The 57,671-nt window shown below is 65.6% G+C and carries 47 protein-coding genes and 1 tRNA gene (1 of these 48 running past the window's edge); 23 read left to right on the plus strand and 25 right to left on the minus strand.

Going from position 1 to position 57,671, the window contains the following annotated elements; genetic code table 11:
- Positions 1 to 358: 358 nt before the first annotated feature.
- Positions 359 to 1,282 carry an Lrp/AsnC family transcriptional regulator gene (locus ACI1US_RS02800; protein WP_461637998.1) on the minus strand — a complete coding sequence of 308 codons (924 nt, stop codon included), beginning with the start codon at positions 1,280 to 1,282 and terminating at the stop codon, positions 359 to 361.
- Positions 1,283 to 1,488: 206 nt separating this feature from the next.
- Between ACI1US_RS02800 and ACI1US_RS02805 the strand changes: the two genes are divergently transcribed.
- The 3 genes from ACI1US_RS02805 (at position 1,489) to murJ (ending at position 5,438) form a co-directional block, all read left to right on the plus strand.
- Entirely contained in the window at positions 1,489 to 2,364 is an 876-nt protein-coding gene (locus ACI1US_RS02805) for a nitrilase-related carbon-nitrogen hydrolase (RefSeq protein WP_461638000.1), read from the plus strand.
- 75 nt (positions 2,365 to 2,439) lie between these two features.
- Positions 2,440 to 3,885 carry a purine-cytosine permease family protein gene (locus tag ACI1US_RS02810; RefSeq protein ID WP_461638002.1) on the plus strand — a complete coding sequence of 482 codons (1,446 nt, stop codon included), beginning with the start codon at positions 2,440 to 2,442 and terminating at the stop codon, positions 3,883 to 3,885.
- 134 nt (positions 3,886 to 4,019) lie between these two features.
- Entirely contained in the window at positions 4,020 to 5,438 is a 1,419-nt protein-coding gene (gene murJ / locus ACI1US_RS02815) for a murein biosynthesis integral membrane protein MurJ (protein ID WP_461638004.1), read from the plus strand.
- 73 nt (positions 5,439 to 5,511) lie between these two features.
- Here murJ and ACI1US_RS02820 read toward each other — a convergent pair whose 3' ends face one another.
- The 3 genes from ACI1US_RS02820 to ACI1US_RS02830 form a co-directional block, all read right to left on the minus strand.
- Entirely contained in the window at positions 5,512 to 6,510 is a 999-nt protein-coding gene (locus ACI1US_RS02820) for a C-terminal binding protein (protein ID WP_461638006.1), read from the minus strand.
- The gene (locus ACI1US_RS02825; RefSeq protein WP_416550129.1) at positions 6,507 to 8,222 is read right to left on the minus strand and encodes a thiamine pyrophosphate-binding protein; all 1,716 of its coding nucleotides are present in this window, start codon (positions 8,220 to 8,222) and stop codon (positions 6,507 to 6,509) included. Before ACI1US_RS02825 ends, ACI1US_RS02820 begins: the two co-directional genes overlap by 4 nt.
- A gap of 106 nt (positions 8,223 to 8,328) precedes the next feature.
- Entirely contained in the window at positions 8,329 to 9,834 is a 1,506-nt protein-coding gene (locus tag ACI1US_RS02830; protein WP_416550128.1) for a sodium:solute symporter family protein, read from the minus strand.
- A 147-nt stretch (positions 9,835 to 9,981) separates the two neighbouring features.
- On the opposite strand from ACI1US_RS02830, the gene ACI1US_RS02835 reads away from it, so the two are divergent.
- On the plus strand, positions 9,982 to 11,688 hold the full coding sequence (locus ACI1US_RS02835; protein WP_461638009.1) for a PucR family transcriptional regulator: 1,707 nt from the start codon (positions 9,982 to 9,984) through the stop codon (positions 11,686 to 11,688).
- 9 nt (positions 11,689 to 11,697) lie between these two features.
- On the opposite strand, the gene speB is transcribed toward ACI1US_RS02835, so the two are convergent.
- Positions 11,698 to 12,645, minus strand: coding sequence for an agmatinase (gene speB / locus ACI1US_RS02840; protein ID WP_059063472.1), 948 nt, complete (start codon positions 12,643 to 12,645; stop codon positions 11,698 to 11,700).
- Between the two features lie 140 nt (positions 12,646 to 12,785).
- Between speB and ACI1US_RS02845 the strand changes: the two genes are divergently transcribed.
- Positions 12,786 to 13,367, plus strand: coding sequence for a helix-turn-helix domain-containing protein (locus tag ACI1US_RS02845; protein WP_416550126.1), 582 nt, complete (start codon positions 12,786 to 12,788; stop codon positions 13,365 to 13,367).
- A 23-nt stretch (positions 13,368 to 13,390) separates the two neighbouring features.
- Here ACI1US_RS02845 and ACI1US_RS02850 read toward each other — a convergent pair whose 3' ends face one another.
- Positions 13,391 to 14,032 (minus strand): GntR family transcriptional regulator, encoded by a 642-nt coding sequence (locus ACI1US_RS02850; protein WP_461638012.1) that lies wholly within the window; start codon positions 14,030 to 14,032, stop codon positions 13,391 to 13,393.
- Positions 14,033 to 14,165: 133 nt separating this feature from the next.
- On the opposite strand from ACI1US_RS02850, the gene ACI1US_RS02855 reads away from it, so the two are divergent.
- Entirely contained in the window at positions 14,166 to 15,212 is a 1,047-nt protein-coding gene (locus ACI1US_RS02855; RefSeq protein WP_461638014.1) for a 1-aminocyclopropane-1-carboxylate deaminase, read from the plus strand.
- Here ACI1US_RS02855 and ACI1US_RS02860 read toward each other — a convergent pair.
- From ACI1US_RS02860 to ACI1US_RS02870, 3 genes are read right to left on the minus strand one after another with little or no spacing between them, the layout of a single operon-like run.
- The gene (locus ACI1US_RS02860; protein WP_461638016.1) at positions 15,209 to 16,348 is read right to left on the minus strand and encodes a zinc-binding dehydrogenase; all 1,140 of its coding nucleotides are present in this window, start codon (positions 16,346 to 16,348) and stop codon (positions 15,209 to 15,211) included. The genes ACI1US_RS02855 and ACI1US_RS02860 overlap by 4 nt on opposite strands.
- Before the next feature lie 2 nt (positions 16,349 to 16,350).
- Positions 16,351 to 17,826, minus strand: coding sequence for a purine-cytosine permease family protein (locus ACI1US_RS02865; RefSeq protein WP_461638018.1), 1,476 nt, complete (start codon positions 17,824 to 17,826; stop codon positions 16,351 to 16,353).
- Positions 17,823 to 17,993, minus strand: a complete 171-nt coding sequence (locus ACI1US_RS02870) for a hypothetical protein (protein ID WP_461638020.1) — start codon at positions 17,991 to 17,993, stop codon at positions 17,823 to 17,825. The genes ACI1US_RS02865 and ACI1US_RS02870 overlap by 4 nt, the downstream gene beginning before the upstream one ends.
- A 172-nt stretch (positions 17,994 to 18,165) precedes the next feature.
- On the opposite strand from ACI1US_RS02870, the gene ACI1US_RS02875 reads away from it, so the two are divergent.
- Complete coding sequence (locus ACI1US_RS02875; RefSeq protein WP_461638061.1) at positions 18,166 to 19,122, plus strand: Lrp/AsnC family transcriptional regulator; 957 nt, start codon at positions 18,166 to 18,168, stop codon at positions 19,120 to 19,122.
- A gap of 54 nt (positions 19,123 to 19,176) precedes the next feature.
- Here ACI1US_RS02875 and ACI1US_RS02880 read toward each other — a convergent pair whose 3' ends face one another.
- From ACI1US_RS02880 to argF, 5 genes are all read right to left on the minus strand, one after another.
- The gene (locus ACI1US_RS02880) at positions 19,177 to 20,343 is read right to left on the minus strand and encodes a dipeptidase (RefSeq protein ID WP_461638022.1); all 1,167 of its coding nucleotides are present in this window, start codon (positions 20,341 to 20,343) and stop codon (positions 19,177 to 19,179) included.
- Between the two features lie 208 nt (positions 20,344 to 20,551).
- Entirely contained in the window at positions 20,552 to 21,835 is a 1,284-nt protein-coding gene (gene tyrS, locus ACI1US_RS02885; RefSeq protein ID WP_416550125.1) for a tyrosine--tRNA ligase, read from the minus strand.
- A gap of 80 nt (positions 21,836 to 21,915) precedes the next feature.
- Positions 21,916 to 22,470, minus strand: a complete 555-nt coding sequence (locus ACI1US_RS02890; RefSeq protein ID WP_461638024.1) for a hypothetical protein — start codon at positions 22,468 to 22,470, stop codon at positions 21,916 to 21,918.
- Positions 22,471 to 22,652: 182 nt separating this feature from the next.
- Complete coding sequence (argH, locus tag ACI1US_RS02895; protein WP_416550124.1) at positions 22,653 to 24,113, minus strand: argininosuccinate lyase; 1,461 nt, start codon at positions 24,111 to 24,113, stop codon at positions 22,653 to 22,655.
- Positions 24,089 to 25,015 carry an ornithine carbamoyltransferase gene (argF, locus tag ACI1US_RS02900; protein WP_416550123.1) on the minus strand — a complete coding sequence of 309 codons (927 nt, stop codon included), beginning with the start codon at positions 25,013 to 25,015 and terminating at the stop codon, positions 24,089 to 24,091. Before argF ends, argH begins: the two co-directional genes overlap by 25 nt.
- A 43-nt stretch (positions 25,016 to 25,058) precedes the next feature.
- Here argF and ACI1US_RS02905 point away from each other — a divergent pair, with 43 nt between their 5' ends.
- On the plus strand, positions 25,059 to 25,820 hold the full coding sequence (locus ACI1US_RS02905; protein WP_416550122.1) for an HAD-IIB family hydrolase: 762 nt from the start codon (positions 25,059 to 25,061) through the stop codon (positions 25,818 to 25,820).
- 79 nt (positions 25,821 to 25,899) lie between these two features.
- Here the strand turns inward: ACI1US_RS02905 and ACI1US_RS02910 are convergent, their stop codons facing one another.
- Together ACI1US_RS02910 and radA are read right to left on the minus strand one after the other, a co-directional pair.
- Positions 25,900 to 27,480, minus strand: coding sequence for a malate:quinone oxidoreductase (locus tag ACI1US_RS02910; RefSeq protein WP_416550121.1), 1,581 nt, complete (start codon positions 27,478 to 27,480; stop codon positions 25,900 to 25,902).
- A gap of 15 nt (positions 27,481 to 27,495) precedes the next feature.
- On the minus strand, positions 27,496 to 28,818 hold the full coding sequence (gene radA / locus ACI1US_RS02915) for a DNA repair protein RadA (protein WP_416550120.1): 1,323 nt from the start codon (positions 28,816 to 28,818) through the stop codon (positions 27,496 to 27,498).
- 151 nt (positions 28,819 to 28,969) lie between these two features.
- Between radA and ACI1US_RS02920 the strand changes: the two genes are divergently transcribed.
- The 3 genes from ACI1US_RS02920 to ACI1US_RS02930 all read left to right on the plus strand — a co-directional run bounded on the left by ACI1US_RS02920 (position 28,970) and on the right by ACI1US_RS02930 (position 30,023).
- A tRNA-Ser gene (locus ACI1US_RS02920) sits at positions 28,970 to 29,058 on the plus strand.
- A 237-nt stretch (positions 29,059 to 29,295) separates the two neighbouring features.
- Positions 29,296 to 29,703 (plus strand): DMT family transporter, encoded by a 408-nt coding sequence (locus ACI1US_RS02925; RefSeq protein WP_461638027.1) that lies wholly within the window; start codon positions 29,296 to 29,298, stop codon positions 29,701 to 29,703.
- Complete coding sequence (locus tag ACI1US_RS02930; RefSeq protein WP_461638029.1) at positions 29,700 to 30,023, plus strand: DMT family transporter; 324 nt, start codon at positions 29,700 to 29,702, stop codon at positions 30,021 to 30,023. Before ACI1US_RS02925 ends, ACI1US_RS02930 begins: the two co-directional genes overlap by 4 nt.
- Before the next feature lie 56 nt (positions 30,024 to 30,079).
- Here the strand turns inward: ACI1US_RS02930 and ACI1US_RS02935 are convergent, their stop codons facing one another.
- The gene (locus ACI1US_RS02935; RefSeq protein ID WP_461638031.1) at positions 30,080 to 31,339 is read right to left on the minus strand and encodes an MFS transporter; all 1,260 of its coding nucleotides are present in this window, start codon (positions 31,337 to 31,339) and stop codon (positions 30,080 to 30,082) included.
- 263 nt (positions 31,340 to 31,602) lie between these two features.
- On the opposite strand from ACI1US_RS02935, the gene ACI1US_RS02940 reads away from it, so the two are divergent.
- The 3 genes from ACI1US_RS02940 to ACI1US_RS02950 all read left to right on the plus strand — a co-directional run bounded on the left by ACI1US_RS02940 (position 31,603) and on the right by ACI1US_RS02950 (position 34,272).
- A complete protein-coding gene (locus tag ACI1US_RS02940) occupies positions 31,603 to 31,821 on the plus strand; it encodes a hypothetical protein (RefSeq protein ID WP_461638033.1) in 219 nt (72 codons plus the stop codon).
- Positions 31,822 to 32,191: 370 nt separating this feature from the next.
- Positions 32,192 to 32,503 carry a hypothetical protein gene (locus ACI1US_RS02945; protein WP_461638035.1) on the plus strand — a complete coding sequence of 104 codons (312 nt, stop codon included), beginning with the start codon at positions 32,192 to 32,194 and terminating at the stop codon, positions 32,501 to 32,503.
- Between the two features lie 266 nt (positions 32,504 to 32,769).
- The gene (locus ACI1US_RS02950) at positions 32,770 to 34,272 is read left to right on the plus strand and encodes a peptide MFS transporter (RefSeq protein ID WP_461638037.1); all 1,503 of its coding nucleotides are present in this window, start codon (positions 32,770 to 32,772) and stop codon (positions 34,270 to 34,272) included.
- A gap of 398 nt (positions 34,273 to 34,670) precedes the next feature.
- On the opposite strand, the gene ACI1US_RS02955 is transcribed toward ACI1US_RS02950, so the two are convergent.
- A complete protein-coding gene (locus tag ACI1US_RS02955; RefSeq protein WP_461638039.1) occupies positions 34,671 to 43,499 on the minus strand; it encodes a VWA domain-containing protein in 8,829 nt (2,942 codons plus the stop codon).
- Positions 43,500 to 43,979: 480 nt separating this feature from the next.
- Here ACI1US_RS02955 and ACI1US_RS02960 point away from each other — a divergent pair, with 480 nt between their 5' ends.
- From ACI1US_RS02960 to ACI1US_RS02975, 4 genes are read left to right on the plus strand one after another with little or no spacing between them, the layout of a single operon-like run.
- The gene (locus ACI1US_RS02960; RefSeq protein ID WP_461638040.1) at positions 43,980 to 44,435 is read left to right on the plus strand and encodes a DUF3817 domain-containing protein; all 456 of its coding nucleotides are present in this window, start codon (positions 43,980 to 43,982) and stop codon (positions 44,433 to 44,435) included.
- Between the two features lie 23 nt (positions 44,436 to 44,458).
- The gene (locus ACI1US_RS02965; protein ID WP_461638042.1) at positions 44,459 to 45,889 is read left to right on the plus strand and encodes a pirin family protein; all 1,431 of its coding nucleotides are present in this window, start codon (positions 44,459 to 44,461) and stop codon (positions 45,887 to 45,889) included.
- A complete protein-coding gene (locus ACI1US_RS02970) occupies positions 45,886 to 46,851 on the plus strand; it encodes a TIGR00730 family Rossman fold protein (protein ID WP_461638044.1) in 966 nt (321 codons plus the stop codon). Before ACI1US_RS02965 ends, ACI1US_RS02970 begins: the two co-directional genes overlap by 4 nt.
- A gap of 28 nt (positions 46,852 to 46,879) precedes the next feature.
- Positions 46,880 to 48,034 (plus strand): AI-2E family transporter, encoded by a 1,155-nt coding sequence (locus tag ACI1US_RS02975; protein ID WP_461638046.1) that lies wholly within the window; start codon positions 46,880 to 46,882, stop codon positions 48,032 to 48,034.
- Positions 48,035 to 48,356: 322 nt separating this feature from the next.
- Here ACI1US_RS02975 and ACI1US_RS02980 read toward each other — a convergent pair whose 3' ends face one another.
- On the minus strand, positions 48,357 to 48,890 hold the full coding sequence (locus tag ACI1US_RS02980; protein WP_461638048.1) for a CGNR zinc finger domain-containing protein: 534 nt from the start codon (positions 48,888 to 48,890) through the stop codon (positions 48,357 to 48,359).
- A 25-nt stretch (positions 48,891 to 48,915) separates the two neighbouring features.
- Between ACI1US_RS02980 and ACI1US_RS02985 the strand changes: the two genes are divergently transcribed.
- Positions 48,916 to 49,239, plus strand: coding sequence for a hypothetical protein (locus ACI1US_RS02985; protein ID WP_461638050.1), 324 nt, complete (start codon positions 48,916 to 48,918; stop codon positions 49,237 to 49,239).
- A 36-nt stretch (positions 49,240 to 49,275) separates the two neighbouring features.
- On the opposite strand, the gene ACI1US_RS02990 is transcribed toward ACI1US_RS02985, so the two are convergent.
- The gene (locus ACI1US_RS02990; protein WP_461638052.1) at positions 49,276 to 49,830 is read right to left on the minus strand and encodes a phosphorylase family protein; all 555 of its coding nucleotides are present in this window, start codon (positions 49,828 to 49,830) and stop codon (positions 49,276 to 49,278) included.
- A gap of 269 nt (positions 49,831 to 50,099) precedes the next feature.
- Here ACI1US_RS02990 and ACI1US_RS02995 point away from each other — a divergent pair, with 269 nt between their 5' ends.
- A complete protein-coding gene (locus ACI1US_RS02995; RefSeq protein ID WP_461638054.1) occupies positions 50,100 to 50,363 on the plus strand; it encodes a hypothetical protein in 264 nt (87 codons plus the stop codon).
- A gap of 333 nt (positions 50,364 to 50,696) precedes the next feature.
- Positions 50,697 to 51,188, plus strand: coding sequence for an S-ribosylhomocysteine lyase (locus tag ACI1US_RS03000; RefSeq protein WP_416550118.1), 492 nt, complete (start codon positions 50,697 to 50,699; stop codon positions 51,186 to 51,188).
- Between the two features lie 8 nt (positions 51,189 to 51,196).
- Here ACI1US_RS03000 and ACI1US_RS03005 read toward each other — a convergent pair whose 3' ends face one another.
- Positions 51,197 to 52,498 (minus strand): amidohydrolase family protein, encoded by a 1,302-nt coding sequence (locus tag ACI1US_RS03005; protein WP_416550117.1) that lies wholly within the window; start codon positions 52,496 to 52,498, stop codon positions 51,197 to 51,199.
- A 37-nt stretch (positions 52,499 to 52,535) separates the two neighbouring features.
- A complete protein-coding gene (locus ACI1US_RS03010; protein WP_416550116.1) occupies positions 52,536 to 53,321 on the minus strand; it encodes an isoprenyl transferase in 786 nt (261 codons plus the stop codon).
- A gap of 122 nt (positions 53,322 to 53,443) precedes the next feature.
- Here ACI1US_RS03010 and trhA point away from each other — a divergent pair, with 122 nt between their 5' ends.
- Positions 53,444 to 54,241, plus strand: coding sequence for a PAQR family membrane homeostasis protein TrhA (gene trhA, locus ACI1US_RS03015; protein ID WP_416550115.1), 798 nt, complete (start codon positions 53,444 to 53,446; stop codon positions 54,239 to 54,241).
- A 150-nt stretch (positions 54,242 to 54,391) separates the two neighbouring features.
- Here the strand turns inward: trhA and recQ are convergent, their stop codons facing one another.
- From recQ to mca, 3 genes are read right to left on the minus strand one after another with little or no spacing between them, the layout of a single operon-like run.
- Positions 54,392 to 56,245: a DNA helicase RecQ gene (gene recQ / locus ACI1US_RS03020; protein WP_416550114.1), complete on the minus strand. Its 1,854-nt coding sequence runs from the start codon at positions 56,243 to 56,245 to the stop codon at positions 54,392 to 54,394.
- 4 nt (positions 56,246 to 56,249) lie between these two features.
- Positions 56,250 to 56,594: a hypothetical protein gene (locus ACI1US_RS03025; RefSeq protein WP_416550113.1), complete on the minus strand. Its 345-nt coding sequence runs from the start codon at positions 56,592 to 56,594 to the stop codon at positions 56,250 to 56,252.
- Positions 56,595 to 56,602: 8 nt separating this feature from the next.
- Complete coding sequence (mca, locus tag ACI1US_RS03030) at positions 56,603 to 57,472, minus strand: mycothiol conjugate amidase Mca (RefSeq protein ID WP_416550112.1); 870 nt, start codon at positions 57,470 to 57,472, stop codon at positions 56,603 to 56,605.
- Between the two features lie 84 nt (positions 57,473 to 57,556).
- On the opposite strand from mca, the gene ACI1US_RS03035 reads away from it, so the two are divergent.
- Positions 57,557 to 57,671: the beginning of a DUF4307 domain-containing protein gene (locus ACI1US_RS03035; RefSeq protein WP_416550111.1), read on the plus strand. 308 nt of this gene lie beyond the right edge of the window; the window shows 115 of its 423 coding nt (coding positions 1-115); the start codon lies at positions 57,557 to 57,559; the stop codon falls past the right edge of the window.

A 57,671-nucleotide genomic window follows, 5' to 3' on the forward strand; every position in this document is an offset into this window, starting at 1 on the left:
CGTACCGGCCTCAACCAAGAGACCCTCCGAAGAGCAACTTTTCTATCTTAGCCACCCTCACGCCGAAGCGCAAATCCAGAACCGCAGCATTTCCTGCCGCCACCCTGGCCAGTCCCAGCCACTTCCGAAGAACGGCCACCTGAGGTGAGTCAGAATCCCATTTTCCCTACCCGCTTTACGAACCATAACGCGGTTCAAGCTGGGGGTGTTGTGTGAGAGATTCTCGCGGCCTGTCCGTTTCCGTCCGGGCCAACGAGTGATAACACTACGCGGATCCTCCGGGGAGCACAAATCCAGCCCTCCGCGGATCCCTGGATCCTTGTCGTGGTGGCGATGTTGCCCCTCTGCCGGGCGTGTCTCACCCCGGCTCCGTGACGGCGAGCTTGTCCCCCTCGCCGTACTGTTCCTTGAGTACCCGCAGGTTCGCCCACGCCTCTACCGCGGTGATGCTCGGCTCCGCCCGGAGCCGGTCGGTGACGGATATGAGCTCCTGCGCTGACTCTCGGGAGAAGGTGGCGACAAAGTTGTAGCTCCCGATTGTCGCAGCGAGGAACTCGGGCTCGAGTGATCGCAGCAGCCCGAGGGTCTCCGCCGTCGAGGCCCTCGTGCGGATCCCCATCCCGATAGAGGGTGTCTCACGCTGATGATCGCGAACGGGCATTGCCACGACCTTCACCGCCCCGGCACTATTGAGTCGTTCGAAGCGCAGACGTGCTCCGCCGGCTGAGAGCCCCGCTGTCTCGCCGAGTTCTCGAAAGCTCGCTCGCCCATCCCGCTGGAGGTGCGCGATGATCGCCCGGTCGGCCGCATCGACCTTGAAATCGGTGTGCCCCATCTGGAGGGGTGAGTAGCGATTCACCTCGATGCTCTCGTAGAGGTGGGTACGGAGGCTGCGCACGCCCGGTATCTCAGTGATCACTCCGATGACCTCGCTGAGGTGCGGGTCGGCTCCCACCCGCACCTCAACGTCGATCGGGAATGTTCCCGCGACGTCGGCAACGAACGTGGTCTCCGGGAGGTCGACGAGCGCTCTCCGCACCGGTTCAACCGCACCTTCCACCGCCACCTGCAGGTAGGCGAAGCGTTTGAGCCCGAGCAGGTCGGGACTGATCGAGACCGTGAGTCGGAGTTCATTCGAGTCGATGGCGTGTTGGACGACCTGCGTGACGTGCCTCCGCGAGAGGCCGAGCTGTGTGGCGAGCCGCGAGTAGCTTGCGCGGCCGTCTTCCTGGAGTGCGCGGAGTACTGCACGCCGCGCCCCCTGCGGCACCTCTGCAGCCATCACACCCCCTAAAACCTTCGCGCGCCCTGCACAGTTCGTCATCGTTATCCACTGATTATCCCCTAATTTATCCCCATGTTGACAACCTTGTGCACAACTTCTCAGAGGCGCTCGAATTCTTATGTCTTTTCGTTCGCTCGAATCTTTCCCGCAACGTAGGCTTCAAAGTTGTCCGCACACGCGGAATTCCAGGGAAGGATCTCGTCATGGCAGTGGTGGCATGCGCCCAGTTCAGTCCGATCGTCGGTGAGGTGCACGCGAACGTGCAGCGCTCGCTGGGTCTCATTGCGGATGCGGCGGCGCAGGGGGCAACCGTGATCGTGCTCCCCGAACTCGCGAGCTCGGGATACGTGTTCCGTGACACAGCCGAAGCCGCGGCGGCGAGCGAGCCAGCCGACGGCTTCGCAGTCAGCTCCTGGCAGGCCGCCGCAACCGAACTCGGCGTCGTCATCGTCGCTGGGTTCGCTGAGACCAACCCAGACGGGGCTCCCTTCAACAGTGCTGCCCTCCTCATGCCGGGTGGAGACCCAGTGGTGTACCGGAAGGCGCACCTGTGGGACCGTGAGCGACTCATCTTCACCCCCGGAGACGATCTCCCGCCCGTCGTTGATACTCCGGTCGGCCGGGTAGGCGTGATGATCTGCTACGACCTCGAGTTCCCCGAGTGGGTGAGGATCGCTGCGCTCCTGGGCGCAGAGCTCATCTGTGCCCCGGTGAATTGGCCGAGTGTTGACCGGCCAATCGGCGAACGACCTGGCGAGGTCGTTCGGGTCCAGGCCGCCGCCTCGGTGAATCGCGTCGCGATCGCTGCGTGCGATCGCTCCGGCCGGGAACGCGGGGTCGAGTGGTCGTCAGCCTCGGTCATTGTCGATGCCGACGGCTGGCCGCTCGCGCTCACCGACCACGCTGCCGACGCTCGACGGGTTCACGGGCCCGACGAGACCGCAGCGGATCGGGAAGACGCCGCCGTCACGATCCTCGCGGAGATCGATCTTGCGGCCAGCCAAACGAAACTCATCGCGGAGTACAGCGACGTGTTCGCTGACCGCCGCGAAGACCTCTACGGGCGCTTCGCCCATTAACCAACGCCCGCGGCACACCGCCGCGTGCACACGATGTCCCGCAACGGTAGCGGGTCAACTGAAGTAAGGATAATGATGTCTGCAGACACTTCGACGCCGCGCACCGGCGTGATCGAGACCCGCTCGATCGACGTCGTGCCGCTCGCCGAGCGACACGGGAAGGTGTGGCATCAGGGCCCCTTCTGGTTTACCGGCAACTTCGTGCTCACCACGATGGTGGTTGGGTTCACGGGCCCGAGTCTCGGGCTGAGCATTTGGTGGACGGTGCTGGCGGTAGCACTCGGCGCTGGCTTTGGCACGTTCTTTATGGCGTTCCACGCGAACCAGGGCCCGACGATGGGCCTCGCGCAGATGATCCAGTCCCGCGCGCAGTTCGGTAGCCGTGGCGCGGTCGTTCCCTTCATCGCCACGGTCTTCGTCTACATCGGGTTCCTCGTGTTCGACACGATTCTCGTGACTCAGGGAATCGGCGTGTACTCCGAGGCGACGTGGTTCTGGTACCCGGTCATCATCGCGCTCTCGATTGTTATTGCCGTCGTTGGCCACGACCTGCTGCACTTCATTCAGCGGTGGCTCACCTACGCGCTCGTCGCAGTCTTCCTCGTCATCACCGTGTTCGCGGTCATTCACTTCTCGGCGGCGCCCATCGATCCGGCAGCAGCCGCAGCCACCGCTGGGTGGAGCGCCTCCGCGTTCCTCATCCAGTTCTCCCTCTCCGCTGGCTACAACATCAGCTACTCCGTCTATGTCTCGGACTACACCCGCTACCTGCCGGTCAACGCCTCTGCGCCGAAGCTCATCTCGTCGGTCTACGCCGGGGCCGGGCTCTCAGCGATCTGGCTGATGTCGCTCGGCGCGGTCCTCGCGAGCTACATTCCCGGGGCCGACCCGATCGGTACGCTGCGCGAGGTCGGCGACATGATTATTCCCGGCTTCGGTACGGTTGCCGTGCTCGTTTCGGTGCTCGCGCTCGTCTCGATCATGGGCGTGAACGCCTACGGCGCGATGCTCACTGGGGCGAGCGCGATCGACGGCTTCACGCCGGTGAAGCCGACCGTGCGCATGCGCGTCATCGCACTCACCATCGTCGGCATCATTACCCTCGTCATCGCGCTCGCCATTCCAGAGAACTACGTCGACAGTTTCAACAGCTTCGTCGGGCTCATGCTCTACTTCCTCGTGCCCTGGTCGGCAGTGAACCTCGTTGACTTCTACCTCGTGCGTCGCGGCAGGTACGCCCTCACCGACATCGTCAACCCGCAGCACGGCGTCTACGGCAAGTGGGCGTGGCGGGGGCTCGCTTCGTACGCGCTCGGTTTCTTCGCGATGATCCCGTTCTTCTCGCTGTCGTTCTACACCGGGCCGATCGCCGAGGGGCTCGGCGGGGCTGACTTCGCGTTCGCGGTCGGGCTGCTCGTCTCGGGTGTCTCGTACTACCTGTTCAACCGGGGCCGCGACACGGCAGCCGAGGAAGCTGCGATCGCGCGCAGTGAACAGGTCTTCGGCGTCTGGCGCCGCTAACTCACATCAGGAGGGGCGGGGGTCCGCGCTGCCAATGCAGCGCGGACCCCCGCCTGGCTTTTACGCAGTGGCACCTACGGCGCGGCCGCTGCTGCGGAAGGGCGATGGGTATATTGGGGCAATGGTCACCCCCAATGCCGCAGCTCACGCGCGCAAGCTTGCGCGCTGACGGCGGGGCCGAATACGTCAACAAGCTCATCACCCTCACACTGACGGGGTCGGTCGCTCTCTGCGCGCTCATTGCTGCGCTACTCCCAACGCTCATGGGATGGCTGGGCTCGCAGTGGTCTGTGCCAGGCCAGCTCGGCTTGGCGACGGGGTTCGCGTTCTGGCTACTCCCCCAGATCATCTTCTTTGCGCTCTACACCGTACTCGGCGAGGTGCTCAACTCGCGGAGCCGCTTCGGCCCGTACGCGTGGACACCCGTGCTGAACAACGTGGTGTCGATCGGCGGGCTCATAGCGTTTCTGTGGCTCATGGGTGCCGACCCCAACGGCCAACGCACTGTCGCGAACTGGCCAGCGGGCGGCACCGCCCTACTCGCTGGCGCAGCAACCCTCGGTGTCGCACTGCAGGCAATCACCCTGTTCGCGTTTCTCCGCGGCGCGGGGGTCACGTTCAGACCCGACTTCAACTTCCGCGGCACCGGGCTCGGCGTGACCGCGAGACTCGGCGGCTGGACGTTTCTCGGAGTACTCGTGTCGCAGATCGTCGCGCTGCTCATCAACCAGGCGATGAACCGGGCCGCGGGGAACGAGGCCGGCATCGCTGCCTGGCAGCTCGCCTCGCTCGTCACCGTGCTCCCCCACTCGATCATCGTAATTTCGCTCGTGACCTCGCGGTTTACGCGCATGAGCGTGGCCGCTGAGCGGGGTGACACTCGCCCCTTCAAGCGTGACTTTGTCACGCTGTCACGGTTGACCGTCGTAGCAATCACGTTCTGCGCGGTCGCGATCGCCGTGTTGGCCGGCCCCATCACTCGCGTGCTCATGTCGGGGGCACGGGTTGAGTCGCTCTACCCGGTCATGATCGTGGTGGCCTGCCACGCCACTGGGGCCGTAGCCTTCAGCCTGCTGTTCGTGTTCAACCGCGCGTTTTTTGCCTACAGCAATACCAGATCGCCATTCCTGATCCAGCTGGTGATCGCCATCGGCTCCCTCGCGACAATTGCGACGAGCTTCATGCTCCCCTCCGGCACAGCCACGGCATTCATCACACTCGGCACCAACCTATTGTTCTGGGTTCAGCTCGTCATCACTTTCCTGGTCCTCCGGCGACGCCTCGGCGAGATCGGGGGCCGTTCGATCGCACACGCACTCGTGCAGTGCATGGCCGGCGGACTGCTTGCGCTGGGCGCTGGCATCGCCCTGCTGCAGGCGTTCGGCGGGATTACCTTGGGAAGCTTCGCGCTCAGCGGTGTACTTCCCGCCCTGGTGAGCGCAATCGCGATCGTCTCGCTCATGGGCATCGTGTACGCGGGGGCGCTGTTCGCGCTGAAAAACCAAGAGATGCGCGGCGCCTGGGCGTGTATGCGCCGCAGGCTTGGGAGATAGCCCGCGCCAGGCGGGAACCCCCGAGAGCTGGTCGCAGCGCCGACGGGCGGCTGCGACCAGCTCGGGGCGACCACTAGTGTGCTGCTGGCAGCAGCGGTGTCGTCTCCCTGCCCGTGACCGCGGCGCGCGCGGCCGCACCGGTACGAAGCCACGAGAGCACATTGCGCGCCGGATCGAGTGTGTAGTGCTCGAGCGATCCGTCGGAGAGAAACGCGACGTGCGGCGTGACCAGCACGCGCGGGTCGCGCCGCAGCGGGTGGTCGGCGGCCGGCGGTTCACCGTGCAGCACGTCAACGGCTGCCCCGCGAATCGCCCCTGAGTCGAGGGCGGCCGCAAGCGCGGCAGGGTCGACGAGTTCACCACGTGAAACATTCACGAGGCTCGACCCCGGTCGCATCGCGGCGAAGGTCTGTGCGCCTATCGCGCCGTGAGTGTCTGCCGTCAGCGGAAGATGCAGGGAGAGCACGTCAGCTGCCCCGATCAGGGTGTCGCGGTCGACCAGTTCAACCCCGTGCACCGGCGTGGTGACGAAGGGGTCGTGAGCGATCACGCGCGCGAAGCTCAGCGCCGCGACCTGGGCGAGGCGCTGCGCGATGCGGCCGAACCCGAACAGTCCGAGCGTGAGACCGCTCAGCCTGCGCGGGACCGCGGTGACGTCGTCGGTCCACCCGCCCGCAGCGGTCACCGCGAGGCTCCCGCGCAGGTCCCGTTCGAGCGCGAGCATGAGGGTCAGCGCGTGTGCAGCGACCTCCTCGGTTGCGGCATCCGTGAGGTTCACGACCCAGATGCCGCGTGCTTCCGCGGCGGTGCGGTCGATCATGTCGAAGCCGGCGCTCATCGTCGCGATGAAGCCGACGTTCGGAAGCCGGTCGAGGAGATCAGCGTCGATGCGTGCATAGCCAACGACCAGGGCGACGGCACGCTCTGCACCGGCGGGCAGCGCCCGCTCAGCCGCGGCTGTCGACGGCAGATCGGCGAGCAGCGTGTCGCAGCCGGCGCGCTCCAGGAGTGCCCGGCCGGGCGCCGGATCGAGATCGGTTTCGTCGGTGAAGAGGACGAGCGGGCGGGTCATGCTGCGGCTCCGTTCTCGTCGCCGCTGCCCAGGCGGTCGAGATGGGTGGGCGCAAACAGCTCGAGCACCGCCGGCAAGACGACGACCCGCGGCCCACCTGCCGCGAGAGCGCGGGCGACCGCAGCAGGCGCTTCGTCGAGCGTCGTGTGTTCTGCGGCGATGCCGAAGGCCTCCGCGAGCGCGACATAGTTCGGTCGGGTGAGTTCGGTCGCTGTTGCCGCGCCGAACGCACCCTCCATGTATTCACGAAGCACGCCGTAGCCGCCGTCATCGACGATGAGCCACACGACGGGAAGCTCATGCTGAGCCGCGACCGCGAGCTCGGCGATGCCGTAGAGCGCGCCGCCGTCGCCGGACACCGCGAGCACGGATCCACTCTCGCCCGCAATGCGGCGCCCGAACGCGGCGCCGAGTGCCGCCGGGTAGCCATACCCAAGCCCGCCGGCACCCTGCGCCGACGCGAACTCAGAGCCGCGACCGTCCCATGCCGACCATGCCCAGTAGGCGAGGATCGTCATGTCCCAATAGACCTGGGTGTCGTCGGGGAGTGCATCGCGCAGTCCGCGCACCAGCGCAAGTTCGGCGTCGCGCCCTTGGCCCTCGACGCGCGCGAGCACGGTTTCGAGGAGACTCGCGATGCGTGCCGTTGCGCTGGCGCGCCGCTCTGGGGAGCTCGCGCGACCGGCCCCCGCCACTGCGCAATCAAGGTCGCCGAGGGCGAGCTTCGCGTCGGCGTGGATCCCGATTCCCGGATGGTTGGATCCGAGCTTGCCCAGATCCGCCTCGATCTGGATGACCCGGCCCCGAGGCCGGAAGGTGTGGTAGTTGCTCGAGAGCTCGCCGACACCGCTCCCAACGATGACGAGCACATCGGCGCTCTCCAGGAACTCGGTCGTCGCGATGTCTTCGATCCATCCCTGACCTGAGAGCTCGTGCTCCCACGGCATCGCCGTCTTTCCGCTAAACGTCGTGATGACGGGCGCGTCGAGTCGCTCTGCGAGCGCGGCCAGCTCGGCCTGCGCGCCAGCACGGACCACACCGCCGCCCGCGAAGATCACCGGGCGCTCTGCGCGTGCGAGCACCTCGGCCGCGTGGCCGATTGCCTCGGCGATGGGCGAGAGCAGCGCCGGGGTCTGCGGGAGTGCCGCGCCAGACAGGTCAGGCACATCGTGCGCCGAAGCGAGCAGGATGTCCTGGGGAACCTCGACGAGCACGGGGCCCTGCGGTGCTGCCGCGGCGATCCGCCAGGCCTCGGCGAGCGCGGTGGGGATCTGCGACATCGTGCGAACCGTCACGACGTGCTTCACGACGCCGCGGAACGAGTCCGACTGCTGCGGCAGTTCGTGTAGGTAGCCGTGGCGGCCACCGCCGAGTCCGGCGACGGGGATCTGCGCGCTGATCGCGAGCACGGGGATCGACGATGCGGCCGCTTCCTGCAGCGCCGCGAGCGAGGTGAGCGCACCGGGCCCGGTCGACAGCAGCAGCGGGGCGACCGCGCCGGTGACTCGGGCAAGGCCGTCTGCCATAAAGCCGGCGTTGTTCTCGACGCGAGCGCTGAGGTACGCGAGGTCGGAGCGGCGGAGCGCATCAAACAGTCCGAGCGCGTGCTGGCCCGGCAGGCCGACGACGCCGCGTGCTCCGAGCGCGATGAGCGTTTCAAGCACGACGTCACCGCCGATGCGCTGGCCGGTGTCTGGGGTCTGCGTGGTCATGAGTTCCTCCTCAAGAACTGTGTGTGCAGGCACTCAGAGAGACGGTGACCGGTCCCGCGGGCGTGCCCTCCGCGGGACCGGGAGCGCGGGGTTGTCCCGCGGAGCATTAGCGCTGTTCGTCGGAATAGACGACGTCGTTGACCGCGGTGCGGTCGTCGAGGCTGAGCCGGTGCGTCCATTCCTCAACGACCTCGGTCGCGACGGGCTTCGTGCAGAGACTCACGACGATGTAGGTGACGAGGCTCGCAAGCAGGCTGAAGTAGATCGGCTCGTTTGCGAGGATGCCCCACACGAACATCGAGATGATGACGGTGATCGTGCCGACGAGCATGCTCGCGAGCGCTCCGGCCCGTGTCCCGCGACGCCAGAAGAGGCCGCCAACAATTGCGACGAGCAGGCCGCCGACGAGGATGTCGTAGGCGATGGTGAGCGCCGCGACGACGTCGGTGACGAGCGTCGAGATGAACATCGTCACGCCGGCGAGCACAAAAATAGTCACGCGGTAGGCAACGAGGCTGTCGCTGCCAACGTGGCCGTCCTCGAGTTGCGTCTGCTTGGGTCGGAGCCCGAAGAGCCGGCGCGCGGCGGGCATGAGATCGGTGGTGAAGACGGTCGCTGAGGCGATGAGCGCCCCGCTGGCGGTCGACATCATTGCGGAGAGGGCGGCGGCCAGCACGATGCCGCGAACGCCGGGCGGCAGCATCTCCTGCGCCATGAGCCCGAAGGCGTCGTCGCGGTTATCGAGTTCCGGGAACAGCACGCGTGCCGCCATGCCAATAAGCGCGCCGGCGAGTGCGTACAGCAGGCAGTAGACGCCGGAGGCGATGCCGCCCCACTTCGCCACTCGCGGGGTGCGCGCGGTGACGACACGCTGCCAGATGTCCTGCCCAATGAGCAGTCCGAGCGTGTAGACGATGACGTAGGTAACGATGGTCATGCCGCCGATCGACCACGGCGAGAAGAACGAGTCGCCAAGACGCTCGCGAATACCGGACCAGCCGCCAGCCTCGTCAGATGCCGTCATGAGTGCGATCGGGAGCAGCATGAAGAACATGCCAACGGTCTTAATGACGAACTGCACGACGTCGGTCATCGTGATCGACCACATGCCGCCCATGATCGAGTAGACGGCGACAATCGAACCGCCGATGACGACTCCCCAGACGTTCGAGATTCCGAACAGCACATGGAAGATTGTCGCGTAGGCGAGGGTCGACGTCACCGTGAGCATGAGCGTGTAGAGGAACATCACGATGCCCGAGATCAGGCCGTTCGATCCGCCGTAGCGCAGGTCAAGCATTTCAGTGACTGTCGTCACCTTGAGCTTCACGATCCGCTTCGCGAGGAACGCGCTGAGCACCAGAATGCCAAGACCGATGCAGGTGACGAGCCAGGCACCCGAAAGGCCGTACTGCCAGCCGAGACCGATCCCACCGACGGTCGACGCGCCGCCAAGGACGATTGCGCTCATTGCGCCGGAGTACATGAACCCGCCGAGCCGGCGGCCCGCGACGAGATAGTCGCTCTTCGACTTGGAGCGCTTCATGCCCCAATAGCCGACGCCCAGAATGCCAGCGAGATACGCGGCGATGATGATGTAGTCCAGGACCACAGTGTCCTCCTTGATCGGTGGTGTGGATCGACACCGATCCGTGGTGTCGACGCCGACTGCGTGCTTCTTCTAGGGACGGTACTCAGGTTTCACGCCGAACACGACGGCGATTTATCCTAGATCGAGTCGCCGATAGGATGAAACATCTTGACCCGAGGAGAAACCGTGCACCCCGCCCCCACGCTGCTTGACCGCGCCACGGTCCCCCTCGCAACGCTCCTTGACGAGCCGTCGCTCGAAGCGGAGCTCGTGTCCCCCTCCCCCGGCGCACTCAGCGCCGACCCGCGACTCGCGGCACGCATTAGGAGCACGCCAGTCGCGTCGTCGATCGTCATCGAGCTCGAAGACCCGGGGCTCTACATGCTGCCGGGCGATCTACTGCTGGTCACCGGGCTTGCCTTCTCGGGCAATGCTGAGCACGACCAGGCGTACGTTGACCGGCTACTCGCAGCAGGAGTGCCCGCGCTCGTATTTGGTCTTGAACCGGTGCACGCCGAGATTCCACCAACCCTCCTTGCCGCATGCCAGGCCGTCGACTTCCCGCTCATTGTGCTGCCACCGCCAATCTATTTCGCCGCCGTCACGAGCACCCTCAACCGGGCACTGGAGACCGAGCGCACGCGCGCCCTCGAGCACATGAACACGCTCGCGCGGCACCTCACTGAAGCCGTGCTGCAGCATCGGCCAGCGCAACGCCTCGTCGAGCGACTCGCGACCGACCGAGGAAGCTGGGCGGCACTGCGCATCGGCGACGAGCTGTATCTCGGCGGCCACACCCCAGCGGGCGCAAACTTCTTGGATCTCTTTGCGGACTTCGATGAACGGCTCCGCCGCCCCCGGGGGTCTCGCGCTGGCGCGTCCGCGGTGTTCACCGCGATCACCGTGGCCGGCGTCGACTACGAAGTCGCCGCGCATGAGGCTGCACCGCGCAACTCGCGGGGTCGGAACGCCGAGGGCACCGCGATTCTCGCGATTGGCAGGTCGCCACGCCTGTCAAGAATCGATCTCACCGCACTCCAGCTCGCCGCGAACCTCGTCGGTCTCCTCCTCCAACTTCCTGCCGCCCAGTCGATGGCGGTGGATCAGCTCATCATGCAGCTACTCATGGAGCGGCACGGTTCGCAGATCATCGGTGCCGAGCGTGAACGGTTCGCGCGGCTCGTCGGCAATTCCCTCGGGGGCGGAGCGAAAACCGCGCACGCGGTCATCGCGATTCGCAACCCCCGCCTCCCGGCTGACCACGACCCGGTGCCGGCGGGTGAGACCGTCGCCTCTGACACGAACTGGCTGCGGAATCTCCTCCACACCCCGTTTGTCGAGCATCGTTCAAAGCAGTTGCGCGCGTTTGTCGGGAGCCCGCCGAGTCCCGGGGAGTTCCAGCACGCTGAACAGCTGGGGTGGCTGCTCGCAGTGAGCAAACCGCGAGCATTTTTGGAGCTGCCGACCGCGATGCAGGAGGCCGAGGAGTTTGCGCGCGCAGCACTCCACATCGGCGGGCACGTCGACGGCAACGCTGAGCCGAACGCGACGAGTTGGCCGCTGGCGGCCGCGGCAGACCCAGCGGTCGCACGCGTCGCCGCAGCGCAGTGGCTTGCGCCGCTGCTCGCAGCGAATAAGGCAGAGCAGCGCACAGCACTCACGAGTTGGCTGCGGCAACACGGTTCGTGGGATCGCAGCGCCCGCGAGCTCGGCCTGCATCGCAATACCGTCAGGCGGCTCGTCGCCGAGTCCCAACAGCTCCTTGGCCGCGACCTTGAGGATCCGCTTGAGCGCGCAAGGATCCTGCTTGCGCTTACCGCAGTCGACGCAGAGCTGGCCCCGGGCGCATCACCCGGGGCCAGCTCTGATCGGTAACAGGTTGCGTTAGTCGCGTGCGGCCATCGCGCTGACGAGTTCGTAGACCACGTGGCTCGCGGCCACTGCGGTGATCTGCGCGTGGTCGTAGGCCGGGGCGACCTCGACGACGTCAGCGCCAACGATGTGCAGGTCAGCAAGACCGCGGATCAGGCGGAGCATCTCGCGGCTCGTCAATCCGCCGGCTTCGGGTGTGCCGGTGCCCGGCGCGTGCGAGGGATCGAGCACGTCGATGTCGATCGAGATGTAGAGCGGCTTGTCACCGACGCGAGTGCGGATCTTCTCGAGGGCCGCCGGGATCCCGTGCTCCTCGATAAACTCGCTCGTGACGATCTGGAAGCCGAGCATTGCGTCGTCCTCGAGATCCTGCTTGCCGTAGAGCGGGCCGCGGGTGCCGCCGTGCATCGACGCGGTCATGTCGATGAGGCCCTCTTCCGAGGCGCGGCGGAACGGGGTGCCGTGCGTCGTCGGTGCACCGAAGTAGGTGTCCCAGGTATCGAGGTGTGCGTCGAAGTGGAGCACGGCGACGGGGCCGTGCTTCTTGTTGATGGCGCGCAGCAGCGGCAGCGCGATCGTGTGGTCGCCTCCGATGGTGACGATCTTGTCAACCTTTTCGCCGAGCTCTGTTGCTGCTGCCTCAACCTGATCGACTGCCTCGTCGAGGTTAAAGGGGTTCGCAACGATGTCGCCTGCGTCGACAACCTGCTTCACGTAGAACGGCGATACGTCTTGCGCCGGGTTGTAGGGGCGGAGCAGGCGCGATGCCTCGCGCACGTGCGCGGGGCCGAAGCGCGCGCCGGGCCGGAAGCTCACGCCGCTGTCGAAGGGGACACCGACGACGGCGATGTCCGCCGCGGGGACGTCTTCAATGCGCGGCAGCTTCGCGAAGGTCGCGATGCCGGCGTAGCGGGGAGTGAGGCTCGCGTCGACGGGGCCCTGTGGAGTGTGTGCGGTCACGGGTAATTGCTCCTAACGTGTTGTCTAATAGTAAACTCTTGAGCACTATTAGTGAACTTCGTTCCAGCATAGACTGAGAGTCCAGCAGCGTCAACGCGTGGAACACCCAGCCCCGAGCCCGCCACGAAAGAGGAGCCACCGTGCGACCGATCCACCCCACCGCGGCCGAGACCCAGGTGCAGATCGGCGCGAAGCTCCGCAGCTCGCGGCAGGCGCAGGGCCTCACGCTCGAACAACTCGCAGTCGCGTCCGACCTCACCAAGGGCTTCATCAGCCGCATCGAGCGCGACGAGACCATGCCGAGCGTGCCAACGCTCGTACAGCTCTGCCAGGCGCTCTCGCTCCCCATCGGGTCGCTGTTTGAAGAACCAGACGTGCAGCTTGTCACCCTCGCCGACGCTCCCCGCATCAACATGGGTGGCATCGGCGCTGATGAGCGGCTCGTCACTCCGAGATCAGAAGAGCGCGTGCAGGTGCTTCGGTCGAGCGTCGAGCCCAACGGCTCGGGCGGCGACGAGCTCTACACCGTCAGTTGCGACGTCGAGTCGCTCCACTTGGTGTCGGGAACGGTCGATGTGCAGTTCTCCGACCGCACGGTCGCGCTCGCACCGGGCGACACCCTCACCTTCCCCGGCCGCACCCCGCACACGTGGCGGGCTGGCGCGGCGGGCGCCGAAATCGCGTGGATCCTCGTGCCGGCGGCCTGGAGCGGCTCGCGCTAACCTACTCGCCAGCTACTCGCCAGCTACTCGCCGAGGCTCTCCCAGTTTCGGCGAGCGAGATCCGCGGCCGCTTCTGCGTCTCCGGCGCGCATCGCGGCAACGATCCGTTCGTGGCGCTCGGGCGAGAGTCGCCCCGGCGTCGCCCCGAAGTGCAGATACTCGGCACGGTGCAGCATCGGCGCAACACCCTCGAGCTGTTCGGCAATGAGCGGGTTTCCCGCCACACGTACCGGCACCGCGTGGAACGCGTCGTCGGCCCGGATCGCCTCCCCCGCGTCACCGTCGGCAATCGCCACCCCGAGCCGCACATTCGCCTCGAGCATCTCGGCGTAGTCCGCGTCCGCCATCTTGCCCACCGCGACCCGCGTTGCGAGCGCGTGGAGCTCGCTCACGATCTGCTGCGCCCAACACACGCGCTGTGGGTCTTCCGGGGCGACTGCCGTCAGTCGGCCCGGAGTCGATACGACGAGTCCCGCGCGCGCCAGCCTGAGAAGCGCTTCGCGGATGGGAGTGCGCGAGACGCCAAGCCACGCGCTGAGCTCCACATCGCGCAGCTGCTCACCCGGGAGCAGCTCGCCACGAACAATGGCGTCACGGAGACTGATGTACACGTCGTCGCGCAGGAGCGTCCTCGCATGCAGCTCGCGCTCTGAAGGAACCGGCATCAGCCTCAACTCTCGTCGTCGTCATTCGAGGATATGCGCTTGACGCACCCCTTCTCGCGCAATATATTGCATATTACATCGGTTGGGTCCACAGCCAGGCCTCACCTGCAGTTTCGCAGTCAAAGGAGACATCGTGAACGCATCGCACGCACTCGTACCCGGGATTGCTGGCCACCAGCGCTACCCGCTCACCTTCGGCCCGAGCCCCATCCACAAGCTGCAGCGCCTCACCGACAATCTCGGCGGCGCGCAGATCTGGGCAAAACGCGACGACTGCATCTCGGGGCTCGCATTCGGCGGAAACAAGACGCGCAAGCTCGAGTACATCGTCCCCGACATCCTCGCCTCCGGCGCCGACACCATTGTGTCGATCGGCGGCGTCCAGTCGAACCACACCCGCCAGGTCGCCGCAACCGCCGCCCACCTCGGGCTGAAAGCCCGTCTGGTGCAGGAACGCTGGGTCGATTGGGACGACCCTGTCAACGACAAGGTCGGCAATATCGAGCTCTCGCGCATCATGGGCGCCGACGTCAGGCTCGATCCGCGCGGCTTTGACATCGGCATCCGCGATAGCTGGGAAGAAGCCATCGCAGACGTGGAGGCCAACGGCGGGACGCCATACGCGATCCCCGCCGGCGGATCCGTTCACCCGCTCGGCGGCCTCGGATACGCACACTGGGCACAGGAGGTCGCCGAGCAGGAGCAGCAGCTTGGCGTCTTCTTCGACACGATCATCGTCTGTGCCGTCACCGGGTCAACCCAGGCCGGAATGATTGCCGGCTTTGCGGCACTCGAGGACGCGGGCGGGAGGCCGCGCAAGGTCATCGGCATCGACGCATCGGCGACCCTCGACAAGACCATCGCACAGGTCACCCGCATCGCCACCAACACCGCAGACCTCATCGGCCTCGGACGCGCGCTCCGCGACGACGAGATCACGATCCTCCCCGGGTGGGAGGGCCCGGCGTACGGCATTCCCGACGCTTCGACGATCAACGCCATCACCTCGCTGGGATCTCTCGAGGGAGTGATCGTCGACCCGGTCTACGAAGGGAAATCGATGGCCGGCCTCATGGATCTCGTACGCGACGGACGCATCTCGGCCGATTCGAACGTGCTCTACGCACACCTCGGCGGCCAGCTCGCCCTCAACGCTTACTCGTCGGAGTTCAGCGGCTAGCTTTCGGCTCCGCTCGCTGGCGACTCCGGCGCAAACACGATCACACTGCGAGTACGCTCTCCTCGTCGCATGGCGTCAAAAGCTTCATTCACCTCGTCGAGCGCGATCCTGGCACTGATGAGCTCGTCAAGCGGCAGCTCTCCGGCAAGGTAAGCAGCCGCCACTCGAGGAAAGTCCCGAGCAGGAACTAGCCCGCCATAGTTCGAACCGATAATGGTTTTGCCTTCGTAAGCCAGCAGGAGGGCGTCGAGGGTGAGCGGGTGCCCCTCCGGCGGCAAACCGACAAACACCGCCCGCCCGCCTGGGCGAAGGAGCGTCGGAAGCTGCTCCATTGTCGGGATCCTCCCGATCGCCTCGAAGGCCACATCCGCACCGCCAGCCGTCAGCGCGGCGACCTCTGCCGGAAGCTCAGGCCCGCCGATCAGCCCGTGGGTCGCACCAAGACGCTTCGCCTCAGCAAGTTTCTCCTCCGAGACATCGACCGCAATAATCGGCGTGGCACCTGCGAGCCGCAGCGCGGAGATGATGGATAGCCCAACGCCACCTGCGCCAACGACCACCGCTGATTCGCCAGCGAGCACCTCCGCGTTGTTCACCACCGCGCCGTAGCCCGTTCCAACGGAACAGCCAATGAGGCTCGCAACGTCAAACGGCACTCGTTCATCGATCTTGATCGCCGCAAAATCAGGTACCACGATGTGCTCACTCATCGCTCCAACCGCGAGGTAAGGCCACGCCTCGGCACCGTCAAGCGACTGCCACCGTGTGGTGCCATCCGGCAACCTCGACTCGTTCGACTTCACCCGCATGCATGCCCACGGCTTCCCCCCGGCGCATTCCCCGCAACGCTGGCATGCCTGGTGCCAAGCGACCACCACATGATCACCGACGGCCAGCTCACGCACGCCGGCCCCGACAGCTTCGACAACGCCCGCTGCTTCGTGCCCCATCACGGCGGGCATCGGCACGTTCCATTCGCCGTCAATGACATGGCGATCCGATCCACACACACCGGCAGCGCGCACCGCGATCCGCACCTCGCCGTGTGCTGGAGCATCGAGGCGAAGCTCTTCGACAGCGAGCCGATCTCCATCGCCGCGGTACACTGCGGCACGTACTGTAATCGAGTTGGCCATGGTTAGTTCCTTCCGGCGGCCGCAAACGTGTCAGGTCCCCCATACGCGCCGCGGCCGCGGCGCACATACAGCAGGTAGTTCAGCGCGAGATAGCTCACCATTGCGATCAGCACGGCAGGAACCGTCGCCGTCGCGACCCGGAACAACGGCTGCGTTTCTAGCGTGATCGGGTTGTATACCCAGAGGTAGAAGGTTGAAGCGAGCGCAACAGCGAGCATCGCCGCGATGTTCACCCCACCCGTGAACCGCAGCGGATCGCTCGGGCCACTTCTGTACAGGGCGCGCAGCGGCACCACTTGGCGGCGCATCACGAAGTAGTCGGCAACGATCACGCCGCAAATGGACGCGATGAACGCACCGCTGATGACGACGAACGTCATGAACTGCTCGTACATGAAGCCCGGAAAGAAGCTCAGCACAGCGGGCAGCGCAAGAAAGCCAGCAGCGAGCACAGGCCAGCGCAATCTCGAGAGCGCTTTCCCGCTGGACTGCTTCACAGCAAGCACGGTCGAGTAGGCGATTGACGCCATGCTCGTGACGTTGGCAAACCCAACAAACAGCAGTGTGAGCACGCCAAGAACAGGCCCGCCGAGCGGAACCATCCACGACGTCGGATCCGCCTGTCCGAACAACAGGCCTGCCGCCATGCCGACGAGCTGCGCAACGACAGTACCAATAAAGATTCCGCCATACGCGGGCCAGACTGCCGCGCGCGGTCCGCGCGTCAGGCGCGCGAGGGTGCCCATGACGGGCCACCACGACAGGCCAGCCCCGAGGTTAAACTCGACGGCCATCATGAAGTTCAGTTGCTCGTCGGCGAATGGCGCGAGCGGTTGCGCCGCCAGAAGCTCTCCCCAGCTGTAGTGCGTCATCAACAGAATCATCATCAGAGCGACCACCACGAGCAGCCCCGGCGCTACAAAGCGATTCAACTTGCTGATTGTCACCGGTCCTCGCGACAGGATGATCCAGCCGACGAAGATAGCGAGCAGCGCGAACACCGTCACAATCGGCCCAAACTGCGCGAACTCAGTTCCAAAGGCTTGATTCGAGATCTCAGTGAAGGCCCGTCCGAACATCACCCCGAGCAGCGAGGTCCAGCCCATCTCAGTGAGCAGCACCACGACAAACACCACGATGCCCACGCCGACGATACCGAAGACCGACTTCAACACTCGGTACTGTTCGATTCCGAGCCGCTGACTGAAAAGCACGCTTCCCAGAGTCATGATCGCGAGCCCGATGCTGTTGCCAATGAGCATGGCCGCAATGCCGTCGGTAAAGCCCACGAGCAGCACCGTCGACCCTCCCGTGAGAAACGCCCAAGTCGCGATGGCAAGGCTCAGCGTCACCCAGCTGAAGTCTCCGCCGCTCCAGGTGCGCTCATGTTTGAGCAGGGGAAGGGAACCGTACGTAGCTTCTTTCGAGACCGCTGCTTCGACCCCAGTGGGCTCGCCTCGCGCCGGCCGCGCGCTCACAGCGCCACTCCCAGGATCGCTACGGCAACGATGCCCACGACCACGACAAGAAACAGTGTCAAACTTTTCCCGCTCATTGCCGCGTGCACCGGATCTGCGGCTTCCTCAGTCTCGAGGATGGTGAGCCGACGTTCGAGCTCCACTTCCAGCTCCGTGAATTCAGACATGTGGGTCCGACCTCCTTGTTAGTCCCCGCGATACCGCTTCGTAAACCACAGAAAGACTAAGACGCGGAGCGTACGTTCTCAACCGAATTTGCATGCTGACGCACCCTCATATGCGGAAATTGCCCGAATCCGTTCATTTGAGTCACAACATCACCCCATAGGGTGTGCTTTGGTGCGCAAACGCTCGCGTACGCTCGACCAGATTTCCGGAGGCAACGTGGAACAGGGCGCAATTTCCGAAGGGCTTCGTGCTCGGGTGCTTGACGAGCTCCGAGCAAACGGAAGAGCGAGCTTCGCCCACATTGCCGCAAAACACGGCACCACGCGGCGCTTCGTGAGTAGCGTCGTCCAAAGTGCACTCGAGAACGAAGAGCTTCGCATCACGGTGTCCATCAGCCCTGACCTGCTGGGGCTCGAGCGGTTCGCGTACGTGCAGATCGCGCTCGACGGCCCGATAGCCGAGGCTCGGGATGCGTTGATTGCGATGCCAGAAACCACGTTTATCGCGGAAATCACGGGCAGCTACGCGCTCGATGCAGAGCTGCGTGCCGGCGCGGATCCTCACCTTCGGGACACGGTCGACTACATCCGCCAGCTTCCCCACGTCCGCGAACTGCGGATTCACCACTACGACAGCATCGAGATCAACCTCTACTCCCCGATCCGCACCGGGCGCACGAGCTTCGTGGTCGATAACTCGGATCGCGCCATAATCCGGCACCTGCAGCGGGACGGCAGGGCAACCTTTCGCGAGCTCGGCGAAGCCGCAGCAATTTCCGCAAGCGGTGCACGGCTGCGGCTGGCACGGCTCACCAATCACGGCGCCGTAAAGGTCGTCGGAATCCCGACACGTGGCAGCCATGCCGCAACGCTCACCGTTGGTGCGGGCATTCAGGTCCGAGGCCCGCTTGCGGCCGCGATCGAACGCGTCCGCGAACTCGGGCCCGAGTTTCTTGCTGTGTCTTCGGGCGGGTACGACCTCATCGCGACCCTTTCCGGTGGATCGCATGACGAGATCCTCAGGCTCACCGACCGGCTCCGTTCACATCCCGAAGTATCCCGCGTGGACACCTGGGCCAACCTCCGCATGCTCAAGGAGCAGTACGGAGAGGGAGATCTCCTCAGCTGACCCGTCGAGCCAGGCTGGGGGATCGTCCGAACGCCCGAGCGAGGGAGAGCTGTCTCAGCTCGCGGGCAGCGCCTCGGCGAGCACCCGCAGGGTGTTGCCACCCATGATCGCCCGAATGTCGTCGTCGCTGTGCCCGCGGTTCATCAGCTCCTGCGTGATGATCGCGAGCTCGCTCGTGTCCCACGCCACCTCCGTCGAACCGTCGTAATCGCTGCCGAGTGCCGCAGTTTCAATGCCACCGACCTTCACGACGTGATCGATCGCATCGACGACCGCCTCCGGGGTGAGCTCGCAGACCGCCGCGTCCCAGTAGCCGACGCCAACAACACCACCGGTCTTCGCGATCCCGCGAATCTCGTCGTCCGTGAGGTTTCGGTTCACGTCACACGTTGCCTGGACGCCGCCGTGGCTCGCCACGACCGGCTTCGTCGATTGCTCAAGCACTTCGGCAATCGCGGGGTGACTCGCGTGCGCAACGTCGACGACGATCCCCATCTCCTGCATCCTCGTGACTGCCGCGCGGCCCATGTCAGTGAGCCCGCCCTTGCCGACTCCGTGCATCGAGTCCGCGAGCTCGTTATCGAAGAAGTGCGTGAGCCCCGCCATGCGCATGCCCTTGTCGAAGAGCACATCGAGGTTTTTCGGGTCACCCTCGAGATTCTGCAACCCTTCGACCGAGAAGAGCGCGCCGATGACCGGGTCTCCCCCGGCGCGATCCGCGAGGAGTTGTTTCAGCTCCTGCTGGTTCGTAATGACGCGCAGCGCACCTTCCGAGGCTGCGGCGTCACGTTGCAACTTGTCTGCGTGATATTTCGATCGCTCAAGCAGCGAGAACCAGGTCTTCGGCGGCTGCAACTGCGCGACGGACAGCAGCGTGATGTTGTCGGTGTCACCCGTGTTCGAGTCGTAGTTTTGCCCCTTCGGCGACTTCGACACGGACGAGAAGACCTGCAGCGCGACGTTCCCGTCCTGCAACCTTGGCACGTCGACGTGCCCACGATCTGCGCGGGTATTTAGCGAGCGATCCCACATGAGCGTGTCCGAGTGCAGATCCGCCACCGCGAGCTCCGCGTGCAGCGTGCGCGCCGCTCCCGAGACCTCGGGAATCGGATCCCCGGTCACCTCATTCATGCTCTTCTCGGCGATGCCTGGGGCGAGCGCGAAAAACGCCGTCCCCGCGAGGGCGAGCACGAGTACTCCGCCAATGATTGTTCGCTTCACCCAACGGCGCTGTTTAGGGGTCTCCATAGCGAGAGACGCTAGCAGTGCCAAGGGTCACCCCAGGTTCCGCATAGAGGATTCATCTAAATCTCTGGGCGCGCCTCTGGTTGAGCTGTGAGCATCTTCCCAAGCACGAGATGGGCCGGCCCGCGACGCAAAACGGGGGTGGGTGCCACTTCGGCACCCACCCCCGTTTTCGCGATCGCAACTACGCTCGTACGGCCGCCAGCGTCTTCTTGCCGCGGCGCAGCACCGCGAACTTGCCGTGCAGCAGATCCGCTGCAGCGAGCTCGGCGTCCTCCGCCTCGACCTTGACGTTGTTCACGTAGACCCCGCCCTGCGCGATCGCGCGGCGACCCTCGCCGAGACCCTTCACGAGTCCGGTGTCCGTGAGCAGCTGCGCGATGCTCGTGCCAGCAGCCCCCTCGGCCTGCGGCAGCTCGGAAACCGCGCCAGCAAGCGACAACTCGTCGAGCGCAGTGAGCTCGCCCTGGCCAAACAGCGCAGCAGACGCGTCGATCGCGCCCTGCGTGGCCTGCGTGCCGTGCACGAGCGAGGTGACCTCGAGCGCGAGGCGCTTCTGCGCCGCACGCTTGAACGGCTCCTCCGCGACCTGCGTCTCGTACTCCGCGATCTCAGCGCGCGTCAGGAACGTGAACACCTTCAGGCGGTCGATCACGTCGGCATCAGCCTGGTTGAGCCAGAACTGGTAGAACGCGTATGGCGAGCACATCTCCGGGTTGAGCCAGATTGCGTTGCCCTCGCTCTTCCCGAACTTCGTGCCGTCGGCATTCGTGATGAGCGGGGTGCCGATCGCGTGCACGCTCGCGCCCTCGGCCTTGCGGATGAGATCGGTGCCGCTCGTGAGGTTGCCCCACTGATCCGACCCACCGGACTGCAGCTTGCAGTCGTACTGGCGGTAGAGCTCGAGGTAATCAAGGCTCTGGAGGATCTGGTAGCTGAATTCGGTGTAGCTAATGCCCTCGTCTGAGTCGAGGCGCTTGGCAACAATGTCTTTCTTGATCATCGTGCCGACGCGGAAGTACTTGCCGATGTCGCGGAGGAAGTCGATCGCGCTCAGTGGCGCTGTCCAGTCAAGGTTGTTCACCAGGCGCGCGGCGTTATCGCCCTCGAAGCTGAGGTAGCGCGACACCTGCTCGCCCAGCGAGTCGACCCACTGCGAGACGGTCTCGCGAGAGTTCAGCGTGCGCTCCGAGGTCGGGCGCGGATCGCCGATGAGGCCGGTTGACCCGCCGACGAGGCCGAGGGGCATGTGGCCCTTGAGCTGCAGCCGGCGCATGAGCAGCAGCTGGACGAGGTGCCCCAGGTGCAGGCTCGCCGCGGTCGGGTCAAAGCCGCAATAGTAGGTGAACGGTTCGCCCTCAAGCAGTTCAGACAGCGCCGTAGCGTCCGTCGATACGTGGATCAGCCCGCGCCACTCCAGCTCGTCCCACAGGGTGGGAAAGCTGTCATCGATGCGCTGGTTGGCCATGAGCTCGGTGCGTTCGTTCAATTCAGACACGCCTCGCAGTTTACCGTCTTTGCTGAGGGGCCCGTGAACCTCTGCAGGTTCTACGCCTCGCGGGCGACCGGAGCCGGCCCGCCGCCGTTGTAATCAATCGTCGGGGCACCGGCGTTGAGCCTGCTATCGATGAGGTCAAATCTCCGAGTGAACTCTTTCCGCAGGTCGTTGATTTGCGCTCCCAACTCAGTTCGGAGGTTGTCGCTGCGCTTCACAAGCTCGTTTTGGAACTGTAGGAGAGCATAAAAAACGCCGTCGATTCTCGCGTTCGCAGCATCAAACCGAGCCCAAACGCCCTCAAAGTTCTTGTCAGTCCTAGCTTCCATGGAATCCATCCGCCGGTCCATGCCGTCAAGGCGAGCGTCGACCGCGTCAAAGCGCTTATCGACCCCGTCGAACCGCTTATCGACTGTTTCAAACCGCTTATCGACCGCGTCGAACCGCTTGCCGACCGTTTCAAACCGCTTATCGACCGCGTCGAACTTCTTATCGACCCCGTCGAACTTCTCATCCATGGTCTTGCGGAGCACGCTGTTGCCACGCAGCACCGCCACGAGGATGGTGATCATTCCGGCGACCAACCCGATCACTTCAGCAACACTCACTAGCTCACTCCTTTTGGTCTGTTGCCTCTGGCGGGAATTGCTTCCACGATACGTGCCAAGGCCGGCTCTCGCCACGAAAAACCGGGCGAAGGCCCACATCAGTGGAAAACTCAACAAAACGAAGCAAAAAAGCCGGCCTGTGGACAACGATCCACCGGCCGGCTTTTGTACGCGCGCAGAGACTAGCCGCGGAACTCCGCGATCTTGCCCGCGAGCTTCTCGAGCTGCTCGGCGACGCGCACGGAGGCAGTACCGCCAGCGCCCACGCGGGAGTTCACCGATCCCTCGATCGTGAGCACACCGCGCACCGCGGGAGTGAGGTGCTCGGAAACCGAAGCCAGCTCATCGTCGCTCGGCTCGTGGAGCTCGAGGCCGCGCTCCTCGCAGTACCGCACGAGCTCGCCCGAGATCTCGTGCGCGTCGCGGAAGATCACGCCCTGCTTCACAAGCCACTCGGCGACGTCGGTCGCGAGTGAGAAGCCCTGCGGCGCGAGCTCGGCCATGCGCTCGGTGTCGAAGCGCATCGTCGCAACCATGCCGACAAAGGCCGGCAGCAGCACCTCGAGCTGGTTGACGGAGTCGAAGACCGGCTCCTTGTCCTCCTGCAGGTCGCGGTTGTACGCGAGCGGCATCGCCTTCAGCGTCGCGAGCAGGCCGGTGAGGTTACCGATAAGGCGGCCCGACTTGCCGCGCGCGAGCTCGGCGATGTCCGGGTTCTTCTTCTGCGGCATGATGCTGGAGCCAGTGGAGTAGCCGTCGTGCAGGCGCACGAAGCCGAACTCCTTGGTGTTCCAGAAGATGATCTCTTCGCTCAGGCGCGAGAGGTCGATCCCGATCTGCGCGGTGATGAACGCGAACTCAGCGACGACGTCGCGCGCAGCGGTGCCGTCGATCGAGTTCTCGAGGGGCTCGCCGAGGCCGAGCTCCGCGGCGACGAGCCGGGGATCAAGCCCGAGCGAGGACCCTGCGAGGGCGCCACCGCCGTAGGGCGAGGCGCTCGCGCGGGCCTTCCAGTCGCGGAGGCGCTCGAGATCGCGCACGATCGGCCACGCGTGCGCGCCGAGGTGGTGTGCGAGGAGCACGGGCTGCGCGTGCTGCAGGTGCGTGCGTCCGGGGAGGATCGCGCCCTCATGGGCGACGGCCTGCGCGTGCAGCGCCTCAAGCAGGTCGACGAGCATGTCGCCGATGATCGCGGCGTGGTCGAGCAGGTACATGCGCACGAGCGTGGCGATCTGGTCGTTGCGGCTGCGGCCCGCGCGGAGCTTGCCGCCGAGCTGCACGCCGGTGATCTCGATGAGACCGCGCTCGAGCGCCGAGTGCACATCCTCGTCGGCCTCCGCCGCGACGAAGCGGCCGTCCGCGACGCGTGCCGAGAGCTCGTCGAGCGAGGCACGCATGTCGGTGAGCTCGTCCGGCGTCAGGTAGCCGGCGCACGCGAGCGCGCTCGCGTGCGCCTTCGAACCCAGGATGTCGTACTGCGCAAGCACCCAGTCAAACTGCGTGGACTTGCTGAGCTTCAGCAGCTCGGGCGACGGGCCGCTCGCGAAGCGGCCGCCCCAGAGCGCGCCGTCCTCGGCCGCCCGGTTGCCGTTGTCTGCCCCTGCGGGTACCTGCTCAGTCACTTGCTCTCCTTCAACAGCCATGCCATCAGCGCCTTCTGGGCGTGCAGCCGGTTCTCGGCCTCGTCCCAAACCACGCTCTGATCCCCGTCGATAACCTCCGGGGCAACTTCGTATTCGCGGTACGCGGGCAGGCAGTGCAGGAAGATCGCGTCGTCCTTCGCCTGCGCCATGAGCTCCCCGGTCACCCGGTATGAACCAAAGGTCGCGATCCGCTCGGCCTTCTCGGCCTCCTGCCCCATCGACACCCACGTGTCGGTAATCACGGCGTCCGCGTCTGCGACGGCCGCGACGGGATCGGTGAGCACCGTGACGCTGCCACCGGTCTCTGCAGCGATGCGCTTCGCGTCTTCGATAATGTCCACGCGCGGGTGGAAGCCAGTCGGCCCAGCAACGCGGATGTGCATGCCTGCGGTCGCGAACCCCAGCAGGTACGAGTGCCCCATGTTGTTCGCGGCGTCGCCGAGGTAGGTCGCGGTGAGCCCGGTGAGCTCGCCCTTCTGCTCACGGATCGTCTGCAGGTCGGCGAGGATCTGGCAGGGGTGGAAGTCATCAGACAGCGAGTTGATCACGGGAACGGTCGCGCGCTCTGCCATCTCTTCGAGCCCTGAGTGCGCGTGCGTGCGCCACACGATGAGCGACACCATGCGCGAGAGCACCTTCGCGGTGTCTGCGATCGATTCCTTCGCGCCGAGCTGCGCCTCGCCCGGGTTCACGATGATCGGGTTGCCGCCGAGATCGGAGATGCCTGCGGCGAAGCTGAATCGGGTGCGGGTGGAGGTTTTGTCGAAAAGCACCGCAACGGACTGCGGGCCCTCGAGGGGTCGCTCGCTGAAGCGGTCTCGCTTCATGCGCGCAGCCAGGTCGAGCACCTCGCGCTGCTCCGCGGGCGTCAGGTCGTCGTCTCTTAGGAAGTGCCTCATCACCCAGCCAGCTTACTCGCCCGCACACTGTGGCAGAATCTTGGCCATGTCACTTCCCCGCCTCGTTGCCTTCGATCTCGACGACACTCTGGCTCCTTCAAAGTCCCCCGTTCCTCACCGCATGCTGAGCGCCTTCGCTGAGTTACTTGACCGCACAACCGTCGCCGTGATTTCAGGCGGCAACTTCGAGCAGTTCGAGGCACAGCTCATCTCGCAGCTCGACTCCGCAGACTCGGTCTCTGAAGAGGCGCTCACGCGGCTCCACCTGCTCCCCACCTGTGGCACTCGCTACGAGCGGCGCGAGGCGGGCGCGTGGCACACCGTGTACCGCGAGCAGCTCACCCAGGACGAGCGCGACGCGGCGCTCACCGCGCTCCGCGAGGAGGCTGAGCGGCTCGGACTGTGGGAGGCTGAGCCCTGGGGCGAGATCCTTGAGGATCGCGGCTCACAGATCACCTTCTCGGCTCTCGGCCAGCGCGCCCCGGTCGATGCCAAGCACGCCTGGGATGCCGACGGGACCAAGAAGAACACCCTCCGCGCCGCAGTAGCCGAGAGGCTCCCGGGCCTTGAGGTGCGCAGCGGTGGATCGACCTCCGTCGACATCACCCGCCGCGGGATCGATAAGGCCTACGGCATGCGCAAGCTTGAGGAGCACACGGGCATCTCACTCTCGGAGATGCTCTTCGTGGGCGATCGCCTCGACCCGGACGGCAACGATTACCCGGTGAAGGCGATGGGCGTCACCTCCCACGCGGTAGCGGGATGGGAAGACACCGCAGACTTCGTCGAGCAGCTCCTCGCGAAGTAGTAGCAGCAGAAAGACCTGTGGCCCCACCAGCTGGTGGGGCCACAGGTCTTTCTGCTGCGGGCAGCGCCCGCGGGGCTCGCTACGCTTCGACGGCGGCAGCCTCGACTGAAGCAGCCTCGCCCGATGCGGGCGCGTCAAGCGCGAGCTCGAGCACGCGCGTGGTGCGCTCAAGCGATGCCTTCGCTGCCTCGGGACGACCGTTGAGGCCCTCGCCGAGGGCGGGCACCTGCTCCTTGAAAATCTTCTCCCACTTCGACGAGTACTCGTCGGGGAAGCAGGTCTCGAGCACACCGAGCATGGCGTGGACCGCGGTCGAGGCACCCGGCGATGCGCCGAGCAGACCCGCGATCGATCCGTCCGCTCCGGTGATGACCTCGGTGCCGAACTGCAGGATGCCGCCCTTTTCGGGGTCCTTCTTCATGACCTGCACGCGCTGACCTGCGGTGACCATCTCCCAGTCTTCGCTGCGTGCGCTGGGAAGGTACTCGCGGAGCGTCTGCATCTGCTTCTCGCGGCTCGCGAGCAGCTCAGTCACGAGGTACTTCTCGAGCGAGAACTCGGTGAGGCCGACCTTGACCATCGGGCCCAGGTTGTGGGCACGGATCGAGCCGGGCAGATCCCACCAGGAGCCCTTCTTCAGGAAGTTCGGGCTGAAGCCTGCGTACGGTCCGAAGAGGATGCTCTTCTCGCCATCAATGATGCGGGTGTCGAGGTGCGGCACCGACATCGGGGGCGCGCCCACTGCGGCCTTCCCGTATACCTTCGCGTTGTGCTGTTCGACGATCTCGGGGTTCGTGGTCTTCAGGAACTTGCCGCTGATCGGGAAGCCGCCGAAGCCCTTGATCTCGGGGATACCCGAGGACTGCAGCAGCGGGAGTGCGCCGCCGCCAGCACCAACGAACACGAACTTCGCGTTCACAACGGTCGGGCCGTAACCGGCGCGGCTGCGAACGTGCACGTCCCAGGTGCCGTCGCTCTTGCGCTTCAGCTGCTTGACCTCGGTCTCAAGGTTCACCTTTGCCCCTGCGGTCTCCAGGTAGCTGAAAAGCTGACGGGTGAGCGCGCCGAAGTCGACATCGGTGCCGGCCTCCGAACGCGTCGCCGCGACAACCTCGCTCTTGGCGCGGCGATCGATGACGAGCGGTGTCCACTCGGCGATCTTCGCGGGGTCGTCGCTGAACTCCATGTCGGCGAAGAGCGGCTCGGTCTTGAGCAGCTCGTAGCGACGACGCAGGTAGTCGACGTTGTCTTCGCCGCGCACGAAGGTCATGTGCGGGGTCGGGTTGATGAAGCTCGATGGCTCCCCGAGGATCCCACGCTCAACGAGGGTGGACCACCACTCGCGTGAGAGCTGGAACTGCTCGTTGATGTTGATCGCCTTGTCGGCGGACAGGCTGCCGTCCTTGCCCTCAGGCATGTAGTTCAGCTCGCAGAGCGCCGCGTGGCCTGTGCCCGCGTTGTTCCACCCGTTACTACTCTCGGTCGCGACTTCGCTGCGGGACTCGAAGACCTCAATGGTCCAGTCCGGGCGAACCTGCTTCATGAGGGTTCCGAGCGTTGCGCTCATCACTCCGCCGCCGATAAGTACGACATCTACCGTCTTAGTGCTCACGATCTTGAAGTGTACCTCGGTTATCGGGGCGTTCGCTGCCGTTGCCACTCAGGGAGCCCCGTTTTAGTCGAGCGCCTGGCGTCTCGCTTCGGCGAGTGTTTCAACTCCGGAGTCGATGATTCGCGTGTATCCGAGCCGTTCGGCCTCGGAAACTCGCTGCGCGCCCGAGGTCACGGATCGAATTTCTCCGGCCAGTGAAATTTCACCGAATGCGGCAAGTTCGAGGGGTAGCGGCTGGTCTGCGACGGCTGAAATCACCGCGAGAGCGATCGCGAGGTCTGCTGCCGGCTCGCTGAGCTTCACTCCCCCGACCGTCGACACGTAGACGTCTTGGTCGTGCAGACGCACGCGGGCACGCCGCTCGAGCACCGCGAGGATCATCGCGACGCGCGACGGATCGACGCCGCTCGTGACGCGCCGCGGGTTCGGGGTCGCGCTCGTGGCCACGAGCGCCTGGATCTCGACGGGGAGCGCGCGCCTTCCCTCCATCGCGACCGTCGCGCACGTCCCGCTCACGGGCACGGTACCGCGGCCGAGGAAGAGCCCGCTGGGGTCGGCGACCTCGGCGATGCCGCCGCCGGTCATCTCAAAGCAGCCGACCTCGTCGGTCGGGCCGAAGCGGTTCTTGAGTGTGCGCAGAAACCGGAGCGCCGTGTTGCGGTCGCCTTCGAAGTGACAGACCACGTCGACGAGGTGTTCGAGCAGCCTGGGGCCCGCGATGGACCCGTCTTTCGTGACGTGGCCGACGAGGATCACGGGCGTGCCGCGATCTTTCGCCACGCGAATGAGCGCGGCCGCCACCTCGCGCACCTGCGATGGCCCGCCGGCGATGCCCTCGACCTGGTCGCTCGCGAGCGTCTGCACGGAGTCGATGACGATGAGGCCCGGATCGACCATCTCGATGTGCCCGAGCACCGACGCAAGGTCTGTCTCGGCGGCAAGGTAGAGCGTGTCGATGAGCGCGTTCGTGCGCTCGGCACGCATGCGGATCTGCCCGGTCGATTCTTCGCCACTCACGTAGAGCACACGGGCACCGTGCCCGGCAATGCGGGCCGCGACGTCAAGGAGCAGCGTCGACTTACCAACGCCGGGCTCACCAGAGAATAGGATCGCGGCCCCCGGCACGATGCCGCCGCCCAGGACGCGGTCGAGCTCAGCGATGCCGGTCTGCCGATGCTTCACCGAGTCACCGGAGAGCTCAGTGATCGGCTTAGCCTCGCGACCGGCCTCTGGCGCGGCAGCCTTCGTGGTGCGCGCAAGCGATGCCCGGGTTGCCCCGCGCACATCGACGGTGCCCCACTGCTGGCATTCGCCGCAGCGACCCACCCACTTCGCTGCCTGCCAGCCGCACTCGCTGCAGACATACGCGCTGCTCGTTTTCGCCATGTAGTTGAGGCTAGCGGAGGCCCCCGACATCGCGCCGGGCGGCCGCCGGGCGGCCGCCAAACAGCCGCCAAACCCCGTGCGCGACATGCCGTGCTGCACGCTTTGCGAACTCGATTAGGATCTGCGGGCCGGATCCCGTAAGCTTTTCCGCGGTGACGTGTCCGAGCGGCCGAAGGTGCAACACTCGAAATGTTGTGTAGGCAACCCCTACCGTGGGTTCAAATCCCACCGTCACCGCCACAGTATGAAGGCCCCGCCTCCCGGAGAAATCCGGTCGAGTCGGGGCCTTCGTCATGCCATGAGTTCGCGGGCGTTTCACACGGCTCCACGAAGCAGTGACGCCTCTGTGTTATCAACAGGAATCGCAGGGCTAGTTCTCACGCACGCACAAATCCTGCGAATATTCTTGCGCAATCGGCTAACATGAATCAGCCCACTTCGTGGGCGTTCACCCCAGGTCGAAGGAGACTTCTCAGCATGCAGCGCAGCACTGGCTCAGAGACAGGAGCCGCCAACGCATACCTGGTGGCCGCGATCGCTTCCGAGGTCACGGCGACGGTGAGCTTGAAGGCGGCGCTCACCGAGCCGAGTTTCATTGCCGTCGTCGTCGTCGGCTACCTGGCCTCGTTCTTCCTGCTGGCCATGACACTTCGCAACGGGAAAAGCGTCGCTGCCGCCTACGGCATCTGGGGCGCGAGCGGCGTGGTGCTCACCGCAGTGGCCTCGTACTTCATCTTCGACGAGGCAATCTCACCGCGCATGGCGATTGGGTTCTGCCTGATCGCTCTCGGCGTCGTTGTGGTCGAAGCTTCGGCCGGCATGGGTGCGCAGGGCCGGGCTGCCCGCGAGCGGGCGTCGGCGAGCGTGCAGATGGGAGCTGAATGATGCTGGCAGCTTATGTCTCGCTCGGCGCCGCAATCCTCGTTGAGGTGTGCGCCACAATTGGCCTCCGCCACTCAGAGGGCTTCCGAAAGCGCCGGTGGATCGCGCCCGTTCTGCTCGGGTATTGCCTGTCCTACGCGCTGCTCTTTCTCTCGCTTCGATTCGGTATGCCGCTCGCCGTGGCATACGGGCTGTGGGCCGCATGCGGTGTGGCACTGACCGCGGCGCTCGCATGGAAGCTCTTTGACGAACCGGTGTCGCTCGTCGCTGGAATCGGGATTGCCCTGATGATCTCCGGGGTCGTTCTCGTAGAGTTCGGGTAAACACAACAACACGCTGGCCCCGGGTGGGGCTCAGCGTGTTGTTGTGACACAGGCGCTTACTGCACCGCAGGCTGTCTCGGCTGCACACCGAGCTCGGGCGCCTTGGCTCGCGAGTCCTTCGCGAAGAGCGCGATCACAAAGTTGAGCACGAATGTCGCGACGACCATGGCGACAAAGCCCACCGTGTAGTTGCCTGTTGCATCCTTCACTGCGCCGATGAAGTAGGGGTACACGAACCCGCCGACGATGAAGCCGATCCCGAGCACGAAGCCGTTCACGGCCCCGGCCATGCGCGGGGGAACTGACTCGGCCGCGAGCGCAAGCGCGAGCGGCATCCCCGTGTAGACGCCCAGGCCAACGAGCGGCAGGCATACCGCAACGAGCACGAAGTTGCCGCTCGCGAGGCCGAGCGTGAGCACGCCCATGAAGAGCGTCATCGCAGCGCCGGCGACGACGATAAGCCCCTTGCGCCGACCGAGCCGGTCGGAGACGAGCCCAAACCCGATCGAGGTGATCATCCCGATGACCACGTACAGCGATGAGAACAGACCAGCGAGCGCCGCGTCCCAGCCAGCGCCCTCGATGAGGATCGTGGGCATCCACACCGCGACGACTGCGAAGATTCCCCACTCGCCAATAAAGAAGGCGGCGGCCACGAGCACATTCCGGTTGAAGAGCCACTTCGCCAGCGACTGCTTGGCCTCCGCTGATTCGGCCGCGCTCACCTCTTGGGGCTCCGGCTTGGGCGCATCCTTGAGGAACAGCGCGGCGATGATGAACACGACGACGAGGAACGCGCCACCGATAGCCGAGCCAGTGCGCCACCCGACGGCGACCAAGACGATAGCAAACGCGTACAGCGCGAATGCGCTTCCGATTCCGTCCGAGGTGAACATCACGCCGAGCGCGATTCCGCTCTTGCGCTCACGCTCGAACCAGTTCACCGCCATCGTGTAGGGGCCGACAAAGAGCAACCCAACGCCGATACCGCTGACGGCCCGGCTGAGCATGAGGAGGGCATAATCGGGTGCCCAGGCGAACAGCAGCTGTCCGATGATCGAGGCGATGATGCCCACGAGGATGATCTTCTTAATCCCCAAGCGATCCCCGATGACTCCGGCGAAGGGCAGCACCAGACCGCCAACGAGGGCGGTGATTGACCCGAGAAGGCCGGACTGCGTTGCGGTAAGCGAGAACTCCTCCGCAATGTCGAGGAGCGACACGCTCCACCCGATGTAGGGGATGAAGCAGGCGATGAGCACCAGATACGAGAGCCCAAGCATCACCCACTTGGTTGACGGATTCTTGACGTTCATTGGCAAGGTTCTTCTCTTCTCTACGTTGAGTTCGACTATCAGATGCCCGAAACAAGTTTCGTTAAGAGATTGCATTCAAATATGCTGCATCAGCAGAAACATACCCCACTTTATTGCTGATATCGACTCTTTAGGTGAAATACTTTGCTCACCCTTCTCGTCGAGGCACGCAGCGATCTCACTGCAGCGCCGTCAAGCAGCGTCGATCCTTCCGTGCCGCTCTCACAGGGAACACGTCCACCTCCGCTTGGTACGGTGGGCACATGATGGCGCTTCTGATCACGCTCGCGACGGTGTTCACTGGCTCCGCCGCGCACCCGCGCACGCCGACGCTCGACGACTTCGACCTCTCCGCCTACTCCGGTGGGCTCTGCGTGAGCATGGCGAGCCCCGTTGACGCGGTCATCATCATCGGCTCTTCAGCCCTCATCTTGGGAGTTGCCGCGCTGCTCATCGGCCAGTTCTTGCGGCGGCGCGCGTAATCCTCCGGTAACCACACTCGGGCTTTCGCGCCGCAGGGTGTGGCCCCGAGCGAACCAGAGGTGCCTGTGACGTATTCACACGCCCTCAGCGCTTCCGGGAAGGACGACCGCGGCCAACCGGGAAGCCGCCGTGCTCGACCCACAAAGCCCCGTGTGATCTATTCCGTCACGTTTTCGGGGCATGCAAGGGGCGGTCTAGATACATAGGGGCGGTAGGGATGCGGAGAGTGGGATCCCTCAAGACGCAGAGCCCAGAGCCCAGAGCCCAGAGCCCAGAGCCCAGAGCCCCGACCCCGAGCCCGAGCCCACCTCGCACTGGACGACACGAGGGCTCATTGACATTTGTTGCCTTCGGGGTTGAACTGGAAGCATGATTGTTCTCGGTGCCGCAATGATCCTCGCCGGGGTGGGCCTCTTCTTCGCGTCAACAGTGCTCCTGCTTCGGGCGTATCGGGGCAGACGCATCCCGTACCGAATATCGAACGAGACCATGCCCGAGAGCTCAAACTTGATGCAGCTCATCGGCATGCTTCTCATCATTGCCACGGGGTTCTTCGTCGCCCGCGAGTTGGCTCCGTGGAACTTTCTGGTCTTGCTCCTGACTGCCATAGCCCAATTCATCATCTTTGCCATCCACAACCGCAGGGTGAAAGCCGAGCAACACGTAGACGATGTGGAGTAGCGCTCCCAGCCAGGAGAGGCGCCGCTTACGCGCGGCCTGAGTTTCCTCAAGTGCCAGCCTCGCCCAGGAGTGATACGGTTTTCCCTGGCCCCGTTCTCGGGGCGCGGACACGCGGGCCCGCCTGCGCACTGATTCGCGCATCTCTCGGGGCCACATTCACTGAAAATGGATCCGCAGCGGTGCGCCCTCGCACTGCGCTGCACCGCTACCGCACAGCACCGCGTTGCGAGGAGTTTTCCGTCGCGTCGTACCCCAGGGGGGAACACGTGTCATCACCCACCACGCAGCCCGATAGCCCGACTCCGGCGAAGCAGCCCGAGTCGTCGAAGTCGCCACAACGCGGCTTCTTTGGCCATCCGTGGGGGCTCGCAAATCTCGCGGGCGTCGAAATGTGGGAGCGTTTTAGCTTCTACGGAATGCAGGCGCTGCTCGCGTTCTACATCTACTACTCGGTCACCGACGGTGGTTTGGGGATGTCGCAGACCGCTGCGACCTCGATCGTCGGCGCGTACGGCGGTCTCGTCTATCTGTCGGCGGTGCTCGGCGGCTGGGTCGCAGACCGCGTACTGGGCGCTGAGCGGACGCTGCTCACGGCCGCATGCCTGATCATGGTCGGCCACCTCGCCCTCGCGTTCGTCCCAGGCGTCATCGGTCTCGCGATCGGCCTCGTGGGTGTCGCCCTTGGCTCGGGATCACTGAAGACTACGACGTCGACGGTGCTCGGCGACCTGTACGAGAAGGGCGACCAGCGCCGCGACGCCGCGTTCTCGATCTACTACATGGGCGTAAACATCGGCGGCTTCGCCGGCCCGCTGCTCACCAGCGCCCTCTGGGGCTGGAAGGGCTTCCACTGGGGCTTCGGCCTGGCCGCGATCGGAATGGCGATCGGCCTGGTCCAGTATCTGGCAATGCGCAAGCACACCGTGAGCGATTCGAGCCGGAAGCCGAACAACCCGCTGTCTGCCAGCCAGAAGCGCATCTGGGCTGTCGTGTTCGTCGCAGCAATCGCGATCATCGCGCTCGCGCTGTCGTTCGGGATCATTACCGCTGAGAACCTCTCGGCAATCGTTGTCGTGCTGATCGTGATCGCCGTCGTCGTGCTGTTCACCGTGATTCTCACCAGCCATCAGGTGACGAAGAGCGAGCGCAAGCAGGTCGCGTCGTTCATTCCGCTGTTCCTCGCCTCGGCCGTGTTCTGGTCGCTGTCGCAGCAGCAGTTCACGGTGCTCGCGATCTACGCCGATCAGCGCCTGAACCGCACCATTTTCGGTTGGGAGATGCCGCCGAGCATGGTGCAGACGATCAACCCGCTGCTCATCATCATTCTTGCCGGTGTTTTCGCGGCGATGTGGGTGAAGCTCGGCGATCGCCAGCCAAGCACCCCCGTGAAGTTCGCGATCGGAACGTCGGTCATGGGCGTCGCATTCCTGTGCTTCATCCCGTTCGCGGGCGGCGCGAACAACACGGTGCCGCTCATTGCCTACGCGTTCATCATTCTGCTGCTCACCATCGCTGAGCTGAGCATCTCGCCCGTGGGGCAGTCGCTCGCGACGAAGCTCGCACCGCGTGCGTTCCACTCGCAGATGGTCGCGCTGTTCTTCCTGTCGATTTCGCTCGGCTCGGCCGCGTCAGGAACCCTGTCGCGCTTCTACACGCCTGAGAACGAGGTCCCGTACTTCCTCGCGCTTGGCGGCGCGTCGATCGCCGTCGGTGCCATTCTGTTCCTCATGCGTGGGCCGGTGCTGCGCCTCATGGGCGGGATTCGCTAACAGTCAGCGTAGGATCCGCGCGGCGAAAGGCCGGTCGAAGTTGGGGCTTCGACCGGCCTTTCTTTATCATCGCAGCTGGGTTGGGATGATTCGTCGAGTGGTTCTGGGGGGAAGCCTCGACACCCTGCGCTGCGGGCTGAGGGCACCTGTTACTGGTGCAATGTCTTCCTCCGGGATCGCTCGAGGGCGGGCGCGTGAATCGCCGTGCCGCGCCTGCAGCCATGCTCTTGCTTCATCGCAAACCCAATTTCCGCGACAGTCTGGAACCTATCCAATGAAAGTTCAAGCCATCGTCTGTGCTTTTACTTATCATTCGCTGAACCACCATTCCTGTCAAGTCATTCGACGGTGAGGCTGAGAGGGCGGGCCATCGCTGACCCGCCCCTCACTGTTTCCAGCTACTCCGCTGCGTGCTGCTTCCGCCTGCGGGCCCAGAGCAGCGCTCCGGCTCCCAGCAGCAGCACCGCGATGCCACTTCCGAGGAGCCCGCCAACCTGAGCGCCCGTCGCCGACAACACCCCGCGAGGCTTGTCACCGGCGTGGCCACCGCCACCGGGGAGTGCCGTCACCTGCACGGCCGCATCATCAGAGTGCTTTCCAGCATCCTTCGGATCGCCGAACGTGTGGTAATCCACGGTCGCGGTGTTCGTGATGCCAGCGCTCTTCGCTTGCGGATCCACCGTCACCGAGAGAGTGATCACAGGTGCCTGCGAGGCACCATCGCTCGAGCCCTTCGGCTGGAGCGGCCCGAACAGCTCACAGCTGAGCGTTCCGCCGTAACCGCCCGAGCTCTGCCCGGTCACATCGCACTCACTCCAGTTCGGGAACGTGCCAGCCAAGTCCTTGCCAGCCCAGGTCACGTCAGTGACCTTGAGCCCGGCCGGGATCTCGTCAGTGACGACGACGCCCTCCGCGGCACTGTCATCGCTCACGTTTTGCACAGCCAGCGTGTAGTCGAAGGACTTGCCAGCCTCAATGCGATCGACGCTCGCGTCCTTCGCAATCTCAACCTGTGCGTGCCGTGCCGCCCCACAACCGGCGGTTGCAGGCGGGTAGCTCGCGTTGAACGTGAGCTCCGGGTTCACCGAGAACTGAATGGTTGTGTCCCCGCGCCACGAGTAGTCGAGCTCACTCGGATCAAGAATCAACCCGTTGAACACGTACTCCGAGGCTTGCTCTGCGGTCATCACGGTCGTGGTTCCCGGCAGCAGGTAGCCACCGCCAGGGGCCATGTCCGAGAGCCGCAGCGTACGCCAGCCCGGATAGTCGACGCTGATGCCCGAGGGCGTAAACGCGGAGCCAGGCCAGGTTTCAGTTCCGTTCCAGTTCGTCGAGCCGCCCGGCTCCACGAGGGAGACCTCTGCAGGCTTCGTGTCCGCGTTTGCCGCATCAGGGGTCCACCGGAAGTTCACCGGCTTCTCCTTGAGCAGCTCCGACTTCTCGACCGACCATCCAAGCATCGGCGCATCAGCCACACAGAGCGTGTAGACGGTTGCGGTGAGGTCTCGCACCGGTACCTGCACCTCAGCACAGTTGTTGTCGGCGTTCGCATCCCCAGCCATCTCCACGCACGCGGTGTTCGTGAGTTCATCGAGTGCGGCCGGAGCGTCGGGTGTGGGAGCGCCCGAGAGGATCGGCTCAGCCTGCAACACAGCTGCTGGCATGAACTCGACGCTGATCCGCACCTCGACCGACTCGCCAACCGGAATCTCATCGAGTGTGAGCTCGACCTTGTTTCCGGTGTAGCCGGGGGCAGGGCCCCAAGCAGCGTGCTCGCCCACCGTCAGCCCCGTGATCTTCAAGCGATCGTTGAGGGCGTTATCGGTGACCTTCACATTCTTCGCTGCCTCCGTGCCGTGGTTCGTCACAGTGAGCACGTAGTCAAACGTGTCACCGGGCGCGACCGAGGTCTCCCCCTCTGCGAGGCCGGCGGCCTTGGTGATGCTCACATCACTGAAGTTCACGGCCTGGCAGCCGCTGTCCTCGGCGATGAAGCCACCCGACACGATGCGCCCGATGTTCGGGATCAGGATGCCGGTCTCGCCGGTATCCTCGCAGACCTGTGCCTCCGGTGCATCGATCGGTGAGACCTTCACCGTCGCAGTCACCCGGTAGACGAATTCTGTGATTCCGTCAGCGAGGGTGTCCGGCGTGAACTGTGCACCCTGCACGATGGTCCACTCCCCCGAGACCGGGCTACGTGGGTTCTGCGGCTGCGGGGTGGCCGCGGTTGCGGCCTCAGCCGACCAGCCACCGACGGTCTCGACGCCCTTCGGCATCTGCGGTTCATCCTGCAGCGTGAAACTCACTCCGACAGGGTGTCGCGCGTCGGTCTCCGGGTACTTCACTTTGATCTCGTAGTCGAGATCAAAGGTGCCGTCACCGTTGTCCACTGTCTTCCCGCCGGTCTTTTCGATCGTCGGGTGGAGCGGCTCGGCGCAGGCCCCGGCCGGGGTCGACGCCCCGCCAGAGACGAGCTTGGCGGTGTTCAAGAAACCGCCGGCCTTCCCCTCGGGGAGGCACGCTGTAGTGCCTGCCTCGATGGCCTTCGGCGTGACCTCAGCGGCCACCGTCACCCGGTAGGTGTGGGTGTCGCCGGCTGCGATGAGCGTGCCCGCCGCAATGTCAGCGTTCCACTTCGTGTCAGAGAAGTCACCCTTGCCGTTTGGCCCGGTCCACGAGGCCGACTTCACGTCGATCCCGTCACCGAACGCGAGCGTGTCGGTGAGCTCGTACTTCGCCGCGAGGGCGTCTGGGTTCTTCACGACGAGGTCATAGCTGATCTTCCACAGCCCATCCGGGTCCTGGATCGTCTTGACGACCTTCTTAGACACGGTAGGTTGTGCACGCTCAGGCACGGGGATGCACGCGCCGTCGTCACCGGCGACGGTGTCTCCCTGTGTGAGCTCTGCGGTGTTGAAGAAGCCCTTGCCCGGGCCTGCGCACTCACTCGCCTCGGCGGTCACGTCGTTGTCGACGCGCGCCTCCCAGGTCACGAGCCAAGTGTGCGCCCGATCCTCCGCGCCGATCTTCACCGGCTCGCTCGCGAATGGCTTGCCCGATTCGATTGCGAACGCACGCCCCTGCGGGTCGGTATCCGTGCGCTTCGCGGTGCCGTCACCGAGGGTGACGCCGTTCGCAAAGTCCGGAGTGTCCGAAAGGGTATAGGAGGAGTCGAAGCCGCCGGTGGCGACAGCGAGCTTGTAGCTCACGTGCCACAGGTCAGGATCCTCAGCATCCTGCTCCGCCCCGACCGCGGACTTCGTGATCTTCGGGAGCGCGGGCTCCGCGCACGCCTGCACCGGGGTAGTGACCGCGCCCGAGACGAGCTCGGCGGTGTTCAAGAACCCGCCGGCCTCGCCGCCTTCGGAGCACGTGGCGCCGCCGTCGTCGATGGCCTTCGGCGGGACTGCCGCAGTGACGCTCACCCGGTAGGTGTGGGTGTCACCGGCCTGAATCGCCTGCTTCTTCGCGATCGCGGCGCTCCAGTCGGTGCCCGAGAAATCTCCCTTGGCGTTGCCGGGGCCGGTCCAGGAGGCCGACTTCACGTCGATGCCTTCGCCGAAGGCGAGCGCGTCACTGAGGTCGTACTTCGCGGAGAGCCCGCTGGGGTTCGTCTCGCCCTGTGCGGGGAGCGTGACCACGAGCTCGTAGCCCACGTTCCAGTCACCGCTCGGGCCCTGGGCCACGTCGACAACGGTCTTCGTGACGCCCGGGTACACGCGATCCTGCACCGGCAGACACACGCTTCCGTCACCGATCACGGTATCGCCCTGAGTGAGGGTTGCCGAGTTGAAGAAGCCGGTGCCCGGCCCCTCGCACTGCTGCTGGTCAGCGGGCATGTCGTTTCCGACGTGCGCCTCCCAGGTGACGAGCCACGTGTGCGGCTTGTCGTCAGCGCCGATCTTCACGGGCCCTCCCTTGAAAGGATCGCCCGCGGTGATCTCGAAGGCGTCCCCTACGGGTTCGGTGTCCGCGCGCTGCGCTGTGCCCTTTCCGAGGACGACGCCGTCGGCGAAGTCCGGGGTGTCGGTGAGCGTGTACGACGAGTCGAAGCCGCTGCCGGTGACGGTGAGCTGGTACATCACGTGCCACAGCTCTGGATCAGTTTCGTCCTGCACCGCTCCGACCGCTGTTTTCTCGATCGTCGGCAGCTTCGGCTCGGCGCACGCCTCGACCAGAGTCGGGGTGCCCGCCGAGACGAGCTTTGCGGTGTTCAGGAAGCCGCCTGCCTCGCCATCGGTGAGGCACTCTGTGGTGCCAGCCTCGACTGCGGCTGCGGTCACGGAGGCGACCACCGTCACGCGGTACCTGTGAGTGTCCCCAGCCGCGATCGTTGCTCCCTGCGCGATGTCCGCGCTCCAGGCACCCGCGGTGAAGTCGCCCGCGGCACTGCCCGGCCCGGTCCACGAGGCCGACTGCACGTCGATCCCGCCGCCGTACGCGAGGGTGTCGCTCAGGGTGTAATTCGCCGACAGCCCGTCCGGGTTCTTCTCGCCCTTCTTGGGGAGCTTCACGACGAGATCGTAGTCGATGGCCCAGTCGCCGTTCGGCCCCTGCACCGCCTTCGCGACCTGCTTCGACGCCTTCGGCTGCACACGCTCGGGCGCGGGGAGGCACGCGGTGTCGCCACCGGTGACCTCGTCGCCCTGGATCAGGTTCGCCGTGTTGAACAGGCCGCTTCCGGGCTCGCCACACACACGCTGCTCGGCAGGGATCGCGTCGCCGAGGCGCGCCTCCCAGGTCACGAGCCAGGTGTGCGTCTTGTCGTCCGCCCCAATCTTCACCGGGGTGTCACCGAACGGTGCCCCGGAGGTGATTGCGACTGCGTCGCCAGCCGGGTCAGTGTCGGTGCGCTGCGCGGTGCCCGCTCCGAGAGTGATGCCCGGCGCAAACGCCGGGGTGTCGCTCAGCGTGTAGGCGGAGCCGAAGCCGCCGGTCTTGACCCTCAGCTCGTAGCTCACGAGCCACAGGTCGGGGTCCGTCGGATCCTGCACCGCGCCGACTGCCTTCTTCGTGATCTTCGGTAGCTTGGGCTCGTCACAGGCACTCGCCTGCTCAGTGACCCCGGCAGCCGTGATCGCGGCGGTGTTCAAGAAGCCGCCGGCTTCGCCGTCGACGTCACAGGTGAGCGCGGAGTCTTCCGCGGACCACGCTGCCTGGTCGATGGTGGCGAGCACCGTGACTGAGTACTTCTCGGTACCACCTGCGGCGAGCGCGCGGTTCGTCGCGAGCGTCGCGGTGCCGTCTGTTGCGAAACTGCCGGTCGCGTCGCCCGGCCCAGCCCAGCTTGCCTCCGTGACGGTGATGCCGCCGCCGAAGCGGAGCTCGTCGCTGAGATTGTAGATCGCCTTGTGCTTGCTTGACTGGTTCTTCGCGATCACGTCATAGGTGACCTGCCACGAGCCGTTGTCGAGCTGGATGACCTTCGAGACCTGCTTCTCGACGTCTGCCTTGGCAATCTCGATCGACGCGCAGGCTTGCGACGAGGGCTCATCGAAGTGGTTGGCCACGGTTGCCGTGTTCCAGACCCCGGCATTCCCTGCGGTGTCACAGACGAGCGCCTCGGGCGATGCCGTGGCGTCGACCTTGACCCTGAGTACCACCGTGGAGGTGTGCACGCCACCCGGCCGAAGGGTCAGATTGCCGACGAGAACGCCGCTCCCATTCCACCCGGACTTCAGCGAGCCCCCAGTCGATGACACGCTGTCCACTTGGACCAACGTCGCCCCTGGCGGCATCGCACTCACAGTCTCTGTGAGGTCGTACGCGACAGTCGCCTTCGAACCGTTAGTGACAACAATCTCGTAGCTAACTGCCCAGGTACCGTCGCTGTTCTGCGTTACTGGCAGCGCTGTCTTCACCACGGTGGGCGATCCCGGTTCGGCGCAGGCGTTATCGCTGTCTTCGCCGCCTGGGAAGGAGATGTGCGCGGTATTGAAGAACGCCCCTCCGGTCTCGGCATCACAGGTGAGCTGTGGATTCTCTACGGTCTTGTCGAACGATGCAATCACGCGGAAGGTGTACGTGTCCGTGCTGTGTGCCTTGATCGGGGTGTTCGCCGAGGGAGCGCCGCCCTCGTTGATCCAGCTCGCCGTCCTCACGGAGAAGCCAGTACCGAACTTCAGAGTGTCCTCGAGCGTGTAGCTACTCGGCACCGGGCTGTCGTTCTTCACAGCGATGTCGTAATCAATCTGCCAGAGGCCACCCTCGAGCTGCACGACCTTGCCGTCGCTCTTTTCGACGGTCAGGGGTGCCGCCTTCGCGGTGTTCACGATCGTGCAGACCGCGTTGTCGCCCGCAGCGAGCGCGAGCGTCTCGTCGGAGCCCGCAGCAATGAGCTGAGGATCCCCGTCGTTCACAACGCAGCTGAACGCTGTGCCGTTGTCAAAGCCGTTCTGCTCGGCAGACTCGCTGAGCGAGTAGTGACCGGGCAGCACGTGCGTTGCCTTGACACCGCCAGCACCCTGCAGGGGCTGCTGTTCTCCGGGGAACGGGGTGATCGCGTCGGCTGCGTCGGGCGCGGCCCACGTTGCCGACAGCGTCCAGCGGTCGTCGCCGAGCTCAACCGTCTGCAGTTCGTCGCCGACCTGCACCTGCTTCACGAGCTCGAGCGTCGGCTTGGGGTCGTTGACCGCCGCGCACTTCAGCCACTCGCCAGCTTCGACCGAGACGCCTCCGTTTGCGCCGTCGACAACGGAGGTGCCCCAGGTGGGAACCCCGTCTTTCACGCTGGTCGCTGCCACGCACTCCCACGATCCGGTCGCGCCGGCCTCGTGGTTTGCGGCCCAGTCGGCTTGCTCCGTGGGTGCCCACTGCTGGGTGTAGCCCTCAGCTTCGGGCGTGCCCGGTGCTTCGGCGAGCGCATAGTTCGTACCGGCGGTCACCGGCGCGGTTGCGTCGGCGTGGCCTGACTTACCGCTCGGCCCTGCGAGCGCGCCCTCCGGGGCGATCGCGTCGAGTGTCCAGTCGGTCACCGGGGTCTGCCCGTGTGAGAGCTGCTTTTCGAGCGTCAGCTTCGGCTGTTCACAGGTCACGGTGTTCGTGAGGGTGACCTCGTTCACGCCCTGCTTACTCGTTTTGGTGAGCTTGGTGAGCCCGTCGCTGAGCGCGGGGGTGAATGTTGCGGTGTTCGTGCACAGGGCAGGAAGCCCGGTGACACTCTCTGAAACACGCACCGTCGAGTTCAGGCCGAGGTCTGAGAGGGTCTGGCCAAAGTTCACGCTGCCGCCGGGCAGGCTGGCGTTGTCCGTGAGCTGCAGGCTTGCGTTGAGCCCGGGGAGTGATTGCGGGGCCGTATTGGCCTGAGTCGTCTCCTCGAACTTGCCATCTCCGTCGGCGTCGATCTTCCAGACCTTGTCAACCCGAAGTTTCGCCGAGAGATCCAGTGCCTGGTTGTAGACCACACAGGAGACCGTCGCGTTTTGGATCGGGTCAACGGTGAATCCCGGGTTCGTTGCCGTACCGGTGTTTGTGACAGGCACGGGCTTTTTCGTGTCAGTGCGCACGCAGACCGCGTTCTTCCCGTCCTGCTTCGCAATGCTGTACTGCGGCGTCAACTCCTCGGAAATACTGAGCTTGCGTTGGCCTTCGCTCGTTCCTTCGAAGCTCGAGCGGAATCCAATGGCCCCCGTGTTTCCGGTGACACCCTGCGCACTCGTTGCGAAGCTGCTGTCCTTGACGTCGGTGCGGACCGTGGCCGCGGGAGCTGTAGCTGTGAAGCCCCAGCTCGCGCGCGGTGCCGCACTGTCGATCGTGCCACCAGCAGGAATGACCTGCTTGACGACGTTAACGGTGCCCTCGCAGTTCTTGGAGGAGAGCGCTTTCATCTGCGCTGCAAGGTCATTCCAGTTCTTGACCTGGTAATAGTCTTTGCCAGCTACCGGCCCGGAGATCGCGCGGAGGTTCTCCGCGGAACCTGAGATTCCGTCTCCAACACCAACGGCGATGATGCCAACGCCGTGGCTCTTGAGCGCGTTGGCCGAAGCGACCGAGTTTTCGATCCGTTCGAAGTTCGCCGAGTTACTGCCGTCTGATCCACTCCCGAACGTTGTCGGGAGCCCGTCAGTGATCATGATCACCATGTCGAGTTCACCATCGTCAGCGATCTCGTTTAATGACCAGAACCCTTGGTCCCAGTTCGTCTTCTGGTTGTTCGGCACGGCGATTCCCTGAGCCTTACGCAGCACGACATCAGCTTCTGCTTGTGTCGCGACGCTCCTCAGCGGCATAAAAGCGTTGTTGTTCCCGGTCGTATTGTTCGCCGGTGCGCTCGTCCCAAAAGTCTGAATCGCGACCTTCGACGGGGTACCCGTGAGCGCGTCAATTACGCTCTTCGAAGCTGCGCGGATCTGCGTGAGAGCAGAACTGGTCACGGAGCTGGAGAGGTCAACGAGCAGCGCGACGTCAACTCCGCACACTGCATCAAGCTGAGGGTTGGTGCGGGCACTCGCCCACTTGCCACTGCTCTGCCGATCCGATGGGAACCATGATGTTTCCACGGTCGGATAGGTGAACGTGCGACTCGACACACTTCCCCCGCTTGCCGTCGCTCCGGTGTAGTACGAGTAGGGCTCTGACTCGCTAGCTTCAAGGTTCAACTCGGGCAGCGCGCTCCAGCCCGTCGGGGTGGCGTCTGCCCGCACAATATAGCCGTTCTTGTTGGAGCTTCCCCTCGTCGGCACCTTCATCCAGCATTTGCCGGAGCTATCAGTCGTACAGGTGGCCGAAGGCGTCGTGTTGGTCGGCTTCGTGAGGCTCGTCGCTTCGTATGCACCAAAGGTCGCGCCTGCGAGGTTACCGATCGATCCTGACGGAGACAGACGGTCCCCCATTGCTGAGACCCGGATGAGCACCTCGCTCTTTCCAGGAGCGGTTCCCGTTCCTGGTCCGCTGTTCGGCGACGCGGCAAGCGGGGCAGCCTTCGGAGCTGGGGCCGCTAGTGGGGCGAGGCCCTCGGCCTGCGGTGCTTCTTCGACCGGAGCCTCGACTTCGGGTTCCGCCGGGGCCTCGGGCTCGCCCTCTTCGGGTACGCCCGGTGCGGGGGCTCCGGTGTTCTCACCTCCGGGCTCCTGCTCGGGAGCCGGTGTCTCGGCGGGCTCCTCACCCGGCGTCAGTTCTGCGGGCGCGTCCGTGACGGCCTGCTGAAGTGCGCTCTCGGTCGGATCCGGCTCTACTGCGGCAAACGCCGCGGTAGGAAGCCCGGTATACACCACCGCTGCGGCCACGAGCATTGCGAATGCCCGACCAACCTTTCGGCGCGTGGTTATACGTTTTTCGGGCGCCGAAAAATGGCGCGTTCGACTTTTTGACATGCGGAATCCCCATCCCCAATGATGCTGTCGTATTTTTACCGTCGTACTACTTGCCCCCAAGGCACGACTGCAGTCATGACCCTAGGCATCCTTTCCCGGAAACGCAAGCCGACAGGAGTGCGAAACCTATGTTTTACTAATGAGACTGGCGCTTACTTCGTGGGCGAAACATGTTTCCTTCCGGGCATAGGAACCCCGGAAGAACATGAGTGTGAACTTGGGTTTTCTCCTCAACCGCGCCCTGGCCGATCCGCCAGCAGGCTCGCTCCGAGCACGTCGTTCCCGATACCAGCGTCCCGGCAAATAAATCGCGAAATTCATATTCGATAGCACAATCGTTACGTTGAGCAACGCTGACGCCTCCCATCGGAATACGGCAAGATGGAGAGCACTATGAGCCCGAGAAACCTGTTCCGCTTGTTCGCCACCGCAGAAGTGATCACCTGGGCGGGCCTCATTGCCGCGCTCATCCTCCGAGCGACCGGAGTAACCGACGGCGCGGTCAGGATCGCCGGAGGTCTCCACGGCTTCGTCTTCCTCGCCTACTGCGTCACGACGGTGTTCGTGTGGGTCAACCAGCGTTGGCGCGCGGGCGTCGGCGTCACTGGGTTGCTCCTCGCAGTGATCCCCTTTGCCACGTACCCGTTCGAGCGCTGGCTCGACAAGCGCAGCATGCTCGCGGGCCCGTGGCGGCTCGCACCCGGCGGCGACGCACCCCAGGGCTTCGTCGAGCATGTGCAGGCGTGGATCCTCCGCCGCCCGATCCTCTCGATCGTTCTCATCGCGGCTCTCGTCGCGATCGTCTTTGTTGTGCTCCTCTGGCTCGGCCCGCCCGTGCCGAGGGGCTAGTATCCTCCGAAAGGAGTCACAGCATGAGCAATCTTGAAACCGCACCCACCGAGCGCGTCTGCACCCCGGGGCAGGGCCAACCCGGCGACGTCGAGGTCCTCGAGCCGCGCGACGTTCCTCTCGGCGGCCTGCGCGGCATGAACGTGCGCCGCACGCTTCCGCAGCGCAGCAGGAGCCTCATCGGCGCCTGGTGCTTCCTCGATCACTACGGGCCAGACAACGTCGCCGAGACGGGCGGTATGAACGTTGCCGCCCACCCGCACATCGGGCTGCAGACCGTGAGCTGGCTATTCTCCGGCACGATCGAACACCGCGACAGCGCGGGCAACCACGCGATGGTGCGGCCGGGCGAACTCAACCTCATGACCGCCGGCTCGGGCATTAGCCACTCCGAGCGATCCACCGCAGACACCACCGTGCTGCACGGTGCCCAGCTCTGGGTCGCGCTCCCCGCGCGCGCTCGCGGCATCGACAAGCGCTTCGACCACTACGCGCCGCCCGTCACCAGCGGCCCCGGATACACCGCGCAGGTGTTCCTCGGCTCGCTGCTCGGCGACACCTCACCCGTCGAGACCCACACGCCGCTCGTCGGCGCGGAGCTCACGCTCGAACCGGGTGCGACACTCGACATCACGGTGGATTCGCGCCACGAACACGGCGTACTCGTCGACAGCGGCCAGGTCACGCTCGCGCCGGATGCCGGAAGCGGCACGATCCTCAACCCTGCAGATCTCGGCTACGCCGCGGCGGGCTGCTCGGCACTTCGCGTGGTCGCCGGCACCGAGGGCGCGAGGATCCTCCTTATCGGCGGCGAGCCGCTGCGCGAAGAGCTCGTGATGTGGTGGAACTTCATCGGCGGCAGCCACGAGGAGGTCGCGGCAGCACGCGACGCGTGGCAGGCCACCCTCGATGCGGCGGGCGCCGGGCCGCTCCCCGCAGACGATCGCTACGGACTTCCCGACAACGAGCCCGAGCCGCCGCTGCCCGCGCCCGCGCTTCCCACTGCGAGACTGCTCCCCCGCAGCCAGTTGCCGCCGCTGCCCGCGGAGTCGGCGACAATCCAGACCACGTCGGCAACGCCGCCCACCAAATCGGCAACGCAGACCCCGCCGGCTCATCCAACAGGCCCGAGAGAAACCGAGGTACCCGAGATTTCTGACTCAATTCGCGTCGTCCACGAACCCGACGCAAAACGCTACGCGATATACGACGGGGAGCTCCTCGCGGGCTTCACCGCCTACCGGCTGACTGCGCGCGACGAGGGACGAGCCTTCGTGCACACCGAGATCGACGAGAAGTTCGGCGGCCGCGGCCTCGCCGGTACGCTCGTCGCCGAAGCACTCGCGGACACCCGCGACGCGGGAGTGCGCATCGTGCCGTACTGCCCGTTCGTCGTCGCCTGGCTGAAGAAGCACCCCGAGTTCGAAGACGCAGTCGACTGGCCCGCCGCGTGAGCGAAGCCATTCGGGTGAGCGCAGTAGTGATGCGCGACCCCGAGGGCCGGGTGCTCAACGTGCGCAAACGCGGAACCTCGACGCTCATGCTGCCCGGCGGGAAGCCGGAGCCCGGCGAAGATCCGCGAGACACCGCGATCCGCGAGTTCCGGGAGGAGCTCGGGATCGAGCTCGACCCGCTGTGGCTGCGCGGGCTCGGCGAGTTCCGCTCACCGGCCGCAAATGAGCCGGGTCGCGACGTTGTCGCGCACGTGTTTGAGCACCCGTACATCGCGGTGGATCAGCCGCTCGCCGAGATCGAACACCTCGAGTGGGTGGATCCCACGCGGGATCACCCGGCGATGGCCCCGCTCAACACCGAGCACGTCTTTCCTGCGCTCGCGCGTGCCGCCCGCCCGCCCCAGCGACTCGCCGTGTTCACCGGCTCGGCGCTCGGCAACTCCCCCGAGTTCGCCGCAGCAGCGCGCGACTTCGGCACCGCCATGGCGCACGCTGGCATCGACCTCGTCTACGGCGGCGGCAAGGTGGGCCTCATGGGCACCGTCGCCGACGCCGTGCTCACTGCCGGCGGCAACACCTTCGGGGTGATCACCGAGTCGCTGCTCGCCGGCGAGACCGGGCACACGGGCCTCACCCGGCTCGAGGTCGTCTCGTCGATGCCCGAGCGCAAGCGCCGCATGGCCGAGCTCACCGACGCCTTCGTCGCCCTTCCCGGCGGTCCAGGCACGCTCGAGGAGATCTTCGAGGTGTGGACCTGGGTGACGCTCGGAATCCACGCCAAGCCGGTAGCCATCTACGACGTGGGCGGGTACTGGCAGCCGCTGCTCGGCGCGCTCGACGCGATGGTCGATGCCGGCTTCTCGTCGCCTGCCGCGCGCGCCTCACTCATCGTCGCGAGCGAACCCGCAGAGCTCTTCGACAAGCTTGCCGCGTGGCAGCCGCCGCAACCCAAGTGGTCGTGATCCAGCCTGGTTCCATTACGCTGAGTGCATGAGCGACGCCACGAACCCCTCACCTGACGGCCCGCCGCCTCGCACCGGTCTGCCGCCATCGGTGACCGTGCTCCTCGGGCTCGCGGCCGCGGTCGTCGTGCTCGCTGGCGTATCTCAAGCGAGTTCGATCGTGGGCCCGCTCGCGATCGCGGCGGTCATCGTGATTATTTGCAGCCCGCTCAGGCGGCCCTTCGATCGCCGCGGCTGGCCGAGTTGGATCTCCACATCGCTCGTCGTGGCCCTCTCCTGGGCGGTGCTGCTGGTACTCGCTGGCATGCTCGCATTTGCGACCGCCGAGTTCACGCAACTCGTCATCGCGTACAGCGGCGAGCTTCGCGCGACCGCCGACAAGCTCTTCGAGTTTTTCACCTCGCTCGGACTCAGCGCCCAAATCACCGACGCGCTCACTTCGATGCTCACTCCGTCGCGCATCATCAGCTACGCGACATCGCTGGGTAGCAGCATTTTCGGCATCCTCACCGCCCTGTTCTTCATCTTTGCGTACGCGATCTTCATGGCCGCAGACGCTGGCCGCTTCGCGAAGGCGACCCGCTCCTTCGGCCCGTCGGCCGCGCCACGGGTGCGCCGCTTCGCTGAGTTCAACGGCAACGTTCGCCGCTACTACGTCGTGAACGCCGCCTTCGGGCTGCTCGTCGCCGTCGTCGACGGGTTCGCGCTGTGGGCCCTCGGGATCCCCGCGCCGCTCGTGTGGGCGATCCTCTCGTTCGTGACGAACTTCGTGCCGAACATCGGGTTCGTACTCGGGCTAGTCCCGCCCGCGATCCTCGCGCTCGTTGTCGGCGGCCCCACGCTCATGCTCGCCGTGATCGCGGTCTACGCCATCGCGAACGTGCTGCTACAGGTGCTTATCCAGCCGAAGTTCGTGAGCGATGCGGTCAGCCTGAGCCTCACACTCAGCTTCGCATCGGTGCTGTTCTGGACCTTCATCATCGGCCCGCTCGGCGCAATCCTCGCGATCCCGCTGACGCTGCTCGTGCGCGCGCTGATCCTCGAACGAGACCCTGAGCTTCGCTGGCTGCGCTGGCTCTCGGGCGACAACGCGGCGACCGAGCACAGCCCCCGGCCGGGGTCCGGGTCTGGGTCTGGGTCTGGGTCTGGGTCTGGGTCTGGGTCTGGGTCGGCAATGGCGTAGCGGCCCTGAGCCCGTTTGGCCCCGCGCGACCCTCCGCAATTCCTCCCTGCCCCGATTAATCTAGACCGACCCTTGCGAGGGCCAAACACGGGGCGGAATAGATAACACGGGGCGCTGGAGTTGACGAGCAACGCCGCGCTGACTCCCCTGAGCCCGCTCGGCTGCCGCGGGCGCTTCGCGCCCTTGCCAGGCACTCAGGCGGGCCCGGGCAGAACCCCTCCCGCAGCTCCCACTGACGGACACACCCTGCGGCCGAGGGGCCTCACGGGAGCTCCCGCTGCGGATGCACACGCCCCTGGCACTGACTGACCTGGTTACCCCTTTATCGCGAAGAGCCGCCTGAACCGCGGGCGCGATGCCTGCGCACGGCCGCCCGGTTCGCGCAGCGCACCGAGCAGAACCGCTGCCGACCGTTGCGGGTGACGTCGACGATCACGTTCGTGCAGGGCTCCGCTGCGCAGCGCCCAAGCCGCGTCACGCCACGGGTCGTGAGGTGCAGGGCAGTCCCGACCGGGATCACCGATCCCAGCACCTCGGGCAGCGACTGCCGGTCGTCACGATAGTGCAGATGCCAGCCCTCATCGTCGTGGTTCACGAGCTGCGGGAACGCTGCCGCATCGCGCATCTGCCGGTTCAGGATCTCAGATCGCAGCTCGGGAGTCGCCGCGTCCACAACACGCAGCCACTCGTCGATGACCGCGCGGGTGCCGACGAGGTCATCCACCTGCGCAAGGAAGGTCATCGTCATGCCGAAATCGCGCGTGCGCGCCTCGATTCCGTCGCGATCCTCGGGCCAATCGTTCGCAAGCGAGGCGGCGAGCAGCACCGCGTACGTTCCGTAAGGGTTGAGATGCATAAGGGCATTACATCACGCTAGAACCATGAACGTACACACCCAGCCAAAACTCATGCCGCTCCGCCCCGCGCAATCGCGGGTCGCGCAGCCGGGCAGCGCGCAAGAGGGGCTCGCACTTCCGGCGGCCGCGCACCCGCGCGCTGCGCTCCCAGCGCCAGAACACCGCCACGACTGGCGAACAGACTCCAGCCACAACACCGCGGAGGGTGTGGTCCGTTACGCTCGCTGCCACGGCTGCGCCGCCCACCGAGTTGAGCTGCAACCGTTCACGGGCGTTGCAACACCGATCAGCCGGGAGATTGGCCCCGCGGGCGGTCACCCGGGTGCGGGCGGCGGGCGCTCAGCCTAGCTGTCGCTGGGCCCTGCAGACGTTGCCTGCAGTCACCTAGTTCAGGCGATCCTCCCAGAAGGCGCGCAGCTGACGGCTCTTCGCGAACACGATCTCGTCCCACTCTTCGTCGGTCGTCGAGCTATCGGCAAAATCAGACGGAATCTTGAAGATCTGCAGCGAGACGCCCAGGCGCTCGCACAGGCTCGCGTAGGCGTAGCCCTCCATGTCGACGAGCTGAGCGCCGAGGCCCGCGATGTGGGTGCGCTGGGCGTCATCCTTCACGAACTGGTCGCCGGTCGCCATTGTCGCCGTCTCCTCGAGCAGCACCTCACCGGCCGGCGCAATCGTCGGCGACGGCAGCGAGAAGTCGTGCTGCACCAAACCCGTCACCTGGTAGACGGTGTCGAGCGATAGCCGATCCGCCCCCTCACCAACGACACCCGCGGTCCCGAGCACGATCACGCGATCAATGCTGCCCTCGCGCAGCGCCGCCGCGAGTGACACCGCAGCGTTCACCTTGCCGACGCCCGTCACCAGGTGTGGCACGCCTTCGAAGGCCGATGCCTCGTCACTGTGCGCGAAGACCAATAGGGGGTGTCGCTCGCTCATTCCGCTCCTCTTGTTACCGTGCGTAAATACCAAGACTAGCGTTTTTCGAAGACTTGTTCTAAGATAAATGGCAGAGCTTGCAAGCGACCGCGATTTCGTCCAGTGCAGGGCCAGTCTTCATTCCAGCGAAGTGCGCAGCAGCTCTCACCGATCCAGATGGATCCAACGCCTCACCTGAGGCCGAGTACGCATTGTGTCTGCACACAGCACAGCGTGCTGATTGCCGCTACGCATCGAGAAGATCGCGCAGCTTTGAAAGGACTACCCAAATGCATACCAAGAACATCACCCCAATTCGTCCCGCGCCGCGTACCCCGTACCACTCGCTCGGGGCAGACGCGACGATGCGCATCCCCGAGTGGGCGCAGCACCGCTCCGTCTACCGCAGCGCTGGTCGCACGCTCTACGTCGTCGAGACCGATACTCTCGCTGACGCACGCCGCGACCTCGTCCAGCTCGACAATGCTGGCTGGAACGTCTCGGTTGAGAAGTCCGGCCCGGCAGCGCGCATCGCGCTCAGCCGCGCCGCGTAACCGCGCCGCTTCATTTCCCGCAGCCCCGTCGGGCCGCCAGTCGTCGACTGGCTGGCCCGGCGGGGCTTTGCGCTGCGCTGCGCCGGTCTGCCCGTCCGCCCGCCTGCTCGCCTGCCCGGCTGCCCGCCTGCCTGCCCGCCCCATTTAATCCATTCCGACCCGTTCTCGGCCTCCGCAAGGGTCGGTCCAGATTAATAGGGTCGGTGAGGATTGCGGGCATGCGGCCCGGCACCAGCACCAGCACCAGCACCAGCACCCACACTCGACCGCGTGCCCGTGTAGCCGCGCGTCACATAGCGGGCCACCGCCAGCCCCCGGAGCTACACTGGCCGCATGAGTGACGTAGAACTTGCCACAGTCGAGAGTTTCGCGCTGGATCACACGAAGGTCCTCGCCCCCTACGTGCGCCTCATCGGCGTCGAGCACGGGCCCAAGGGCGACGCGATCTCAAACTTCGATATCAGGCTCGTGCAGCCCAACGAGGGCGAGATCCCGACAGCTGGGCTCCACACCATCGAACACACGATCGCCGCACTGCTGCGCACCCGCTTCGACGGCCTCATCGACATCTCGCCGTTCGGCTGCCGCACCGGCTTCCACATGATTGTGTGGGGCAAGCCTTCACCAGCCGAGGTCGCCGAAGCAATCAAGTCATCACTCACCGACCTGGTCGAGCGCATCGAATGGGCTGACGTCCCAGGCACAACGATCGAGAGCTGCGGCAACTACCGCGACCACAGCCTCCACTCTGCGAAGGAGTGGTCGAAGCAGGTACTTGCCCAGGGCATCAGCGTCGACGCGTTCGACCGCAGCGTCATCGTCTAGCCGCGCGGCTAGCCGACGAGCCGCGCCCGCACCTCGCGGGCTCGCGCGCGCACCGCGTCGGCGTCGAGGGTTTGGTGTGCCCCGTCTGAGTAGACGTGGCGGCCGCCAATGAACACGTGCCGCACGTCGTGACCGGTCGCCCCGAATACGAGGTGCGCCACGAGCGACTCGAGCGGCACGGGAGCTGCGGCCGTCACGGTGAGATCCACCGCGACGATGTCGGCGAAGCGCCCCACGGCGAGTGCTCCCGAATCAGGGAAACCGATCGCGGCCGCTCCCCCGCGCGTCGCGATGTCGATCGCCTGCGGGCCGAGCACTGCCGCGGCGTCCTGCCTTGCGCCGCGGTGCAGGATCGTCGCGTGCTTGAGCTCCTCGAACAGGTCGAGCGAGTTGTTACTTGCGACCGAGTCGGTGCCGATCGCGAGTGGCAGCCCGGCCGCGATCATCTCGGGGAACGGGGCGATGCCGTTGCCGAGCTTGATGTTCGAGACGGGGTTGTGGCTCACCGAGGTGCCCGTCGCCGCGAAGGTGGCGATCTCGTCGGCGGTGATGTGGACGCAGTGTGCCGCGTGCACGTCGGCGTCGAAGAAGTCGAGCGAGGCGAGGTGGTCGCCGGGAGTCTTGCCGTACTGTTCGCGGATCTGCGCGACCTCCGCCGCGGACTCCGAGATATGGGTGTGGATCGGGATGTTCCCGGCGAGCGCGCGCTCGCGCACCTCGCGCAGGAACTCGGGCGTGCACGTGTATGGGGCGTGCGGCCCGAAGCCGACGCGCACGAGCGGATCCTCTCGGTACTTTTCGGCGAGCCGCTCCACTTCGGTGAGCACCTCGGCGCCAGTCATTGCAGACACCGAGGGGAACGCGACGTTGTCATTCGCGTTGCAGGCGAGCGCCGCGAAGACACGCATCCCCGCCGCACGGACGCGCTCGATGAGTGTCTCGTCCCAGTAGTACATGTCGGCGAACGCCACAGTGCCGGTCTCAATCATCTCGACGAGGGCGAGTTCGAGCCCGACGATGAGGTCGTCGTGGGTGAGCCGCTGCTCGATGCCCTGCACCGTCGCGAGCCACTGCATGAAGCTCTCGTCGTCGGACGCACCACGCTGGAGCGTCATTGCCGAGTGCGTGTGCCCGTTCACGAGTCCCGGCATGAGCGCGTGGCCGGCGAGGTCGTGCGTCACGGTGCTGGCGGCGCGCGGTGGGCCGGCGTAGCTGATCCGCCCCGTCGCGTCGAATGCGAGTTCGGCGGGCGTGATGGTCCCGGCGGGGGTGAGCATGGCGTCGGCGCGGAGAACAGTCTCGGTCGTCATGCCCTAAGGGTACCGGGCGCGGCCACGCCCCGGCAGGTTATCCGCCGAGGCGGCGCTGGCGAGAGGAGTAGTCGCGGAGGGCGCGCAGAAAGTCGACCTCGCGCAGGTCGGGGTAGAGGGCCTCGACGAAGTAGAACTCGGAGTGTGCGGACTGCCAGATCATGAAGTCCGAGAGTCGCTGCTCACCCGAGGTGCGAATCACCAGGTCAGGATCCGCCTGCCCCCGCGTCCACAGGTGCTCACCGATCTTCTCAGGGGTGAGGGTCTCGGCAAGGTTCTCGAGCGTTCCGCCCACTTCTTGGTGCGCTTCGATAACGCTGCGCACGGCGGCGGCGATTTCACTGCGCCCGCCGTAGCCGACCGCGAGGTTGACGTGCAGGCCGGTGTTGCCGCGCGTGCGTTCTTCAGCAGCGGCGAGCGCGGCAGCGAGTTCAGGATCGAGTCCATCGCACGACCCGACGTGCTGCACTCGCCATGAGGGGTTGCGGGACAGCTCGGTCGCCAGTTCTCCGATGATGCCGAAGAGGTCGGTGAGTTCTTCGGTGGCGCGCGCACTGAGGTTATCGGCCGAGAGCAGGTACAGCGTGACGACCTTCACTCCTGCGGTCTCGCACCATCCAAGTAGCTCGGGAACCTTGCGCGCTCCCGCGCGGTGTCCGAAGGCAGCGCGCTCCTGCAGCCGCTGCTTCGCCCAGCGCCGATTCCCGTCAACGATGATCGCGACGTGGTGCGGGACCTGCGCTTCAACGATCTCACGACGCAGCCGCCGCTGGTACAGGCGGTACAGCAGGCCGGTACGCGGCGGGGTTGGCTGGGAACTCACTTGGGTAGTCTAGCGATTTGCTGGCGGATCCTCCCTGGAGCTTCTTCAGGCGCAGCCCCGACCGGCTGGGGAACCTCTACATATATGCCGCGGCAGATCTGTCGAGAACATACACTCGACACATGACCGTTTCCGATGCTGAGGATGCGGCGGGCACTCCCCCACAGCCGCAGGCCGACTCAGAACCTGACCGTTTCGCGCTGCCGCTGCTGGATGATGCGCTCGATCACGAAGCGGATCACGGTGGTGAGACTGCTGCCGGCGAGGTTTCCGCTGCCGAGGTGAAGCCGCTGTGGCGCGGCTGGATCCACGCCGGCACCTTCCCCATCGCGGTCGCCGGCGGCATCGTGCTCATCGCGCTCGCTCAGGGCGCGACAGCGAAGTGGGCGTCTGCGGTGTTCACGCTCACGAGCATGCTGCTGTTCGGGATCTCCGCGCTGTATCACCGCATCGACTGGCAGCCGAAGACGAAGCAGCTGTTCCGCCGGCTCGATCACTCGAACATCTTCCTGCTCATTGCGGGAACCTACACGCCGATCGCGCTGCTCGCGCTGCCGCCGGCGAAGGGCACGCTGCTGCTCATTCTCGTGTGGGCGGGCGCGGCGCTCGGCATCGGTTTTCGGATGTTCTGGATCGGGGCCCCGCGCTGGCTGTACGTCGCACTGTACCTGCTGCTTGGTTGGGCGGCCGTGATGTACCTCGGCGATATCGCGCGGGCGAACCTCGCGGCGATGGTGCTCGTGATCGTCGGCGGCCTGCTCTACACGCTCGGCTCGGTTGCCTACGCGACGAAGCGCCCGAACCCGGTTCCCGGGGTGTTCGGGTTCCACGAGATCTTCCACGCGCTCACCGCGCTAGCGTTCCTCTGCCACTGGACGGCCGCTCTGCTACTCGCGCTCGATCCGCTCGCGCTCCGCTAGCCGCGCGCGGGGCAAGCGGGCGGTGCCGCGGGAGCTCCGGGAGGAGCGAAAGCCTCGCCAGCTACACTGCACCGATTAATCTATTCCGACCCTTCTGCGGGCCGCAGAAGAGTCGGAATAGATTAATCGGGGTGGTGAGGATGGTCGGGGCTATGCCGGCGGGTCAGGCTCGCCCGCGAGCACCCGGAACACCGCGGCTCCGTAGCGCTCGAGCTTCACCTGGCCGATGCCTGAGATTGCGAGCAATCCCTCATCGGTCGTCGGCTGGTGTGCAGCGAGCGCGGCGAGCGTCGCATCTCCGAAGACCACGTAGCCGGGCACGCCCTGCTCCTTCGCCTCCGCGGCCCGCCAGGCGCGCAGGCTCTCAAACACCTCTGCCTGCTCGGGCGACAGGCTGGCAGCCGCCGCAGAGCGCTTAGCGCCACCACCGCCGCCGCGCGAGGAAGTCGCACGCGAGATCACTTCCTCGCGCATCCACACCTGCTCTTCACCCCGCAGCACCGGCTTCGCGCTCTCGCTCGGCCAGAGCACACCCCACTCGCCGCGGGCCTCCAGCAAGCCGACGGCCACGAGGTGCCGCACGACGCCGCGCCACTGCGCGACCGTCCAGTCACCGCCAATGTTCCACGTGGAAAGTTCGTCGAGCCGCATCTGCGTCACCCGCTCGGAGCCGACACCGCGCAGCACGTCGATATGCTGGCCGGCCGCGTAGGTGCGCCCGCGCTCGTTCTGCGTGCGGATAATCGTCGAGAGCAGCATCTGGGCGGGAACCGTCGCGTCCCACAGCTTCGGCGGGTCGAGGCAGACGTCGCAGTTCCCGCAGTTCTCGGGTGCGTCTGTTTCGCCGAAGTAGCTCAGCAGGTAACGCCTCCGGCAGGTCACGCTCTCGCAGAGCGCAAGCATGTGGTCGAGGTGCCTGGTCTGGTTTGCGCGCGTCGCCTGGTCGCCGTCGCCTGAGTCGATGAACTGCCGCTGCTGCACGACGTCGGCGAGCCCATAGGCGAGCCATGCCTCCGACGGCGCTCCGTCGCGGCCCGCGCGGCCCGTCTCCTGGTAGTACCCCTCGACAGACTTCGGCAGGTCGATGTGCGCGACGAAGCGCACGTCGGGTTTGTCGATCCCCATGCCGAACGCGATCGTGGCGACCACGACCACCCCTTCTTCGCGGAGGAAGCGGGTCTGCGCGTTCAGGCGCACGTCAGCGGGGAGGCCCGCGTGGTAGGCGACGGCGTCGACGCCCGCGTCACGAAGCGCCGCAGCGGTCTGCTCGACGCGCTTCCGGCTCAACGCGTAGACGATGCCGGCTTCGCCCGCGTGCTCACCCTTCACGAACGACAGTAGCTGCGCACGCGCGTTCTGCTTCGGCACGATCTGGTAGCGAATGTTCGCGCGGTCAAAGCTCGACACGAAGTGGCGTGCGCGATCGAGGTGTAACCGCTCCGTGATCTCACGGTGCGTTTCGGGGGTCGCGGTCGCCGTGAGCGCGATCCGCGGCACGTCCGGCCACTCGGTCGCGAGCGCGCCGAGCCGAAGATAGTCAGGGCGGAAGTCGTGCCCCCACTGCGACACACAGTGTGCCTCGTCGATCGCGAACAGCGCGACGCGTCCGCGCTTGAGAAACTCGACAGTTCCCGGCGAGGACAGCTGCTCGGGCGCGAGGTAGAGCACGTCGAGCTCGCCGTCGAGGTACGCGGCTTCCACGGCCCGGCGTTCCTCGGGAGCCAGCGAGGAGTTCAGCGCCGCGGCGCGCACGCCCGCGAGGCGCAGCGCCATGACCTGGTCGTGCATGAGCGCCACGAGCGGCGACAGCACGATGCCCGTGCCCGCCCGCGCGATCGCGGGGATCTGGTAGCACAGCGACTTGCCGCCGCCCGTCGGCATGAGCACGACCGCGTCGCCGCCATCGATGACGTGGCGAACGATCGCTTCCTGCTCGCCGCGGAACTCACTAAAGCCGAAGACCCCCGAGAGGATCTCTTGGGGGTCAAGCAGCTGGTCAGTCATACGGTTATGCGCCGTCCGGGCGCGATCCGCCGCCCTGGGGCGTACTGCCCGCGGCGTCGTCGGAAGCGGCCTCAGCAGCGACCGGAGCCGCGGCCGGCGCCGCCCCGCCTGCCGCCGCACCCGTCGCGGGCTGCTGGGCCCCGGCAAGCTCGGCGGCGATGTCGTCGCGGATCTCGTGGCGGTAGCTGTTCCGACGGATCCGCTTCACGAGCAAGAACCCGAGCGTAATCACTGCCGCGGCAAAAACCGCGGTCGCGATGAAGCCCTCGGGGCCCGGCGTGACCTTGTCAGGGTTGAACTCTTCGCCGTTCTTTGCGGCCACCGCGATGGCCGCGTGTACGGCACTCATGACAACGCTCATAGCGCGTCCTCCTCAATTCCTTCAAACAAATCTGCTTCAAACTCGTTGGTGTTCACGCGCGAGAGCGCCAGCCGGTAGTCCTCGAACGGCCACGCCTGCAGCTGGACCTCGTTGGGCCAGAAGAAGAACGAGCTGTCGGGGGAAACCTGGCTTTCGTGTGCTCGCAGCGCGTCGTCGCGCTTGTCGAGGAACGGGCCGACGTCGACGCGGGCGGTGCCGCTATAGCCGCGGCGCAGCAGCCACTCGGCCATCTCGTCGAAGCGGGCGATGAGCGGCGACTCGGGGTCGTGCTCGAGCAGCCAGGCGTGGATCGCTTTCACGCGCTCCGAGTTGAAGATGTCTTCGTAGTACATCTTCGACATCTCCCACGGCTCGCCCGCCTCTGGGTAGGCCGCGGCGTCGCCCGATTTCTCCCACGCGATCATGCTGATCTCGTGTGTGCGAATGTGGTCGGGATGCGGGTATCCGCCCTGCTCGTTGTAGGTGATCATCACGTGCGGTTTGAAGTCGCGGATGACACGCACGAGCGCCTCTGCGGAGACTTCCTTGGGGATCGCGGCGAAGGATCCTGCCGGGATCTCCTCGCCCTCGCCCGGGAGGCCTGAATCCTCGTAGCCCAGCCAGGTGTGCTCGAAGCCGATGATTTCGGTGGCGCGCGCCATTTCGCCGCGGCGAAGCCCCGCGAGGTCGCGGCGGCTCTTGGGGTCGCGGGCGGCGAGCTCGTTGAGCACGTCCCCGCGTTCACCGCCGGTGCAGCTGACAATGAGCACCTCGACGCCCCGGTCAAGGTAGTGCGCGTACGTGCCGGCACCCTTACTCGACTCGTCGTCCGGGTGCGCGTGTACGGCGATCAATCTGAGCGTCATCAACGTCCTTTCACATGCAGCGATCAAGCGTTCCCGCTACGCTGGCACGGGACTAGTCTAGCCAGCACATACCGGAGGTTCGCCGTGACCGAAATCGCCAGCGCTACCGTAGCCGACCGCTACGGTGCGAGTCGATCGAAGCGGTGGGATCGCCGCCTCGGCTGGACGCTGGGCTCGATCGCCGTACTGGTGGGTGTGT

Origin of the sequence: Leucobacter sp. BZR 635 (genome assembly GCF_048061935.2) — a bacterium.
Classification (GTDB): Bacteria; Actinomycetota; Actinomycetes; order Actinomycetales; family Microbacteriaceae; genus Leucobacter.

Coding starts and splice junctions, on each gene's coding strand:
- ACI1US_RS02800 (WP_461637998.1), bottom strand. CDS start 1,282: ATGGCTGCAGAGGTGCCGCAGGGGGCGCGGCGTGCAGTACTCCGCGCA.
- ACI1US_RS02805 (WP_461638000.1), top strand. CDS start 1,489: ATGGCAGTGGTGGCATGCGCCCAGTTCAGTCCGATCGTCGGTGAGGTG.
- ACI1US_RS02810 (WP_461638002.1), top strand. CDS start 2,440: ATGTCTGCAGACACTTCGACGCCGCGCACCGGCGTGATCGAGACCCGC.
- murJ (WP_461638004.1), top strand. CDS start 4,020: ATGCCGCAGCTCACGCGCGCAAGCTTGCGCGCTGACGGCGGGGCCGAA.
- ACI1US_RS02820 (WP_461638006.1), bottom strand. CDS start 6,510: ATGACCCGCCCGCTCGTCCTCTTCACCGACGAAACCGATCTCGATCCG.
- ACI1US_RS02825 (WP_416550129.1), bottom strand. CDS start 8,222: ATGACCACGCAGACCCCAGACACCGGCCAGCGCATCGGCGGTGACGTC.
- ACI1US_RS02850 (WP_461638012.1), bottom strand. CDS start 14,032: ATGCCGGTTCCTTCAGAGCGCGAGCTGCATGCGAGGACGCTCCTGCGC.
- ACI1US_RS02860 (WP_461638016.1), bottom strand. CDS start 16,348: ATGGCCAACTCGATTACAGTACGTGCCGCAGTGTACCGCGGCGATGGA.
- ACI1US_RS02870 (WP_461638020.1), bottom strand. CDS start 17,993: ATGTCTGAATTCACGGAGCTGGAAGTGGAGCTCGAACGTCGGCTCACC.
- tyrS (WP_416550125.1), bottom strand. CDS start 21,835: ATGGCCAACCAGCGCATCGATGACAGCTTTCCCACCCTGTGGGACGAG.
- argH (WP_416550124.1), bottom strand. CDS start 24,113: ATGGCTGTTGAAGGAGAGCAAGTGACTGAGCAGGTACCCGCAGGGGCA.
- ACI1US_RS02905 (WP_416550122.1), top strand. CDS start 25,059: ATGTCACTTCCCCGCCTCGTTGCCTTCGATCTCGACGACACTCTGGCT.
- radA (WP_416550120.1), bottom strand. CDS start 28,818: ATGGCGAAAACGAGCAGCGCGTATGTCTGCAGCGAGTGCGGCTGGCAG.
- ACI1US_RS02925 (WP_461638027.1), top strand. CDS start 29,296: ATGCAGCGCAGCACTGGCTCAGAGACAGGAGCCGCCAACGCATACCTG.
- ACI1US_RS02930 (WP_461638029.1), top strand. CDS start 29,700: ATGATGCTGGCAGCTTATGTCTCGCTCGGCGCCGCAATCCTCGTTGAG.
- ACI1US_RS02935 (WP_461638031.1), bottom strand. CDS start 31,339: ATGAACGTCAAGAATCCGTCAACCAAGTGGGTGATGCTTGGGCTCTCG.
- ACI1US_RS02940 (WP_461638033.1), top strand. CDS start 31,603: ATGATGGCGCTTCTGATCACGCTCGCGACGGTGTTCACTGGCTCCGCC.
- ACI1US_RS02945 (WP_461638035.1), top strand. CDS start 32,192: ATGATTGTTCTCGGTGCCGCAATGATCCTCGCCGGGGTGGGCCTCTTC.
- ACI1US_RS02960 (WP_461638040.1), top strand. CDS start 43,980: ATGAGCCCGAGAAACCTGTTCCGCTTGTTCGCCACCGCAGAAGTGATC.
- ACI1US_RS02965 (WP_461638042.1), top strand. CDS start 44,459: ATGAGCAATCTTGAAACCGCACCCACCGAGCGCGTCTGCACCCCGGGG.
- ACI1US_RS02975 (WP_461638046.1), top strand. CDS start 46,880: ATGAGCGACGCCACGAACCCCTCACCTGACGGCCCGCCGCCTCGCACC.
- ACI1US_RS02980 (WP_461638048.1), bottom strand. CDS start 48,890: ATGCATCTCAACCCTTACGGAACGTACGCGGTGCTGCTCGCCGCCTCG.
- ACI1US_RS02985 (WP_461638050.1), top strand. CDS start 48,916: ATGAACGTACACACCCAGCCAAAACTCATGCCGCTCCGCCCCGCGCAA.
- ACI1US_RS02990 (WP_461638052.1), bottom strand. CDS start 49,830: ATGAGCGAGCGACACCCCCTATTGGTCTTCGCGCACAGTGACGAGGCA.
- ACI1US_RS02995 (WP_461638054.1), top strand. CDS start 50,100: ATGCATACCAAGAACATCACCCCAATTCGTCCCGCGCCGCGTACCCCG.
- ACI1US_RS03000 (WP_416550118.1), top strand. CDS start 50,697: ATGAGTGACGTAGAACTTGCCACAGTCGAGAGTTTCGCGCTGGATCAC.
- ACI1US_RS03005 (WP_416550117.1), bottom strand. CDS start 52,498: ATGACGACCGAGACTGTTCTCCGCGCCGACGCCATGCTCACCCCCGCC.
- trhA (WP_416550115.1), top strand. CDS start 53,444: ATGACCGTTTCCGATGCTGAGGATGCGGCGGGCACTCCCCCACAGCCG.
- recQ (WP_416550114.1), bottom strand. CDS start 56,245: ATGACTGACCAGCTGCTTGACCCCCAAGAGATCCTCTCGGGGGTCTTC.
- ACI1US_RS03025 (WP_416550113.1), bottom strand. CDS start 56,594: ATGAGTGCCGTACACGCGGCCATCGCGGTGGCCGCAAAGAACGGCGAA.
- mca (WP_416550112.1), bottom strand. CDS start 57,472: ATGACGCTCAGATTGATCGCCGTACACGCGCACCCGGACGACGAGTCG.